This window comes from Clostridioides sp. GD02367, assembly GCF_045900275.1.
Taxonomy (GTDB): domain Bacteria; phylum Bacillota; class Clostridia; order Peptostreptococcales; family Peptostreptococcaceae; genus Clostridioides; species Clostridioides difficile_A.
Genome location: NZ_JBJODK010000001.1, coordinates 403,700 through 461,370, shown reverse-complemented (window position 1 = coordinate 461,370; position 57,671 = coordinate 403,700). Strand labels below are relative to the sequence as shown.

Below are 57,671 nucleotides of genomic sequence, written 5' to 3'. Positions count from 1 at the left end.
ATTTACTGATAAAATTAAATTTTCCAAAGTCTATTCTCCATAACTTGATAATTCAATTAAATTTCCATCAGGGTCCCTTAAATAAATGGATTTCATTTTACCAAAGACTCCTGTACGCTCTACAATTCCTTGTTCAACTTGAATATCATTTTGTTCTAAGTATTTTTTTGTCTCATCAATATTTTCATTTATTTCAAAACATAAATCAGCACTACCTGTTTGTACGTTTTTGCTATGTGGTGAAAGTTCATGACCTTTTATATGGACATTTATCTTAAAATCTCCAGCATAAAGCTCATATCTTTTATTCATTTCCTTAAATGTAAAACCAAGTTTTGTATAAAATTTGATACAATTTTCTATATTATTAGTAGTAATTACTATATGGTCTATTTTTTTTATCATAACAACTCCTTAAGATTTTATATATTGATAAACTTAACATAAATTTATTTGATTTTATAAACTGATATGATTTATCTTGATTATCTAATTTTATCTTGATTGTTGAACTTTATATTTATTATTGAATTTCATGTAGAGTGTTAAATTTTATGTAAATCGCAGGATTTAATGTAATCTGTTAATTAAAATATAAAAAATATTCTAATAACAATTAAGCTAATCATTAATCAAATGTAGACATTTAATTAATGATTAGCTATAGTCAATCTAATTAGTTAGAATAACTTCCTTTTAATGTAAATGTATCTAAAACGTGTCCATCCATAGCTTTAAAAAACTCATTCATATAGAATCCTTTTTCAAGGTCAAGAATAGTATCAAGTGCAAATACATGTATTTCATAAACATGAGGTCTGTCTGGAGGTGCCATACCACCATATACACTGGCTTCTAATCTGTCAAGACCTCCTAGTTTACCATGCCAGCTAGTAGTTCCTTGAACAAAATCAGTAGCTGTTATACTTTCATTTTCACTTAATTCATCTCTTGTTATATTTACAGCTAACCAATGTATCCACGCAAATCCACATACAGGGACAGAGTCTTTGTCTTCTAAAAATACCGCAAAGGATACTGTATTCTTTGGAGCATCTTCAAACTTTAGAGGTAGTGAGTATGTAGGCATACCACCTTCATTGAATTGAGTTCCTCTTTTTCCATATTTATCTTCTATAACGCCATTTACTATACCAGTACTAGTTACTTTCATAATAATTTACCTCCTAAATATATAATAAATTAATAGAATATTTCTGTAATTTAATTATATACCAATTGAAAATAATGGTAAATTACTTACTTTTTTGTGTGTATCTATTTAGGGGGTATCTATTTATTTTAAAATACCTTTTTCCTTAAGTATATCTTCCATGCCATTATCGAGCATAAAGTTAATTCCTATATCTTGCATTATAGCCAAAGCATCTAACATTTGCTTTCCTCGAATAGGTGTAAGTGAATACTCAACCTTAAGTGGGTAACCATCATATGTCTTTTTATCTACAAGACCAAATTCGATTAATTCTTTAAGCTGTTCAAGCAACATTTTTTGATTAATACCATTAATCTCCTTCTCAAGTTTTGATAGGGAAGTTGGTCCCATGCGTAATCTCCATAATATAATAGATTTCCATTTGCCTTTTATCATATCATGTGTTAATTCTAAGGGGCAAGTATATTCATCACGAAGTTTCAAATAAGGTCACCTCCAATTTATTTTGCTAATATACGTTTTGAAGCAAGCTTATATACAAACTCAACTTTTTTATTTGTGATATCCCATGAGTCTAATTCTTTTTTTATTAAATCTGGATATTTTTTACTTATATCTCTAAGAGCATTACCAACAGATTTTCTTAAGTATTCACTATCATTATCTTTTAAACTAGAAAGTAGAGATATAGCGACATCAGGATTAGATTTAAAATAATCTCGATTGGTCCAAATCCTAAGGCCTTCTGTGACAGCTCTTTTTACGTTTGGATTGTCAGAATTAATCCATTCTTTTATTACAGGAAGTGCTTTTTCATATCCTACCTCACTACAATAATAATCAAATGATTTAGCTAGTATTTCCTGTACTCTCCAGTTTTCATCTTTACTAACATTATCTTTTAAAAATAACAATGCTTCAGAAATTGTTATTGATATAAATCCAAGTATAAACACGGCCAATTCTCTTACTTGATAGTATTCTGATCTATATAAGTAGATTGACAGATAATAACATTTTTTTGATTCATTATTTTTTACAATCTTTTTAGCTATAGTTTCAATTTCTTTAAATCCATTTTCTATAGTAATAATTTTTGCAATTACTTCTTCCAATTTTATCTCCTCCAATAAGTAGATTAGTTTAAATTTCATGTATTTATTTGTAAAAAAAAGTTTGTTTAGTTTAGATAAAATAAAGACTTGTCAAAAAACGTTTGCAAGTCTTTAGTACTAGCATAAATAAAAAATAATAAAAAATCAACCTCATTTAACATATAAATTTACTTTTATTATGAGTTTTATATTATTAAGTTGTGTTTAAAAAATTAATTGAGTTATATAAATTTTACATGATTTGAGTATACTAATAGAATAAATTATTATATAGTAATACTTATATGAGATGAATATTTTACCAATCCTATCTGATAGTGTATAATTAGGTGATAAAGTAGATGACAAACAGTAATTTAAACAATCATAATGATATTTATACAGATAATTTATTCTTAAAGAATCAGCATAATAGTGTTTTAAGTTATTACTTTACAATTTATAATAAATACAAAATATAAATAAGTAATTTAACTTGTAGGAATAATAAAAAGTATAAAAAGTTATATGTAATTAATAAAAAAGCTTTGTTCTAAGGAATATAAAAGGTAATGTAATATAAACAATAATATAATGAAAGATTAAAATAGGAGGGAAAAATGATACCAGGACTTAAAGAGAGTTTGTTAGGATTAATAAATGAAAGCGCATATAATCCTCTAAAGAAAGAAGAATTAGCAGAAATTTTTGATATACATTCATCAGAAATGCCAATGTTCTATAATTTTTTAAATGAATTAGAAGAAGATGGTTATATAAGTTTTACTAAGAAAGGAAAAATAATATCTCCAAATCAAATGGGATATTTTGTTGGAAAATTTGTATCACATAAAAAAGGATTTGGATTTGTTGAGTCTGATGCTGAGTATACGCAAGATTTATTTATTTCAAGTGACAATATAAATGGAGCTATGCACAATGATAGAGTTATGGCAGAAATAGTTGTACCTGCGACTGAAGAAAAGAGAGCTGAAGGAAGAATAGTAAAAGTTATAAAGAGAGAGATAACTAGAATAGTGGGTACTTTTCAATCAAGTAAAACTTTTGGCTTTGTAACACCAGATAACAAGAAGTTTACTAAAGATATATATATACCTAAAAAACATTTTAGTGGAGCAGTAGATAATGATAAAGTAGTATGTGAAATTACAGTATGGCCACAAGAGGATAGAAAGCCAGAAGGAAAAATTATAGAGATACTAGGTCAAAAAGGTGAAAGAGGCGTAGAAATAGACTCTATAATAAGAGAACATGGTCTTCCAGAAGAGTTTCCAAAAAAAGTATTGCAAGAAGCTGAGGCTGTGGCTGTTGAAATTCCTCAAGAAGAGATAAAAAGAAGAAGAGATTTAAGAGATTTAAACATATTTACTATAGATGGAGATGACGCAAAAGATTTAGATGATGCTATATCAATAGAAATATTACCTAATAAAAATTTTAAATTAGGAGTTCATATAGCTGATGTCACACATTATGTAAGAGAAAAAAATAAACTCGATAAAGAAGCTTTAAAAAGGGCTACATCAGTTTATCTAGTAGATAAAGTAATCCCAATGTTGCCAAAAACTCTTTCAAATGGAGTATGTAGTTTAAATCCATTTGAAGATAAGTTAACTCTTTCTATATTTATGGAAATAGACCATAAAGGAAATGTAGTTAAACATGAGATATGTGAATCTATAATAAATTCAAAAGCTAGAATGACTTATACAGAAGTGTCTGACATATTAGAAAAAGATGATGAAAAACTTAAAAAGACTTTTGAACATGTTGCAGATGACTTTAAGAATGCTGAGGTCTTAGCTAGAATTCTTATGTCAAGAAGGGAAAAAAGAGGGGCTATAGATTTCAATTTCCCAGAAGCAAAGATAATTCTAAATGGAAATGGTGAAGTTGCAGATATAAAGCCATATGAGAGAAGAATATCTAATAAGATAATAGAAGAATTTATGCTTATAAGTAATGAGACAATTGCAGAACATTTTTATTGGATGGGGATACCATTTGTGTATAGAATACATGAGACACCATCTTTGGAAAAAATGGAAGAATTGAGTAAGTTTATATCTACATTTGGATATGTAATAAAGGGTGACAAAGAGGAAGTACATCCAAAGGCATTACAAGGTATAATAGAGAAGATAAAGGGCAAAAAAGAAGAAGGTGCTATTAGTACTATAATGCTTCGTTCTCTAAAACAAGCTAAGTATTCACCAGAATGTAGTGGACATTTTGGATTAGCAGCTAAATTCTACTGTCACTTTACTTCACCAATAAGAAGATATCCTGACCTTCAAATTCATAGAGTAATAAAAGAGTCTTTAAATAATAAGATAAGTGGAAAGAGACAGGAACAGCTTACTACTATAGTGGATTATGCATCTGTTCAATCATCTGAAAAAGAAAGAAAAGCAGAATTGGCTGAAAGGGATGTACATGATTTCTATAAGGCTCTTTATATGAAGGATAAAGTTGGTCAAGAGTTTGAAGGCGTTGTATCTAGTGTAACTTCATTTGGAATATTTGTTGAGCTAGATAATACTATAGAAGGATTGATAAGACTTGCAAATATGAATGATGATTATTATATTTATGATGAGAGTTCTTATAGTGTTGTAGGAGAAAGAACTAAGAAGTCATATAAGATAGGTGATTTAGTTAAGATAAAAGTTGAGGGTGTAAATGTAGATTTTAAAGAAATTGATTTTGAAATAGTTGAAAAAATAGAGGAATAAGTAAAACATCTAAAATAGATATGAGAAGTTGTAGTATTTATGGTATAACTAAATTTGTAATACTCAATGCGCAATGAAAATTAGAAGTTAAAAAATATTTAATGAGAATAGATAATATAAAAATATTTGATGAAAATAGGTAGTATAAAAATACTTAGTTAAAAACAGATATTTAAAAAATAAATTTTTAATATAAAATAAGTGTATCATTTAAAACTTGAGATACACTTATTTTTTTGTTCTACATAAATTTTTGTTTTATTTAATTTATAACAATATATTACTTTGTATAAATTTAGTGTTAAAATAAAAAAAACACTACTTAGGAGGAATAGAATTATGGGTATGATAGGATGTTATATTAGAATAAGTGAAGAAAATGTTTTGAAATTACAACAAGCAGAAGATAACTTACAAGGTCTTGTTTTTGGAGATATGGATGAAGATAATACTATCAGTATTGATAAAGCATGGCATGCTATTCACTTTACTTTAACAGGTTGTCCATTTGGAGGAGAGGATGATAATATATTTAGCAAACTAGTAATGAGTGGAAATGTATTTATGGAGATTGATGGAGAACCTCCTGCAATGCTGATTACTGCTGATGATGTAAAGAAGCTATCAGAAGCAATGGACAGTTTGGAAGAGCAGAAGTTTAGAGAAAAATTTAATATTAGTGAGATGTTAGAAAATAATATTTACCCTGTTATGGATGATGAGAATGAAGAAGAGTTTTTTGATTATGTATGGGCAAATTTGATTGAACTTAAAAAGTTTATAGAAGAAGCTGCTAATGAGAGACAAGCAGTAATATTTTATATAATGTGATGATTACTAAAAAACTATGAACGATTAATACATTTATATATCTTAGAGATGAGGAAGTATGATTTTATAAGGGAAGATACATATTAGCCTTTTAATTATTTATTTAATAGTAGCATTTTAAAATATATCAATTATTTTTGGATTCTTGTGGTGTGTAGCTACATATATTTTATTTATCTTAAAAGGCTAAATGATTTATCCTAAGTTAGTATCATTAGGATACAAGTATGTGATAAATATTTCTTAGAACAGACTATATAATATGATTCTGAAATATATGAGTCTACAATAAGCATTTAATAATCTTCCAGATTCTAATTTAATTGATAAAATAGAGGATTTTTTAATTATAGTCTTGAGTCTATTATATTTTTGAAATTTATCTATTGTGTTCTATAATTATCTTGTATATCTATAATATTTTTTCATTATGTGACTCGATTTATTTTTGAAGCTAACCTATCATATTCAATAATTCTTTTAATTAGATATTATGTTTTTTTATTATGTGAATTAATTTTTTAAAAAATTTATCTCTTATATCCAACAATTTTTTTGTATACTTATCTTATTTTTTCATTATGCAAATTAACTATCTTCTGAAGCTAATCTCTTATATCCAACAATTCTTTTGTATACTTATCTTATTTTTTCATTATGCAAATCAACTATCTTCTGAAGCTAATCTCTTATATCCAACAATTCTTTTGTATACTTATCTTATTTTTCATTATGCAAATCAACTATCTTTTGAAGCTAATCTCTTATATCCAATAATTTTTTTAGTTATCTGCAATATTTTTTCGTTATAGCAACTTACCATCATATTGAAAGCTATCCACTATAAATAATTTCTTTAGCCATCCACCATATCTTTTTATTATATAAAACGGACTCACAAATAAAGTAAGTAAAAATTAAAAAAATATATACTCTAATTAAAAGTAGAAAAATTAAAATCTTTAGGAAAAATTTAGAAATTTATAAATAATATCTTAAGTTTTAGAATTTATTATGAAAATACAATAAAAAATTTATAGAAATACAATTCTATAAAATTATTTCTGGGGGTGTATTTATATATGGAAATGAAAATATCAGTGTCTAATCTTAGTAAAAGATTTGGAACAAAAAGTGCTCTTGATAGTATAAATCTTGAAATTGACAGTGGGATGTTTGGGCTTTTAGGAAGAAATGGAGCAGGAAAAACGACTTTTATGAGAATTTTAGCTACCTTATTATCCAAAACAGAAGGTTCAATAGATATGTGTGGGGTTCCTATTGAGAATACTAAAGATATTAGGAATATGGTTGGCTATTTACCACAAGATTTTTCAATGTATCCCAATATGACAGTATACAAGGCAATGGATTATTTAGCAGTTTTATCAAATATACCACTAAGGAAAAGAAGTAAAGTTATATGCAAGTTATTAAGTAAAGTAAACCTTACTAATCATCAAAATGTTAAGGTAAAGTCTTTATCTGGAGGTATGAATAGAAGGCTTGGCATAGCACAAGCACTAATTCATAATCCAAGAGTTTTAATAGTAGATGAACCAACAGCAGGTCTTGACCCAGAAGAGCGTATAAGATTTAGAAATCTATTATGCGAAATTGCAAATGATAGAATTGTTATATTATCAACGCATATTGTTGGAGATATAGAAGCTACATGTGAAAATGTGGCGATATTAGATAGTGGAAAAGTTATATACAATGGCTCTACTGAGGCTTTAGCAAAACTAGCTCAAGGAAAAGTATATAGTATTGAAGTAGATAAAAAAGATATTGAAAATATAAAAAATAAATTTGTAGTTATAGGTATGCTGACTCAAGGTGGAAAGGCTACACTTAGGGTCATATCAGATGATAAACCTTTTGAAAATGCAGTAGAATGTAATCCATCTATTGAAGATGGCTATATGCTTATAATGGGAGGAGAGAAGATATGAATCTATTTTTAAAAGAATGTAAAAATATATTAAAAAGTATAGTATATTATGTCTTTATTATAGTTTTAGTGTTTTTCTATGTTTCTCAACTTGGGGGTTCAGTTTCTAAAGATGTAAGTAAAAATGTTCCTAATGATGGGAATCCATTAGTTGCTCCTCAAAGGGTAGAAGATATTGAAGAATATTATTCTATACACAATCAATATCCATATGGTCAAAAAGAATCTATGAAAACAGAAGAAGTCATTCCAAATGCAACTATAAATTTAATTAGAGAATATCAAGAAAACTCATATACAACATATCCAACAGGAATAGTTAAATCTATAAAATTGGACCAAAATAAAACCAAAACCATAGAACAATATATAGAAGAAATAACTGATAGAAGTATTGAGGAAATAAATTCACTATGGAAAAATGGAGATAGCATAAAAATAGATTATTCAAGAGTATCTATTGGAAGATTTGAAGAAATAATGCAAAGAGTAGATGATATTTTAGGTGGAGGGTCTGCATATACCTTTGATAAGTTGCAAAGATTTGGGGTAGTTCCAATTTCTTATAATGAAGCAATGCAGAATTATAACTATACAATAGAAAAAGATAAAGTTACTAATGGCTATGCAAGAATTTTTTGTGATTATATAGGTATAGTCTTAAGTATATTTCCAGTGTTTGTGGCAGTTTTCATGTCACTTAAAGATAAACGTTCAAGAATGAGAGAAATTATTTATTCAAAACAAGTATCATCATACAAAATAGTTTTATCAAGATATTTTGCACTTGTTTTTATGATGTTATTACCAGTATTAATTTTAGGTATAAAAGATTTGCTTCCTTTGATTGAATTTGGCAAAAATGAAGGGATATCAGTTGATAATTTAGCATTTATAAAATATACAATATGGTGGCTACTTCCAACACTTATGATAGCTACAGCTATAGGTATGAGCCTTACTATATTAACAGATACACCAATAGCAATTATTGTTCAATTAATTTGGTGGTTTTACAGTATAAATTCTACAGGTCTTAAAGGTGATTATCCAACAATGGGGTTAATGATAAGACATAATAGTGTGCTAAGTGGGAATATTGTTGCACAAAACTTTAATCAAATTATGAGTAATAGATTTATGATGAGTCTAGGTGCATTAGTGATTGTTTTGCTAACGATATTCTTATATGAGCAAAAAAGAAGGGGGAATCTTGATGTTGGGTCAAAGCTTTCAATGCTGTTTAGTTTTAATAAAAGAAAACTTCAAATTAAGCACTTTAATTAATTTGATATGTTCAATTATATTGTTATGTTTGATTCCTCTAATACAAGGAGTAGCTAATTTAGATAGAATTTCGTCAGCCATATGCTTAGAAAATTATGTTGTAATAGTAGGAATAATAATGTTGGTACCTATATTTTCACTAGAGCAATCAAAGGAGATTGATGAAATAGTATCATCAAAATCACTATCTCAAGTTATTGTACAATTAATTAGAATACTGATGTCAATTATAAGTATAGCTGTTTTAATCATAGGTTTTGTAAATGTTTTGATATATTTAGGTGGAGATTTCCCAGTAACTGAGTATATCGTTGGAAGCTTCGCATCAGCTATGTTTGTAGGAAGTCTGGGAATGTTTTTCTCGAATTTATTTAATAATACAATCATTGGATATATGGTGTCTATAGGATATTTAATTTTAAATATGATGACTAAAGATAAGTATGTTGGAAATTTCTTTATAATGTCTATGAGTCAAGGCAGTTTTGATGAAAAATATTGGTTGATATCTGGAAGTGTAGTGTTGATAATCATATCTCTATTGATAAAACCAATAAAAAGGAAGATTAGGTAATAAAATGAGAGCTTTAATAAAATGAAGGTAATAGAAATAAAAAGTACATTTATGAGATGCAAGTTTATTTTTATATACACAAGATATAATTTGATATTTATGTATGTAAATAGATGTATTTATCTATTGGTATAAGAATATATATATTGAATTTTATTAAAAGCTCTCAAATTTATATTTTATAGTGATTTCACAATAATAGTTTAATAAAATCTATAGTAATTTTATAAATTATATAGTGAATTCATAATAATAGTCAAATAAAACCGATAGTAATTTTATAAATTTCATAATGATTCCACAGTGATAGTCAAATAAAACCTATAACAATTTTATAAATTTCATAATGATTTAGTAAGTATTTATAAAACTACTATTTTTGTCTAGAAACTTTATTATTCATATTATCATTAGTAGGCATTGAACCAAAGCTTAATTTTTCATACATTACTTGAGTTGGTGCTAACCAAACTGTACCATTACCAGTAAACGTATTTAAGAAACCTTCACCATTTAAAGCAGAACCAATTAAAGACTTATCTGATTTAGTAACAGAGAAATTAACTCCAGATGTTCTTGCTATTGCAAAGTTACCATCTACCTTTAATTCTTCTCCATTTTTTAATTCATACTCTACAATTTCGCTTTGAGGGACAACACATTCTAGAACGATTACACCAGTACCACTTAATTCTATTTGGAAGAAACCTTCACCACCAAGTAAAGCAGATGAGAAGTTCTTTTGTGTAAATGCCTTTACTTCTATTGTATCAGAACAACAATAGAATAATCCTTTATCAACAACTATTGAATCATTATCAAGGCTCATAAATAAGTAATGTCTAAAAGAAGGTTCTAAGTAAACTTCGCCAGTACCTTTATATACAGGTTTCATCATTGATTCATTAGTAAGTGCTCCTGATATTCCTTTTTTGAAAAGGCCTCCAACGCCACCAATCTTAGTTTCAGAAGAGATATTACCTTTATAATAATATAATGCACCAGCTTCTGTTTTTATTGATGAATTATTTAACTTTATCTTAATTTGTCTAGCTCTTAAGCCAGCTTCTCTAGCAAAATATAATCCCATTGCCATCATTGGGCTAGAAGCACCTTCAAGTTTTTCAAATTCTAATATTTCAAATTCACTTTTACCATCTGATGCATTTTCTAAAATTCTTACTTTTTTGCTTAAATCCATACAAATTTCTCCCTACTATAGTTAATATTTATCTCTAAAATATTACAAGATATAATTATATATTACATTTTTTTTGGAAAAATGGCTACTTTATCATCAAATTTTTACATCTTTTAAGAAACTTTAAGATGGTTATAGCTGAAGTAGGATTGCTTAAGGATATGTGATTATTTAAATGGATATTTTGAGTATTATTTATTATTTGTGGGTATTATATTTTATGGGCATGTTAAAAGATAAAAGATAGATATTTAGAGTAGTTTTTGTTTTGAAGTTAATAAATTGATTTTAGCAGTTAAATTTAGCTTGGTATTGAATGTATTTGATATGGCTTGTTATTTATTTTGCTTTACTATTTATCATATTACTTAAGAAACTTAATATATTAGTGTAATCTTGACTAAAATTCCTAAATATGTTATTATACAGGTTAGTCAAATGATTTAGTAACATGAAAAATTTAGCAAATTATTAATATCAATTGAAGAAATTTCTAGCAAAGAAGGTGAGATTTATATGGCTGGTAAGAAAGTATTAGCAACAAACAAAAGAGCAAGACATGAATATTTTATAGAAGAAACTTATGAATGTGGAATTGAATTAAAAGGAACAGAAGTAAAATCAATAAGACAAGGTAAAGTTAACCTAGGTGATGGATATGCATCTGTAGATAATAGTGAAGTATTTTTGAAACAAGTTCATATAAGTCCATATGAGCAAGGAAATATATTCAATGTTGATTCTTTAAGAGTTAGAAAATTATTGCTTCATAAGCATGAGATAAGAAAACTTATTGGAGCAACTACTATAAAGGGGTATTCACTTATACCACTTAGTTTATATCTAAAAAATGGTAAAGTTAAAGTAGAAATTGCTTTAGCAAAAGGGAAGAAGTTATATGATAAGCGTCAAGATATGGCTAAGAAAGATGCACAAAGACGTATAGAAAGAGAAATGACAGGCAAGTATTAAATTAGATAAAAGTGTATTTTTTAGAATAAAATTCTTTATTATCTAGAACATAACATTGATTTTTATTCTTAAAAGTATTATATTATATATACATTAAAAATTTAATAAAAATGGTGATAAAGTTTGCGAAAAGTCTACTGGACTATAAACTGCTCAAGGGGGCGTAAAGGTTTCGACGTGGGTTTGGAACTTGAGGCTGCATGTCGTGTTACTCTGGGTCACGTAAAAACTGGGGAACTTTAAAATAAACGCAGACGATAATTTCGCGATAGCAGCCTAGTTGCTGCTCGTCCCTCTTAGTCCTCCTGCCGACTAAGACTGGACGTCATTATGCAGGGAACTACTTTAAGGGTGTCTCGACTTAAAGTAGATTAATTGGGACTGGCTAAGCATAGAGCCTGCCACTTGGCGTTATGTGAGGCGAGATACTAGTGAAGTTGGCTAAGCATGTAGATGCAACGAGGAAAAGACTTACGGACAGGGGTTCGACTCCCCTCGTCTCCACCAATTTTTAAAAAAGAATGATGAAATACTTGGAAATACTAGTCTTTATTGACTAGTATTTTTTATTTTGGAGATGAAATCCACCAACCGTACCCCAACCACAGAAAAAGAGGTTTTTTTGAGGGTATATTGGGGTGCATTTAGGGTGTATAAAAAACCTTTATTTATTATGATATTAGGTAACATAGAATTTTAATATCTACTTTATGATATAATATTTTTATAAATGTAAAATAGTTTAAGTTGTTAATTAATAAAAATATATATTATATAAGTTTGATAGGAGTTGAGGTTTGTAATGGATGAAAGAAAACTAGAATTTTCTATTTTTTGCATTGAAGCTTTAGCAGAAAAATTGGATATAGATTCAGAAGGAATTTATAAACTTCTTAAACATGATACTGATATTTTAGATAACTATATAATACCTTGCTATGAAGCACTACATTCTCAAAGTAAAAGTTATATAGTGCAAGATTTAATACAAGTACTTAAAGAAAAGGGTGTGATGTAATAATTGTATATCATGATTCATACTGTGTGGCAAAAACGCCTAATATTATCTTCTCAAGAGATTCTTTAGATTTTGGAAAAGGATTCTATTTAACTAGTATAAAAACACAGGCACTTAACTGGATAGAACGTTTTAAGAAAAGGGGTAAAAAAGCATATTTAAATAGCTATTCTTTAGATATTGATGAATTAAAAAAATTTGTAATGTAAAAATATTCGATAGTTATAATTTAGAATGGCTTGACTTTATATTAGAATGTAGAAATATGAGTGATGTATATATGAAATATGATGTTATAATAGGTGGAATTGCTGATGATAAGATTTACAATACAATAGAACTGTATCAAGATAATCTTATTGAAAAAGATGAAGCTTTAAAAAGATTAAAATACTATAAACCAAATGAACAAATATGTATAACCAATCAAAATGTAATAGATAAATATTTAAAGTTTAGATGTGAAGAGGAGGTATAGTGCTTATGGAAGCAAATAAAACATTATTACAGATACTATATAAAAAAATTATATTAGAATTTTCTAGGCAGACAGGCAAGAGTTTGGAAGAAAGTATGGATTATTTATATACTTCTGAAACATATAAACTTATAAGTGAGGGTGTATCAGATATGCACTGTAAGAGTCATATATATTTGGCTCAGGAATTGATGCTAGAAAATGGATTAATGTACCATATAGGTTATCCAAGATAAATAGTTAAAAAATTAGATAAGAGTAAGGATACAAGATAATATTAAACTAATTTGTATCCTTATTTTGATTTTGTAATTAACTATATGAAATCAGAGTATTTTTATATATTTGATTTTTACAATGAAAATATTTTATCTAACTTTTCTACAGCTTCAACTTTCTTATCTTCCATAACTTGAGTATATATATTTAAAGTTATTGATATATCATAATGACCCATTAAAACTTGTACAGTTTTAGGAGGGACATCATTTTCAAAAAGTCTAGTTGCATAAGTTTTTCTAAGACCATGGAACTTTATAGGCTCTATATCTAAGCTATTTAATATAGACTTTAAATTCCTTAAAGGTCTTTTATCATCTACAGGGATACCTAATTCATTGCAAAATACATAATTATCATTTCTATATAATTCTCCAGCCTTTAATATATCTGTATTTTGATTTACTTTATGTTCTTTCAATTTATTTAAGACATCCTTTGGAATAGGCACAGTTCTGTAAGAATTTGATGTTTTTGGTTCTTGTTCTAATACTTTAAGCTCTCTATTTCCAGTTTTATCTATAAAATATGTTCTTTGAAGAGTTCTCTTAACTGTTAAATTAGAATTCTTAAAATCAATATCAAACCATTTAAGTCCTAGTAATTCTCCTAATCTAAGTCCAGTACCAAGAGCAAGTAAAAATAATACCTCTAATTTATGGTCCTCTATAGCTTTTATAAAACTCTTTTGTTGTTCAAGAGTCAATATTTCAAGCTTATTTTCTTTTTTCTCAACTGGTATATTTACCATAGTACAATAATTACGTTGTATAAGACCTTGTTTTTCAGCTTCTGATAAGCAGGTTTTCAGTTTAGTGTTTATTTGCCTTATAGTAGGTATACTTTTATTGGAATCAAGCAATCTATTGTAATATTTTTGCATGTGAGATACTCTTAAGTCCTTTAACTTAACATTACCTAAATCAGTATCTTTAATATAATTACGATAGATGCTTTCATATCTTTCAAATGACTTTGGTTTTAAATCTTTTATTCTATATTCAAACAACCAATTGTAAAACCAATGCTCTAAAGTTATTTTATCATCTGAAATATCAGAACTTAAATAATATTGTTTTTTATAAGCATCTAATTTATCTTTAACTTCCTTTTGAGTCTTACCATAAAATTCTTTTCTTATTGGTTTACCATCTTCATTGTAACCAATCATTATACGGGAACGCCAACCATCTTTATATTTTCCAATAGAGCCTTCTCCATTAGCTCTTTTAGTTGCCATTTTTAAACAGCTCCTTATATGATTTATAGTTATATCCATCAAAGAATGTAATACATTTCTCTAATAAGAATTTTATAACTTCATCAGCTTCTAGTGTTTCATAGAAGTTTAGCATCAATGTGTTGTACTCTTGTTTATGCTTAGCTGGTATTGATAGAACTCCTATATCATTACTTATAAGTATTAGGTTTGAGGTAAGTCTAGCAGTTCTTTTGTTGCCATCATAGAAGAATTGGCAATAGGACAACCATAAATTTATTATTATAGCCTTTTCTAAGGGGTTAGTTATTTTATTTATGATATTTATGTCGCTTACAAATAAATCCTTTAATAGAGTGGCTTCTATGCACTCATATTGAGTAGTACCCGCTATACCTATGTTACCGTTTCTAAAATCTCCAACGATTAGAGCTTCATCTTTTGCAACTATTTTATGTATAGAGCAAATTGTATCTTTATTTAAAGATAAGTTTTCTTTGTTACTTAATTTTATTACATAATCCCATGATGATTTTATATTTAGTATTTGATTTTGGTCACTTAATTTATGGCCACCTACTGTTATACCATCAAGCAATGTTTGTACTTCTGGGAATGTGAAGGGGTTATTTTCTAGGTTACCCATATCATATACAAATTCACTTATCATTCGTCTAATGTATGTTAAAGTATATTTTTTATCTCCATGAGGTAGGTTAGTAGGGAATTTATATATGTATTTTGGTATATATGATTTATTCATGATTGTAGCTCCTTCCTTATTTAATTCTTATCTAATTATGACTATATCAAAATTAACAATTAAATTTATATTGTGAAAATGCATAGTACTAATATTCCTCATCCTCATTTTCAATAAGACCATTAGAATTTTCTTGTATAAAATTTTCAACAAGACCATTTATCACCCAATTTAGATTTTTGGAGAAGTCTTTGAAGTCAGAGAAGTTTAGGTTAATTGATTTTATTGTATCTGCATTATCTGTAATTTCAAACTTTTTTTTATAGTCTGTTTTTATATCATAACCATAATTTTCTAATATGTGAACTACTAAATCCAACTCTTTATCAAATACTTTTAAATTAATATTATTATTTGTTAAAGTATCTAAATCATTTTCTTCAACAATGAGTTTATTTATAGCAATTGATAAAGTAGTAGCTATTTTTCTTATCATATCTAGACTAGGTATTCTTTGATTTTGCTCATATTTAGCTATAGCATGAACTGAACAACCAATCTTGTTGGCTAGCTCATTCCTTGACATATTTATCGATTTCCTATATTGTTTAATCTTTTCTCCGATTGTATTATTTATCATAATTCCACCTTAAATATATCATCAAACAATGATTGTATTTTTACACATATAAAGGAGTTATTTTCTAGATTATCTATATCATATACTAACTTACTCATAATTCTTTTAATGTATGTTAGAGTATATTTTTTATCTCCATAAAATAAATTAGTAGGGTATTTATATGTGTATTTTAGCATATATGCTTTATTAATAATTGTAACTCCATTTGTAGCTTTTTATCATTGCTTTAGATAGTATTGATATTATTTTATATTTTAGTTAGTAGTTTTTTTATTTCTTTAAGTGTATTTTCAAGCTTTTTATTTTTTTCCTTTAATTCATTATTTTCTTGTAATAATTTAAAGTAATCATTATTTTTAATAGTCATATTTTCTTTTTGAGATATTAACTTTTTTAGTCGAATGTTACTCCCATTATCTGTTGCCTCACTAAAGTAATCATAGATTGCTTCTATATTTTCTTCTGATAGACCAATATCTAATAATTCATCAATTGATTGTTTTATAAGAACATCATTTTTAATAATTTCTTTTATATCATCAGGATGTAATGAAAAATCTAATTCAGTATTAGATACACAATCTGAAAGTATCCAATTATAAACTTGATTTTCATTTAGTTCTAATTTTTCACCAAGTTTATAATATTGGTCTTTATCAGACCAAGCACCTAGTAATAAACTTGAGGTAATCCTAATATCATCATCTTCCATAAGATTTGAAATAGCATTTAAAAATTCATCAAAAGAATAGTATTCTTCTGGGAATAAAGACTGTAAAAAGTATAAAATATCTTCATTAGTCATTACTTCATTTTCAATATCAAAATAAAAGATAGTCTTTTCAATTTTCAAAGCTTTAGCGAGTTTTGATAAGGTATCTATACTAGGTATTCTTTTATCATTTTCATAATTTATTAGAGCATTTCTTGAGATGCCACTAATTTCAGCAAGTTGAATCTGTGTTAGTTCTTTTTGTTTTCTTATCTTTTTTAAGTTTTTTCCAATTTGCAATATTATCACCTCGTATAAAGTATATCCCAAAAGTACACAAATGAGAACAGAAAAATAATATATTCTTATTGACAGCACACATATGTCGACATTATAATTAAAATGTAAAGTTTACGAATGTGAACTAGAAAAAAGGAGGAAAAAGTATGGGAATCAATTTAAAAATATTTAGGATTAAAAAAGGTTTAAAGCAACAAGAACTGGCAGATAGAGTTGGTATATCAAGATATTATTTGTCAAACTTGGAAACAGGTAAGGCTAATAATCCAAGCAATGATTTGATGATTAAACTATCTAGAGCTTTAGATACAACAGTAGAAGAATTATTTTTTAGTAAGGAGGAGTAAAATATGAAAGAGAATAATAATTTAGAAGTTTTAAAGACATTACAAGCTACTTTAAACATTATTGTAAAGAATGAAGAAGAAGCACAAGAAAAAAAGCAAGGATATAAAATTATTGAAAATGCGAAAAGAAATAAAGCTGAACTTATAACATGTAAAGAAGCATCGAAGCTTTATCCTATAGGAGAATCAAAATTTAGGCAGTTATGTCACTCTAAAAATAAAGGTTTCCCTTGTATATGGATAAATAATCGAGTATACATAATAAAAAACAAATTGGATGATTGGTTTATTGAAAATGCAAATGGTATCAAGTTATAGTCTTAAAGTAGGTGTTTGCAATTGAGCAATAAAGGGTGGATAAAGCTTTATAGGGAGTTGTTGGATAAATCAATTTGGAAAGACATTAAACCAGAAAGAAAAGTAATATTAATAACTATATTACTTATGGCTAGTCATAAAGAAAACCATGTTTTTATAGATAATAAAAGGATAAAAATAAAGTCTGGACAATTTATTTCTTCATATAGCAAAATAGCTGAAAGATGTGGTAAAGGAGTTAGTTATCAAATGGTTAGAAGTTGTTTGTTGGTTTTTAAAAATGCTGGTTTTCTAACATACGAAACAACAAACAAGTATATAGTCATAACTATTGAAAACTGGGAGCTTTACCAAGAGAACATAGAAAATCAACAACCTAATCAACAGACGATTAACAATCAATCAACAACAATCAAGAATATAAAGAATGAAAATAATATTATATATAGTGAAATTATAAGCAAATTTAACTCAACTTGTATTGAACTTTCAAAGGTCAAGAAACTAACAGACACAAGAAAGAGGAGAATAAATTCAATAATAAGAGAATATGATAAAGAAACTGTATTAGAGGTTATAAATATAGTTAGTAATACAAGTTTTCTAAATGGAAACAATAATACAGGATGGAAAGCAAATTTTGATTGGATAATGAATTCAAGTAATTTTACCAAGATACTAGAGGGCAATTATCATAGCAAGGAAACTGACCTAAATAAAGATGAAAAGGTATATAATCCAGATGACTCTCAATTAAAGTGGTAGGGAGGTTATATTATAAATAATTCAAACAACTTAATTAAAAATACAGAAGCAGAGCAATCAATATTAGGAAGTATTTTATTAGACTCAACAATAGTAGAAGAGTTAGAGCAAATGTTAAATGAAGACATGTTTTATCATGAGGAACATAAATACATATTTAAGGCTATAAAAGAAATAAATAAGAGAAATGAAGTAATAGATATAATAACTCTTACAGATGAATTAAAGAGAAAAGGTCATTTGAATAATATTGGAGGTATAAGCTATATTACCAGTTTGTCAACAATAGTCCCAACAGTATCAAATTTCACGAGTTATGTCAGTATAGTTATTGAAAAATATAAAAATAGAAATATAATTGATAAATTCAATAAGTTCAATCTTGGAGAAATAGATGATAATACTCTTATATATCAGTTAGAAAATGATATAAATAAAGCCAATCAGAAATTAATAAAAAAGGATTCAAGTATAACAGCCATATCAGAGAGAGCCTTTGAATATATAAATGATGAAATGAATGAAGGTATTAAGACTGGAATAAAGTTCTTAGATGATACTATAGGAGGTTTATATGGAGGTGAACTAACTACAATAGCAGCCAAAAGTGGAAGGGGGAAAACAGCATTAGCTTTACAAATACTTAGAAATGTAATATTTCAAGGAAAGAAAGTACTTTTTATAAGTGGAGAAATGAGTGATATACAGATTCTGTTTAGAAATATAGCCTCACTAACTGGAATATCAGTTGTAAAAATGAAAAATAGAAATCTAAATGATGATGAAATAGTCAAATATATACAAGCTTTAAGCATAATAAATCAAGAAAATAACCTTTATATAAATGACTCTGTAAATACAGTATCAGGGATAAAGAGAGAAATAAAGAATATTAAGCCTAGTTTAGTAATAATTGATTATTTGCAAATTTTGGATTATGAAGGTAAAGAAGTAGGAGAAGCTAAATTTGCTGACTTATCAAGGCAAATAAAAAAGATTACTTTAGATTTTAATATACCAGTTATTCAGCTTGCTCAATTAAATGATGAATTGAAAGATGAAAGACCTAAAGGGGATAGAGTAATGAGAAGCTCAAAGCAGATATATATGGATTCTAATTCAGTTATATATATTCATAGACCTACAGAAAAAGAAGCTCTTAATTATTGTAAGACAATGGGAATTGAGGATATAAGAGAGCTGAGACGAAGAGAAAAAGGTTTTGGTGCTAATTTAAGTGAGATTATTGTTGCTAAAAATAGAGATGGTGAGTCAGGATTTAGGCCATATTGGTATATAGGAAATTTGTTTTCTTTTGAAGAATGTAAGAAGATACAAGAGATATAAAAAAGAAGTATGATTTATTAAGTAATAGATAAATTATGTTTCAAGAAGTATTGAATGGTAAATATATAAAACTTAATTAGATGTAATAGAGATTTAAAATATATTGAGTTTAGATTTAAATGCTTATTAGAAAAAGGTAGTTGCCATATAAATATAACAACTACCTTTATAAATTAGGTACTTAATGTACACTAACCTAGCAACTTAAGTATATATTAAGTACCTGATGAAAGTCAAGGAGGTACTAAAATGTATGATGAAATTATAGAAATATATTTTGATTATTGGATAAATGAACATATGTATAGAAGTATTTTAGAAAAAGATGAGTATTATATTGAATGTTGGAAAGAGGTTAAAAAAATTAATGAGTTATTGGAAATAAATTTGGAAGATGATAAGAAATATCTGTTGGTTGAATTAAATGATTTGTTTAATTCATTAATAGAATTTGAAAGAGAACTTAGTTATAAATTAGGATTTAAAACAGGAGCAAAATTTATAATAGAGTTGTTGAAGTAATTAATTTGTGTATCTCAATAGAATAATTAAATAGTAAATCGAGATTATTAATAAGTTGTACTAGAATATTTTAAGTGAAGTATATATTAATTATATTGTTTAAAATAAATATATTTAATAAAGAGGGGATAAGTATGCCCTCTTTTATTTTTATGCAATCAATGACATTGTAGGATTTACGTATTTTGATAAATAGCACAATATATTTTAATAATAAATATATGATACAATAATTTTATTAAAATCTAAAATAATCAATTGAGGAGGAGAATATGATAATACCTAAGTTAGAGCCTAATGATAGAAAAAGAGAGTTTAATAAATACTCATCAGAGCAAATAAACAAAGTAGTTTATAATTATTTATTTAAAAATAATATGAGTAATAGAAAGATAGATGATGAGATACTAGATTTATCATCAAAACAAAGTAAAGGTTATCAATCAATGGGTATAGTACATCATTTAGGAATAAATAAAAATCATAAAGGTATTTTTACAGGATACACAATAGATAAAGCAATTGAAGTTCTTAAGGAAGATGAGATACATTTCAAGCAGATTATTAATATACTTTTAGAAATTAGAAATATAAATGAGTATCCTATAATAGTTGACTCTTGGGAGTTATTAGATGAGAAAATAGCTTTAAAAACAATTGATAAATCTACATTAAAACATAATGGGACAGGAGTTCCAATAGAAATAAGACATTTTTTTGAGATAAATAATTTAGGAAAGAATGAAAAGAAAAATGTGAATTTTAAATATAATGATAATTATTATAGTGCAGTTATAGAGATGGATAAATTAGAGAATCCAAGAAGTAGAATAATTTGGAAATCTAAGTTTAGAGATTTACTAAGAACTAGATTTCCTAAGTATTATGAGAAATTCTTAGAAGGTAAAATAGAAGAAAATACAAATTTACCTAAAATAAGATTTGTAAAATTTGATAGTAATAATTTTGATATAGAATTTATTTTTACTACTGAAATAGAAGATGATGTATTAGAGGAAATAAGTCAAGATAATACTTTAGATGCTGATACTATTAATGCAGAATTAGAAACTGAAATCAGAAAAGAAGGGAAAGTTAAATATGTTTATGGGAAACAATATGAGCGTAACCCTAAGAATAGAATAGAAGCAATAAAATATCATGGAACAAAGTGTATTGTATGTGGGTTTGATTTCGAAAAAACATATGGAAACAGAGGTAAGGGATACATAGAAATTCATCATATCAGACCATAAGTTCTGTTGGCAAAGAAAGTAATATAAATCCTAAAACAGATTTAGTGCCAATATGTTCAAATTGTCATAGAATGGTTCATAGGAAAAAAGATAGTGTTTTAAGTATAGATGAGTTGAAGAAAATTATAAAAAATAGTAAATAATATTTAATTAATTTATTAATACAGTGAAATGGTATATAATTTATCTCGAAGTTTAAGTTAAGTGATAATAGATATTGATATGAAAAAGCGTACCTTTGATGATAATATATTTAAAATGTATTTTTTTATAATCAAATATACAATTAAAAATATAAAATAATCTTAATATATTATAATAAAATGAAGGAATACACTTATTTAAGTAGGAAAAGAGTTTATATTATTTGTTTTTATAACTAAGCAATTATTTATTTTGAATATTATTAATGAAAGAATATAAAATATGCTATAAATAAGTAATAAAATTAGAATTATATATTGAATTAACTTAATTAAGCCTAGTTTTATGTATAAAGATATAATATCATAATTAATATAAATAAAAAATTATTGTTTAATTATATAGATAAGAGAGTAAGATTTATTGTGAACAGTAAAAGAACAATAAAATATTATATAATTTAAGTATAGTAATAAAATTATATTTAAAGACAAAATTTAAGGTATTAAAGGATGGAATAAATTATGAATGAAAAAATATATAAAATTGAAGATGATATAGATAAGTGGCTTATTGATGAGTTAGATAAGTCAATACCAAGAAATAAATACATTTATCATTGTAATTTAGCTTTTATAGATATTATAGTAGATCAAAAAGTATTATTTACACCATTTGAAAAACATTATTTATTTTCTTTAACATATAATACTAATATTGCTCATAGAAAGTTACAAGAAGAGGAAGACTTTGATTATATGTTTGATGAAAAATTGTATATTTTATCATTTAATAGGATAATACTAGGATTTTATTACTCAATACTATGTGATATTTTTCCGTTATTACATTCTAAAAAAGGCATTATGGAGATTAAAGATAGAAATATATCTTTCAAATTAAATAATATACCCAAAAAGAATTTTAAATATATTAATGATTATAGCATAAGAAAAACATTAAGCTATACATTACAGATAGCTAATAAAAAACTTGAAAATTGTGATGATGAAGAAATAGCAATAAAGCTTTCTGAACTGTATATGAATTTTTGGAGTGAAAATATGGTTTATGAAGATTATGAACCATATTCTAGACTAGATTGGTCTGGAATAGGATTTTTTTTTATAGTTGCTTCTATGCGTAGATTTAATAAGCTTTATAAAGAAGATTTTGATATTGTATCTGTGGGATCACATAAAATGATGATTATATTGTCACCAAATGGAGTGAAAAAATTAAGGGAATATGTCCCTGCAACTAATGAGGAACTTTATAAACTAGCATTAGAAGATAACATTTATAAGCCGATTGAAGATGGTTATTTTCCTAAATTAAACATTTCAGAGGCACCACTAAATATGACTAAAGATGGATATATATTTGTAAATCCATTAGTCATGTTATTTAATGATTCTATGGAAACAAGATTTCTAAACTATCTAAGAAAATGTGATAATAAAAGATATTTAAGGATAAAAGATAAAATAAAGGAGCGTGTTATTCCTCTAATAATTGAAATGATAAAATATAAACTTCCTAATGTGAAATATATTACTAATTTTCATGTAAGAATTCCATTACAAAGGAAAAATGAAAGAGAGTGTGACTTACTTTTAATTGATAGAGATGGATTTGTATTATATCTTGAAATTAAGCATTTTTATAATCCTCAATCTTTTTGCGAGACTAAAAAAGTTGATGGTGAATTGAAAAAGGCATTAGATAAAATGCCAGAACAATTAAGTGCAATTAAAACAAATTGGGAAAATATTAAAAAATCATATGAGATTAGTGTTGATTTAATGGAAATACAAGGAGTAATAGTTTCACATTATTATTTAGGCTATGATTTGGATATAGATGAGAATACACCTATTGTTAATGCTTCTAATTTGTATGAAAGTATAGCAGAATCAAATAATCTTAAAGAAGTATTTTTAGGTTGTAAGGAAATTGATGATATATATCCTAAAATAGAATTTGTTGAAAGAGAATTAAATTTTGATTTTGCAAAATATAATTTTACTGTTGGAATAGAATGTTTGCACCCAAGATGGGAAATATTATTAAATAAATCATATAAAGATCAGATATGTAAAAAAGTAATGTATGATGAACCAAAGGAATTTAAAAATCTTGCAGATTTAGCAAAAGCATATTTAGTAAAATCTTAATTAAGATTAGATGTAATTAATTACATTAATAAGAAGTAAAGATAATATATTATAAATAATGTTACTTGTCTTTATATTAAGAAATGTTATATAAAATGTTGTAATTAAATTACATAAATAGAATATTAAAAATTATATGAAATATATATAAGGTTATAATTTAATTCATAAGCATTATGCTATTTTACATAGAAAAGTAATCTTATAAGATACTAAAGATTAATGTATGCATAAGAATATATGATTTAAAAAAACAGATAGCAAAGAGAATAACTATATAGAATAAATAGGTAACACTGTACATGATAGACTTTACTTTTATGGTTAACAATCAATATAAGGAAAAGTAGATTAATTAGTGTGATTCAAGGCAGAGCAATTTTTTATGTTAATAATCAATATAAGTATTAAAATTGCTAATATTTTGTGCGTTTGAATTAGAATAAGTTAGCTGAAAATAAATCATATATCTTAGAAGAGATAATTTAATATCATATGTAAACTTCATTAAAATGTATATAAATAATTAGCTATTTTTCTTGAAAAAGCGTGATTATAAGCTTAAACTATGATATAAAAGGAATAAGATTTTCATAAAGTTGAAAGAACATACCCCAATAATACCCCAATTACAAAAATAAATACTAAAAAATATTCAAAAAAATCAGTCTAATATCATAACTAAACAGCTATATACCTATATTTACAAAAACCAACAAAACAATCAAATAACCACTTATAGACTCCCCTCGTCTCCACCATTAAAATCCACGAAAAAGATATTGATTGAAAAATCAATATCTTTTTATTATATGAGGTAATAAAATGAAGATATTTGAATTAAGCAAGATTACTTTTAATACAAAATAATATATAATATATTTAGTAAAATAACTAGATATTATTTGTGTATATAAAAAAATTATATAAAATAATATTTAAGAAATAAAATTTTCTGTTATACAAGGAATATGATAATTAATCTGATAAAATTGTACAGTTTGTTTATAATCTTATTTATATGTTGTATAAAAACTTATATCTTAAAATTTACTATGGTAGTCAAGGTAGATTTTATTATTGACGCTATATCTATTAATGATATAATGAAAACATAAATTTTGAAAGTAAATGAATACGATTTTGAAGTAGACTGAAAAGAAGAACAGAATATGGCAAAATATAGATTCAAAGTACATAAGATTAAATGTACGGTAGATGAATAAATGGAGACTTGAATAGACAAAAGATTGTAGTGAAAATTATTATTACTGAATGAGTATATGTACCTATAGATAAAACTGTAGAACTGATGACGCCTGTTCAGATATATATCATAAAGGATATGAAAAAAAGATTAAAAACTTATTGTGTATTTAATTATGTTAGAATGAAAAGTATGTTGAGAAATATACTAGATGAGTTTTTGAAATCTAAAGGGATTTAATTAATTCATGATATAATTTTAAGGAGGAATTAAAATATGGCTAATATTCATGCTGTGATTGAAGAAGTTGCAAAATTAAATCCTGCATTAGCAAGGGAGATTCAGAAATATGTGAAGACGCATTCTTATGGTCTTGTATATGAGAATAACTTACCAGATGCAGTAAGATTATATAAAAAATTGCCTGGAGTTGGTGATAATGTTAATATTTTATCCAAACGCGGACATGAAGAAACAGATGTAAACAAAGTGGTATGGACTGTTAAAGAAATTAAAGATGGAGTTGCAATTATTCAGAATAGTGACGAATTTTGTGAAGTACTAGTGGAAGATATTGTTCCAATTGTTGGATATAGAGATGTTATTTATCCAGGTTTAAAAGAGGTTGACCGTGTAGAGAATGGTAAACCTGAAGATCCATATCATATGGTAATTAATTCTGAGAACTATCATGCATTGGAAGCTTTGACTTATGCATATGCTGGTAAAGTTGATTGCATATATATTGACCCACCATATAATTCAGGTGCTACTGATTGGAAATATAATAATGATTATGTTGATGAAAATGATAAATATAGACACAGCAAATGGTTAACATTTATGGAAAGACGTTTAAAATTAGCAGCTCAATTATTAAATCCTAATAATTCCGTTCTAATTGTTACAATAGATGAAAAGGAGTATGCTAGATTAGGATTATTGTTGGAGCAAATTTTTCCAGAAGCTAAAATTCAGATGATAAGTAGTATTATCAGTAGAAAAGGTACTGCTCGTGCGGATGAATTTTCTCGAACAAATGAATTTATTTATTGTGTCCGTTTTGGAAATTGTTCGATTGAGAAATTAAATGATGTTAAATCTGTTTCAAAAGATTCTGAAGTGCATTGGCAACCATTACGTAGGAGCGATTTAGCATCTAAACGAGGTACAAAAAAAGGTGGAACTGCACAATTTTATCCTATTTATATTGATTCTAAAGAAGGGAAGATTGTTCATATAGGAGAGCCATTAATGCCAAGTGATAGTTTAGATTCAATTCCAATGATTGAAGGTACAATTCCTGTTTTTCCAATTCGTGATAATGGTATAGAAATGAACTGGGGGCTAACTGGGGATGGATTAAAAGCTCGTTTAGAGAAGGGATTTGTCAGAGTTGGTAAGTATTTTAAAGACAAACCTCAAAAATATGTAATATCATATTTGACAACAGGAACCATTGAGGATATTGAAAAAGGAGAAGCAACTGTTACGGGTTATGCAAAAGATGGTAGCGTAAAAGCTTTTTATTCTACTGGAAAGAAATCATTGCCAACAACTCAGTGGGATAATATTGCATATGATGCAAAGATATATGGAACAAATGTTAATTCGTGTTTTATGCCAGATAGAATATTTCCATTTCCTAAGTCAATATATGCTGTAGAGGATGTTATTCGTTTATTTGTTACAAATAAACCAGATGCACTTATTGTAGATTTTTTTGCGGGTTCAGGTACTACAGCAAATGCAGTAATGCTTCTAAATCATCTTGATGGAGGAAATAGACGTTCAATTTCTATTACAAATAATGAAATTGGTGCAGATGAAGAAAGAACATTTATACAAAAAGGTTTACAACCTTATGATGCTGAGTGGATGGAATATGGAATTGCGAATTATTTCACGTGGCCTCGTATTAAGTCAGCAATTACAGGTATCAATACTCTTAATGAACCAGTTAAAGGTGACTATAAATTTACGGAAGAATTTCCTATGTCTGATGGATTTAAAGAGAATGCCATATTTTGTGAGTTAACATACGAGTCAGCATGGCCTATTCGACTGGATAATGCATTTGATGCAATTGCTCCTATTCTTTGGATGCAAGCAGGTTGTCGTGGACCAATTATTAGAAAAATAGGAAAGAGTTATTTAACAACAGATTATTATGGTGTATTGTTTGATTACAATCAAGCGTCAAAATTTTGTGAGAAGATTAAAAATACACCATCAATTAAGACAGTATTTGTTGTAACAGATGATCAAAGAAGGTATTCTAATATGTGTAAAAGGCTGCCAGGAGTAGAAGTACATAGATTGTATGAAACATACCTTAGAACATTTGAAATTTATGGAGAAGGGGGTATTGACTAAATATGAAATATGAGTTATTTGATTTTCAAAAAACTGCAGTAAATACTCTTTTAAAGAGATTAGAATCAATGCAGAGAAGCTATGAATCAGATGGTTCATTATCTGCAGTTCCGTTAATTGCACCTACAGGTTCTGGTAAAACAGTTATTGCTGCAGCTGTGGCAGAGGCATTGTTTTATGGAAATGATATCTATGGTGGAGATAGTAGTGCGACTATTTTATGGTTGTCTGACAGTCCGTCCTTGAATGAGCAGACATTAAAGAAGTTTGCTGACGCGACAGATTTACTGTCAGATGCAAAAACTATGGAAGTTATTGGTCCAGATTTTGCAAAGAATCATCTGAAATTACAGCAGGGACATATCTATTTTTTAAATAGACAGCTTCTTGGTGAAGGAAAAAAGTTATCAAATCCATCAGAAGTTGGGCGTACTTTTTATGATGTTCTTACAAATACAATTGAAGACGATAATATTCGTTTTTATTTATTTATTGATGAAGCACATAGGGGTCTTGGTAGTAAAGGTGATAGCAAGGCTACATCTGAAAATACTAGTAAGACTATTTATGCTAAATTGATTGATGGTCAGGAAGGAAATAATCCACCTGTACCTGTAGTGATTGGTATTTCTGCTACTCCTGAAAATTTCAACAAAGCAATGAATGGTAGAAAAGAACGTGATATTAAAGCTGAAGTGAAAGTTCCAGTATCACAGGTAAGAACTTCTGGGTTGGTTAAAGATTCTATTGAGTTAAGAACACCCCAAAAAGCAGTTGATACAAAACATCAGGATTTGAAATATGCTTGCGAGAAGTTAGCTGAATCATCAAGTCTTTGGAAAAAGTATTGTGAAGAGAATCATATATATCCAATTATTGTGCCACTTATGGTTGTACAGGTTGAAGACAAGGTTAGTAAAGAAACATTGGCTGCATTATGTAGCCAGATTTGCAAAACTTTACCTTGGCTTGATAGTTCAACATGCTTTGCTAATGTATTTGGTGGACATGAAGATATTATAACCAATGTAGGGAAAATTCCTTATGTAAAACCTGAGGATGTTGCAGAACATAATGAAATTAAAGTTCTATTCGCTAAGGATGCAGTTTCAACTGGTTGGGATTGTCCACGTGCTGAAGTAATTTATTCTAGACGTAAACGTAGTGATCCAACATATATTGCTCAATTAATTGGTCGTATGGTTCGTACACCGTTGGCTCGGAGAATTCGTGATATAGAGGAGTTAAATACTGTTTCTTGCTACCTCCCACAGTATGATGCATCAACAGTTGAAAGTGTTGTTAAAAAGTTGAAAGAAGATAATATAGACCAGACTTCTAATATCACAGTTAACTCTGTTGATGTTGCATTTTTTGGTAAAACAAAGAAGATGTTAGAGGAAAAATTGGAGAATAAACAGAAAAAAGAAAGTGGACAGAATGATATATCTTTATGCAATGAGGATACAATTGTGCAACATGTATCTAATGCAACGGAAATTTCAAATATAGTTAGTTCTGGTATGTTAGATATATCTAATTTAGAGGATGAATTTTATGTAAATATGGATGATGATTTTTCAGTTAATTCAGATGAGGCTCAAGAATTTATGCAGCAGAAACTTAATGAGATACTTGAACGTATTCCTAAGGTCGATAGCGAAGCTATACGTACATGTTTTGAGAGTATTATTACAAGGCAAGTACGTCATGATAAGCCAAATCATTTTTTAGATTTGTGGGATTGTGTTGATATAATTGAAGCAGATCTTAATCCAAATGGAAATCTTGATGCTGATATTCAGGAAGATTTCTATCATAATATTGAGGCTGAAATTAAGAGGAATCCAGCACAATACAAGCGTTCACTTGGTGAAATTCGTAGTACACAGATGTCTATTAAAAGAGTTGACCCATTAACTGGTGAAGAATTTGAAGATCGCATTGAATTGGCTGAAAATGATGCAGATAGATTATTCGCTTACTATAAGAATACAGTGAGAGTTTTCTCAGGTGCATCTGATAAAATTAAATACTGCATTAATAAAAGAATGAAAGATGAACTTGATACAGAAGAAGATGCTATTCGTATGATGTGCGCAGTTGGATATTGTATTGAAATTGTTCAGGCTATGGAAGTTTGGGCTGAAAGCAAAACAGAAGAACTACTTGACATATATGGACCATTTAGAGCTTCTGTATCTGAAGAGAATAGAGGAAAATGGGATAGAATTGAAGGTAATACAAAACCTTATGTTGAAGATTATTTGAACATAAAATCTACTAATACACATCAGAATAAAGATTATGATAGATATGAAAAACATATCATCAGTGATGATGATGGATGGTCATATCATAAGTTAAATGAATTAGAGCAGAAAGTTCTCAGAACAGAAATGAGTCATGCATTGAATGTTGCTTGGTATAGAAATCAACCAAAGAATCTTCGCGCATCACTATCTATTCCAAAATGGATGAATAGCGAAGGAAAGCAGCTCGATAACTGTTATCCTGATTTTATATTTTTTCAGAATGTAGGCGGAAAAATTATTCCTTCAATTGTTGATCCACATGGAGGCTGGTTGGGTGATAGTGTTGGTCGATTGAAAGGATATGTTTCATATCTGAAAGATCATCCAACAATGTTTGCAAGAGTACTTGCTGTTACAGATGAAAAAAATGGTGAGATTCGTTATCTAGACTTAATGAAATCAGAGGTACAAGAGGCAATTGATAAGTTTACTGGTAGTCATGCAAAAGAATTGTTTAATGGAACATTAAGTAAACAGTATAAGATTGTAGATGAGGATTAATTTAGTGAGGCTGTAGCGTAACTAATTTTAAAATTGGGGGCGTATGCAGCCATCTTTTTTAATTAAAAAAGATGAATAATTAAATACTTAAATGTGCTTAAAACGGTCGGTAAACAGAATAAATATCTGCAAGATTTAAACTGCAGGATAAATTTAATATCTTATTAGTATATAAGTAATATATTAATTATACCATATAGATTTGAAGAATTAAAAAATTATGAAAATACATTAATAGACCTAATTATAGTGTTAACAAATAACATATTTGAAAATAGGAACAAAATAGATTATATAAGAAATCAAATTTTGATGTAGATAAAATAGATAATATGTTAGAAGCTATAAAGAAAGATATTTTACAAATAGATGGTAGGCTAGAAAGTCGTATCAAATTGTTTTACAACTATATATTATATATTTGATCTATATTAAATAGATAGCCTACTATAATAGGAATATAAAAGCTAAAAAAGAGATGTTGATAAAAATATTAACATCTCTTTTTTAGTATAAAAAATTAAAAGGAGGAAGTTAATATGATTAACTTATGTAAGAAAGAAGATTTAAACTTATTATCAGAATATCCTAAAGAAATTGTTGATAGTGTAGATAACATTATCACGATATTGAATGGATCTTACGAAAAGGATAGAAAATTAACAGATTATGGTGGATATGTATGTGTAATTGAGGAGATTGAAGAAGTAGAGTCTCTAAAAGTAAACATACTAAAGGGATTAATTGAAGAGTTTAGTGATGTTATACATGAAGATGGTATTGATAAGTATAGTTCAACATTATACTTATTATCTATTGATTATTCTATTACCATAATTACTAAGAATAAAGCAACTGATGAATTACTAAAATAAGCATTTATACTAGCAAAGTATAGATGCTTATTTTTATTTAGCATTAAGAAATATATTAACTATTGATAATTTAAAGGAGATTAGAATATGTGGACATTAATAATAGCATTTGTTTTAAGTCTTATAGCAGAGGGGATAGATCCAAGCGAAGCAGTAAGTAAAGCTTGTTCAAAGTATGGAGTTTCATCAAGTGATATATAGGGTAGATTATAATAAATAAAGGTATGGATATATAAGGAGAGATAAAAAAGGAGGAGGAAGTATCAGCAAAGAGAGTAAATATTATATCTCTTAAAATAGTTAAAGAAAGTTCAGTACTATATGAAACTAGAAAAATAAGTAATCCTTATGATGCATATAGATTAGCAAAAAACTTTCTAATAGATGGTGATAGAGAAAAGTTTATAGTGGCTTGTTTAGATACAAAGAATCGACCTGTAAGTATAGAAGTAGTAAGTGTTGGCACTGTAAATTCAGCCATAGTACATCCAAGAGAAGTATTTAAGACAGCAGTTCTTACTAATGCATCAAAAATATTATGCTTTCATAATCATCCATCTGGGAGTATTAATATTAGTAAATAAGATGAATCAATAACTGAGAGATTAAGAAAATCAGGTGAAATATTAGGAATTGAATTAGTAGACCATATTATAGTAGGTGATAATGATACATGCTTTAGTTTTAAAGAAAATAATAAGATATAGGAAGTCTTAGCTTAGAGATAGAAGCTAAGATTTTTTCTATGTACCTATGTAATTAACTAGGGCTAACAGATCTAATAAAATAAAGACCTAGAAGCCCTGATAAAAAATATAAGAGTAGTGGAGGATAGCATGATAAAAATAAAATCAGAGATTTTGAATAAATTGTTTTTCAAAGAACTTCAACAACTAATAAGAAAATACAATGAAATAGAAAGTAGTACATAAGAAGTAATAGAATCAATAATGAATCATCTAGATGATGAAGAATTAGGAGAATACTTATTAAATAATCCTAGTAAGTTAGATGAAGTAGTAAGTACAATGAAAATTAGAGATATAGATATGGATGTTATTCTATTTTTCATTTGGTACAACTCAGAGATAAAAGATATGAGTATAGAAAATGCGATTATTAATTATGAAATATTAGATATAAATGGATACATAGAAATAGAAGAATACTTAATATACAAAAGTGATAAATACTTAAAAAAATATTCTAAAGAAGCTTTAGAAACAATGCTAGATGATGAACATATCATAGATAGATTGTTTGACAAGGAGATGATAATAGACTTTTGGTTAAATAAAACTGATAAGCATGAGGTAATGAATGAGATACTTGAGAATGATGATTTAGAAGAAGTGTTAGATATTAATCCAGAGTACGCATTTAAAATTAGCAATGAAATAGAATATAAGTATACAAATAGTAAATAAAATATGTTTAATAAAGAAAATAGATATATAACTAACCACTTATAGACTCCTTCTCGTCTCCACTATTGAAATCCACAAAAGATATTAGCAAATTGCTAATATCTTTTTTTGAAAATTAATCTAATAACCTATATAATTAACTTATAAAACACACATGAAGAGGTAAAACTATATGGCTAAAATTGATAATATGATGTCCATATTATGGATGCTAAACTCAGATAAAAAAATAACCGCAAAACAAATATCTGAAAAACTAGAAATAAACATAAGAACTGTTTACAGACACATTGATGCATTATCTGCTAGTGGAATACCTATAATTTCAGATACAGGTCATAATGGTGGATATACACTTTTGAATAATTTCATCAAAGCACCTCTTTTTTTCGATACAGAAGAGCAAACTGCACTACTTCATGCAGCTATATTTGCTAAAGAAGAAGGGTGTTTCTTAGATGAAACACTAGATAAAGCAACGTCAAAGTTAAAAATGTATTCAAATCAAAAACAAGAAGAAATTTTAACAAAACATTTAATAGGTTTTGAAGTAATAAAACCCACTGGAAAAATATCCATAGAATCTGTACTTAAAAAGTTGAAAAATAGTATAGCAAATGAATCATCTGTAGAAATTAACTATCGTACAGCTCATGAAGAAAAATCAAAATGTAGGATTATAAATCCATATGGAATTGTTCGTTGGAATAATAATTGGTACATAGTAGCATTTTGCCAAATGAGAAATGAGATTCGCAGCTTTAGGTTAGATAGAATTAGTAGTGTTATAGAAACATCAAATACTTTTAATAGACCAAAGGAATTTTCAGCAAGTGAATTCTTTATAAAGGGGATTATGGACGAAACAAAAGATGAAGATAATACTATACAATTAGTTATAGAAGGAAAGATAAATGCATTGGACAACTTATGCCAGCATTGGCTTCTAGGATATTATTTGAAAGAAAGGACTTCAAATAAAGTAATATTTAAACTTCAAGAAGAGATAATATTTACATATGTACCAAATATACTTATACCTTATAGAAAATCTATACAAATAATTGAACCATTAAGTCTTAGGGATAAAATGGTTGAAGATTTATTCGAATTAATTAATCATTATCAAATTTAATAACTTAACTGACAGAGTATGTCAGTTAAGTTATTTTACAATGTAGGTATATTAATTGATAAGATAAGGAGTAAAAGATGAAAAATAGAAAAGTATATATGTATGTATTCGATACTATGTCAGATTGGGAAGTTGGATATTTAACTGCTGAATTAAACACAGGAAGATATTTCAAAAAAGGATTAAAGCCACTAAAAGTAATTACAGTAGGAGTTGATAAAAATCCTATTATAACAATGGGTGGATTAAAAGTTTTACCTGAGATTATAATTGATGAGCTTAATATTGAAAGTAATGATTTATTAATTTTGCCAGGGGGAAATACCTGGATGTCTATGGGTCATGAGAAAATATTAGAAAAATCTAAGGGGGCTTTGGAACAAGGGGCTATAGTTGCAGCTATTTGTGGTGCTACTTTAGGGTTAGCTAAAACAGGTTTACTAGATTTTAGAAATCATACAAGTAATGATTTAGAATTTCTAAAAATGGCGATACCAAGTTATTCTGGAGAAAAATATTATAAAATGGAATCTGCAGTTAGTGATGAAAATTTAATTACTGCTTCAGGAATTGCACCATTAGAATTTACGATACAAGTTTTAAAAGTTTTAGATGTCTTTAAAGAAGAAGCATTAACTTCTTGGCTAAATCTTTATAAGACACATGACTCTAAATATTTTTTCGAATTAATGAATTGTAATAAATAAATTTAAGATTTATTTTTAAATTCAAATTCTAAACCACTTTCTCTATGGCAATAGATAAGTGGTTTTTTATTTTGATTATGAAATCCAAAACCATACTCCAGTCGCCCAAAAAGGTATTTTTGAAGGATATTGAAGTGAATTTAGGTTGTATAACTATACATTTCAATATTTCATATTAATTAGGATAATAGTTATTAAATGATATGATTGAGAGAATAGATACAATAAACTAATTTAGTACTGTACTGCTTACTAAAGAATAAATTTTTATGGTATAAGAATTTTTTAGAGCGTCGGTTATATAGGAGTGAATAAAAAAGTTATTTTATAATATTATTTGTAAGCATTAGATATCTATTATGAAATCTTTTATGGACTATACTTGTAAAAATATTATTAAGTATTTACAATATTTTCTTGCAATTTATTTGGAAAAGTTATATATTTATAACATGAAGTGTTATAAATATATAACTTTTAAGGGGTGATTTTATATGTCTAGATTGAAGCTTGGTGTTAAAGCAAATCTTGTTTCAGAATTTCTGATGCTATCCTATTTCTTTATAGACTTATTATTAGAAAAGTTTATTTTTAAAGGAGAAGGTATTTGGATTACTTTTATAATCTTATTAGTTTTTTGGGTATTTGACTCAATGTATAATAAAAAATATAATGATTTAGTCGATGAGGCATCAAAACTTATGTTATTAAAGGTTGATCAAATTGCATCAAAAATAATGCTGTACTCTATGTTTGTAATAGCTGTTCTCTTTTCAGCTAATCATACAAGAGCTTTGGATGTATCAAATTTGGATATAGGTATAATTCTATTAGCAGTTTTATTTATACAATCGTTATCTAAATTAATTCTGTATATATATTTTGATAAAAGAGGTATATGTAATTAAGTAATTATATTAATGAAAACAAAAACTAAAGAATATATAACTTTTAAGGAGGATTTTTATATGTCTAAATCAGAAACTGGAGTAAAATCAAAGCTTATCTTAGAATTACTTGTAATAACTTATTTTTTTATAGCAGTATTAGCGACTAAGTATATTTTTAAAGGTCCAAGTACGGCTTCTCTTCCAGGGCTGAGCTGGTTAATAGTTTTTGGTTGTTATCTAATTTATAATAAAAAATATAATGATTTAGTTGATGAATCATCTAAATTTATACTATCAAAGGTTAATCAGATTGCAATAACAATAATGATGTATTCTATAGTTATAATTGCTATTTTCTTTGCAACTCCTTATACAAGGAATATAAATATATCAAACCAGGACACTGGCATAATTCTTATTGCAGTATTATTTATACAATCATTATCTAAATTAATTTTGTATGTGTATTTTGATAAAAGGGGGATATGCAACTAAGTGGCAATATTGATGAAGACAAAAATTAAAGAATATAGGGAAAAACTCCTTATGACACAAAATGAACTTGCTAAATCGGTTGGAGTAAGACGTGAGACTATTGTACACTTAGAAAATGGAAAATATAATCCTTCTTTAAAGTTAGCTATGGATATTGCTAAAGTATTCAATACTACAGTGGAAAATTTATTTGAATTTATTGAGGAAGAATAGTGGATAGGTTATAAATATTTATAAGATGGTTAATGAAATATAGCTATTTAATTATTAAGTTTGCTAAAAATATTTGCATGTAACATAATGTGTGATTAAAGTTAGATTATAATTATTTTAAGATAAAAAGAGTATTGTAAATGATAAAAATAATAAGTGATTTAAGAAAATATCTCATATACCATAAAATCATTAGTTCAGATGACCTATTAATAGGTCATTTTTTATGTATATAATGATAATACTAATACTTAAAATATGTCTTGAAGAAATACAATACTAATATTAAAAAAGGATTAATGTGAATACAAAAATTATATGTATAAAAATAAACATGGATATAGAAAAAAACAATAACAAAATAAGTAATTATAGAAAAATACAATTATATGGATTGTTGTCGAATCGTTGACTATAAGAATAATAACATTTAAAATGAACATGGAGAATATGGGGGGAGGAGTCAATATGAAGAGAAAAATAGCAGCTATTTTATTAACTGTAGTGATGTCATTATCACTGGTAGCTTGTAGCAATGATAAGGCAGCAAAAAGTGATAAATTAGAGGATACATTAGTAGTATATACTACTCATGGTGAGGATATGCTAGGAGCGATTTCTGAAGAATTTACAAAGGAAACAGGAGTTAATGTTGAATTTATAAACTTAAAGGGTGAACTAGCAGATCGTGTTAGAAGTGAAAAAGATAATCCACAAGCAGACATAATGTTTGGTGGAGATACGTCTACATATATGCAATTAAAAGAAGAAGGATTGTATGAAAAGACTGAACCAAGTTGGAATAATGAATTGGATAAGTCTTATAAAGATTCAGAAGGATATTGGTATGGAACTATAAAAACACCAGTAATGATGTTTTACAACACAAAATTATTATCAGCTGATAAAGCACCAAAAGATTGGAGCGATTTAACAAAAGAAGAATATAAAGATTTAATAGTTACTAGAGATTCATTATCATCATCTATGCGTTCTACTGTTAGTAACTTAATCAATTACTATTCAACTACTAAGAGTGAAGCTGAAGCTTGGAAGTATCTTGAAGATTTAAATAAAAATATAAAGAACTACTACAATAGCGGAAGTGTTATGTATTCAGCAATAGGTAAAGGTGAGGCTGCGATATCTGTTGCAGTGTTAAGTGATATAATAGATAATAAAGAAAAAAATAATATGCCATTAGAAGTTGTAGATGCAGAGAGTGGTTCTGTAGTAATTACAGACTGTGTAGCAGCTCTAAAAAATGCTCCACATCCAAATGTAGCAGCTAAATTTGTAGATTTTGTTGGAAGTGCTAAGATTCAAGCTATGATTGCAAATGATTTTAACCGTATACCAACATTAGATTCTGCACTTAAAGATTCACCAAAGTGGATGTCGAAAGAATATAAAGCTATGGATGTAGATTGGTCTGTAATTGGAAAAAATCAATCTAACTGGATTGAAAAGTGGGAAACAGATATAATAGATAATAATAAAACTATAAAATAGTCTAGTTAGATAATTTAATATTATATACAAAAATAGTGAGGATTTTCCTCGCTATTTTACGTATAAGGGAACTATAGTATATCATGGTTTTTGTGTAATTCACGCTACCTAATGATGCTAATACTCTGATATTAAATAAAATAGCTTTTGAGTAATTAATGAAGTAGTCGATGATGTGAAGTGATTCATCATGTGTATATTTAAAATTTATAAATATTAGATAATTTGTGGGGTCGATATGAAGAATATAGAATTAAAGGAAATTAATCATTATTATGGAAAAGAAAAAGTATTACATGATATTAATATATCCATCAAAGAAGGCGAATTTTTTACTTTATTAGGACCTTCTGGATGTGGTAAAACAACCATTTTAAGAATAATTGGTGGATTTATAAAACCTTCTTCTGGGAGTATTTATATTGATGATAAGAATATTACCAACCTAGAACCAGAAAATAGAAATATGGGAACTGTTTTTCAAAACTATGCATTGTTTCCAAATATGACTGTAGAAGAAAATGTATCTTATGGATTAAAAATAAAAAAATTATCTAAAAAAATTATAGTAGAAAAATGTGATACTTATTTAGAACTGGCAGGAATGAAAGATTTTAGGAAAAAAAAGATTGATGAATTATCTGGTGGACAGCAACAAAGAGTGGCAGTAGCAAGAGCATTAGCTACTGAGCCTACGATGCTTTTATTAGATGAACCAATGTCTAATCTAGATGTAGCTTTAAGAGTCAAAATGAGGGAAGAAATAAGAGAGATACAGCAAAAAATTGGTATTACTACTTTATTTATTACTCATGATCAACAAGAGGCCTTGGCTATTTCTGATAGAATAGCTGTAATGGATAAGGGTAAAGTTCTTCAAATTGGTATGCCAATGGAAGTCTACAAAAGACCATTGAATGATTTTGTGGCAAATTTTGTAGGCACTTCAAACTGTATTGAAAAAGAGGATTATGTTAATTTTAATATTGAAAAAGAGACAAAGCCTTATATTTATAAAAGACCTGAAGAAATGGTATTGTTGCAAAATACTAACCAAAGTGGGTTTGTAAAAGTAAAAGTAGAATCTAAGCGTTTCTTAGGGCCAATTTTAGAATATACAGTATCAAATAATGAGAAAAAATATCAAGTGACTGAACTTAATAGGCTGAATAATAGTAATAAATTAAATGTAGGGGATAGGGCATATTTAGGTGTGCTACAGGGTGAATAATATGATTAAAAAAAGAAACCATAGTAAATTCACATCTAAAAATATTATTTCTATTATTTTATACAGTATATTATTTTGGATTCTGATTGGATATATTATCGTTCCAATAGCTAACACCTTTGCACAAGTATTTCAAGGTGAAGGTGGATATTCTTTTGAAGTATTCAAAGAATATTTTTCAAATACTAATAATTTAAGGGTAGTAAGCAATACTATAATTTTGGGATTGGGTTCTGTACTTGTATGTGGAATTATGGGTATATCACTTGCCTTGTATATGACATTTGTTTGTGATAAACACAAAAAAATCATACATATTCTTTTACTAAGTCCGATGATGATTCCTGGAGTAATTATGGTAATTGCATGTATTCAGCTTTATGGAGAAAGTGGGATAGTTACAAAATCTATAGAAATTTTACTCTCATTTATCAACAAACCCTATGATTTTAGTGGATTAAAGGGAATTTTATTTGTGGTTGCCTATACTCAGTATGTGTATTTTTATTTAAATGTATATGTTGCCTTAAAATATGTGGATTACTCAACAGTTGAAGCTGCAAAGGGAATGGGAGCATCAAAGCTAAGAGTATTTTTTGATGTAATATGGCCTGTTATTACACCAGCTGTTATAACTTCTACTATTATAACTTTTGCATCAGGGATTAGTTCTTTCTCAGCACCAAATCTTATAGGTGGTGGTTTTAAAGTTTTGAGTACTCAGATTGTTAGGTCTAAGGCTAATAACCATATGGATATAGCCTCAGTTCAAGTGATTACTTTGTTACTAATGGGGATTGCATTTATGCTTTTGTTACAGTATTATGGCAAAAAATATGGAGTAGTATCATCCCTAAAATCTCAAAGCTATAAAGTTAATAATAGAAAAAAAGACTTATTTACATTTGTATGTAAGATTATTATTGAAATACAAATTATTATTATTATGCTCCCTATAATTACTATTGTATACTTATCATTTGTAAGTACACATTCAATTATGACGACCATATTTCCTAGAGATTTTACACTGGAAAACTACCAGATGATTTTCCAAAAAACACGTGTATTACAGCCTATTTTAAACAGTTTGAAAATGTCTTTAATGGCAGTAGCATTAGGATTGATAATTACAGTACCAGTATCATATTTAGTAATTAAAAAGGATAATACATATAATCGACTAGCAAAATTTATTATAATGTTACCTTGGAGTATGCCTGCAAGTGCTATTGCAGTTAACCTAATCAATACATTTAATCAAAAAAGTATATTTGCTTTTAATGAGTCCTTAATAGGTGGTTTTTATATTTTGCCTATAGCATATACAATTTATGCCTTGCCATTACTATTTTCATCCAATGAGGTTGCTATGAAGTCAATAAATTTAGGACTAGAAGAATCATCAAGGAGTTTAGGTGCTGGAAGAATACAAACCTTTTATAATATAATAATCCCAAATATGATGCCAGGAATAATTTCAGGGGCTATATTGGTATTTATTCGTACAATTGGAGAATATACAATGTCAGCCTTGCTTTATGGCGTTTACAATAGACCTATTTCAATATCCATTGTAACTAATATGCAAGAATTTAAGATAGGAGTATCTATGGCTTATGGTGTATTAGTAATTGGGATATGCTATATAGCATTAGGAATGATTTTTAAATTAGATAGAAAAAGATTTACATAAAATAATAGAGACTAACTTATAAATTAGTGATTAGAAAACCAAGTTTCTTTATTTCTTAGAAATGAACTCAAGAAGTATGATTTTGGTGTGTTATGTCAAGCTTATGACATCTAAAAATTAGATAATTGTGAGTATGATTTCTATAAATCATCTCTACCATTGAAATGTACAAAAAGATATTGGCTGTCTGGCTAATATCTTTTTGATTTTTTGATATCAATATAACATTAACTATAGTGCTAGTGTTTTAAAATTTATAGCTATAGGTATGTAAAATATAACATCTATGTAAGATATGCTATTATTGAATGTTAATTTTCAAGTAAATGAAAGTAGGGTATTTGATATGTTTGTATCTTTTGATAAATTGATGATATAGCTAGAGGATAGAATTTAAATGAAGATTTACAAAGTAATCACAATTATTAGAGTCAGCTTTTGAGCTTATTGAGTATTGATAATAAATAAGTTTAAGAAATATAATTAACTGTGATACAGACTTCTAAAAGCTCCTTATTGAAAAGGAACTAAGAATATATAATAAAAGTTCCTTTTCAATAAGGAAAACGATTGTTATTTTCTGACTTTTATTACCCTGATATTATTTAAATATAAACAACAACAAAATCAATAACAAATAAATCAAAATTAAAAATATCAGGAGGTACAATATGTTAATAAATATGAAGGAAATGTTACAAGTGGCACAAGAAAATCAATTTGCAGTACCAGCATTTAATATAGGGAGTGGGCAAATACTTAAAGCGGTAGTACAGAGTGCTAATGAAAAAAATGCACCAGTAATCCTTGCAATTCACCCAAATGAGTTAAGTTTTCTAGAAGATAGTTTTGTAGCTAGTTGTATAGAAGAAGCACATAAGAGTAAGGTACCTATGGTAATACACTTAGACCATGGAGCAAATAAAAGTCAAATATTAAGAGCTATAAGATGTGGATTTACATCAGTAATGATTGATGGGTCACATTTACCATATGAAGAAAATGTAGCTATATCTAGAGAAATAGTGGAAATAGCAAAAGGATTAAATGTATCTGTAGAAGGAGAACTTGGGACAATAGGGACAACTGGAACATCAGGAGAAGGTGGTTCTGATGAAATAATATATACAAATCCACAATTAGCTAGGGATTTTGTTGAAAAAACAGGAGTAGATACATTAGCTATTGCAATTGGTACAGCACATGGTATATATCCAAAAGGCTTTAAACCAGAACTTAGATTAGACTTATTAAAAGAAATAAAAGAAGTAGTAGAGATACCTTTAGTACTTCATGGAGGCTCATCAAATCCAGATGAAGAAATAGCACAAGCAGTTAAACTAGGAGTTTGTAAAGTAAATATTTCAAGTGATGTTAAATCAGCATATTATAAGAAGTGCAGAGAAGTATTAGAACAAAACCCAAGTCTATATGAACCAGATGCTATATATCCACAGTGTATAGAAGCTGCAAGGGAGGTTATAGAGTTTAAAATGAATTTATTTAATGACATAGATAAATTAAAATGTTTTTCACAAAAAGAAGAATTAGTAATTGGATAATAAATTACGAGGAGATGAGAGTCTATGATAGAGCAAATATTACGTAGTGATTGTATTGTATTAGATAAACAGTTTAAAACTAAGAAAGATGTAATTGATTATATGGCAAATCATTTGTATCATGGAAATTATATAAATGATAAAGAAAAATTTATAATTGATATTAATAAACGAGAAAAAGAATCACCAACCAACATGGGAAATTTAATAGCTATTCCCCATGCCAAGTCAAGTGCAGTAAATCAACCTGTAATGATGTATTTAAGAACAGATAGGGAGATTATGGATAATGATGGTCAAAAACTTAGGTCATTTTTTATGATAGCAATTCCAGAATCAGGTTTAGACATTCATCTTAAGATTATATCTAAATTAGCTACATATTTAATGGATGAAAATCTTATTAAGAATCTACTAAATGCAGAAACTCCATATGAAATATTAAATATATTTAATTGTAAGGCAGTAGAATCAGGAGATTTAAGTAACAATCAAAGTAAAGGTCTTATAGTTGGAATAACAGGGTGTCCAACAGGGATAGCCCATACTTTTATGGCAAAAAAAGCGTTAGAGGAAGCAGGACAAGAGCTCGGATATGAAGTAAAAATAGAAACACATGGAGCTATAGGTATAGAAAATAAGTTAACTAAAGAGGATATAAAAAGAGCGGAGTATGTGATAATAGCTTGTGATAGAGAAATTCAGACAAGTAGATTTATAGGAAAGAAAGTATTACAAAAGAAAGTAGCAGATGCTAAGAATGTTCCATTAGCAAAAAATTTAATTATAAATGCTGAAAATGGCATGGCTAAAGAAATTAAGCCAGGTGGAAAAACTTTAGAAGATTCAAAAGAAATACTTCAAGGAGCAGAGAAAAAAGGTATTTATAAACACTTAATGAATGGTGTATCTGAAATGATTCCATTTGTAGTAATAGGTGGGATTGGTATAGCTATAGCATTTATGTTTGGTATATTTGCATCAGACCCAACTCATGAAACATACAATCCTATAGCTGGATTCTTTGGACAACTTGGAGGCGACTCAGCATTTAAGTTATTCATACCAATACTTGCTGGTTTTATAGCTAAATCAATTGCTGGAAGGCAAGGTTTTGCTCCTGCTATGATATCTGGTTTTATGGCAGTTATTGGAGGCTCAGGATTTCTAGGTGGTATGGTAGCAGGATTTGCAACAGGATATATAGCTTTAGGAGTAATGAAGATAACAGAAAACTTACCAGATGTATTAAAGGGAGTAAATGCTGTACTGATATGTCCACTATTGATTGCATTCACGAGTGGAGCTATAATGTTCTTCATAGTTAACACGCCAGCATCATGGCTAAATGAAGCTTTACAGTCTTGGTTACAAGGTATGTCTGGAACTAATAAAATATTATTAGGTGCAATATTAGCAGGAATGATGGCTTCAGATATGGGAGGCCCTATTAATAAAACAGCTTCAGCATTTGGATTGGCTATGTTCTCTAGTAATGTATTTGAACCATCAGCAGCATTAATGGTAGGTGGAATGGTACCTCCATTAGCAATAGCATTAGCTATGTTAATATTCAAAAATAAGTTTACTAAAGAAGAAAGAAAGTCAGCACTGCCAACTGCTATAATGGGTGCATCTTTTATAACAGAAGGAGCAATACCATTTGCAGCTGCAGACCCATTAAGAATGATTCCAGCAAATATAATTGGTTCTTGTATAGGTGGAGCAATATGTATGAGTTTAGATATAACTTTGATGGCACCACATGGAGGAATATTTGTAATACCATTTGCATGTAGTTCGCCAATTGCGTATATAGCTTGCATATTAGTTGGCACAGTGATAACAACATTAATTATAGGAATAACAAAACCTACTATAAAGAGTGAAAGTAGTGAATTTGAAGTACTTAGTGCTTAAATTATAAATAAGATTGAAAATAAGGATATTGAAGAAGTAGTTGGCTACATCTCAATATCCTTATTTTTTATTTTGAAATTATATTATATGAATTTTGCAAAGTGTATCATAAATTCTTTTATGATACAGAAGTATCTTAGTATTCTTACATAGCTATGAAATATGCTAAAATAGTACTTAATAGAAATATCAAAAAATAGGTAGGGGGCATAAGTATGCTTGTATCAAGACAAATTGAATTTCTTAAATTGATATTAAATGAAAATGAATATAGACCTATAAAATACTTTAAAGATAAATTAAATGTATCAGATAAAACATTACAGAAAGATTTGAAGGTTATTGAGGTATATTTAGAAACTTTTAATATAAAAATTGATATAAAAAGAGGTTGTGGAATACTAATAGAAGCTTCAGCAAAGAACAATATAGACCTAATTAATAGTTTAAATATACAACCAAAAGGAAATAAATCTTTATCAGTAGAGCAAAGACGAATGGAAATTTTAAAATATCTATTATTAAATTCAAGTAATATAACTTCAATAAATCAGTTATCGGATAAATATTATGTAAGTAAAACCTCTATAGTAAATGATTTTAAATATATAGAGGAATGGATAAAGGAATATAATTTAAAACTTAATAAAACCCTAGAGGGAACTAAAATTATAGGTAAAGAAGTGGATATAAGGAAATCGATTGCTAAGATGGTGGACGACTTATTAGATGAAAATTATGAACAGCATGATATATCTGAGTTAACAAGATTAGATTCTGCTACATTTAGTGCATTGATAAATTTATTTGATATTGATTCCATTATATTTGTAGAAACTATAATTACAGAATTGGAAGATAATTTAGGATATGTTATAAGTCAGCCCTACTATATAAATTTAATTACACATATACTTATATGTTTAAAGAGAGTTGAAGAAGGTAATCAAATAGAGTTTCAGGAGGAAAAGGAAGTTTCTATATGTAATTTAGATGAGTTAGTATATGAAAAGGTAACTACACTTATAGGAAAAATAGAAAATAGATATAGAGTAAAAATAACTAAAGATGAAATTAAATATATTTATATATATTTAGTATCATCTGGATTTAGTAGCGAAAGTAATAAGAGTAGTAATGATGAATCAGAGATATTAAGTGATAGTGAAAAAGTATCATCTATAATGATAGAGAATATGTCACAGTTTTTAAATATAAATCTTAGAGATGATGAATTATTACAAAAAAGTCTAGCATCTCACGTAAGACACATGTTAAACAGATTAAGATATGATATCCAAATAAAAAACCCATTATTAGAAGAGATACAAGAGCGATTTTCAGATGTATTGGGGTTGTGTATGATGACTTTAAATATTATGACAGAGTATTATAATTTAAAAAATATTAGTATAGATGAAGTTTCATATCTAGCTACATATTTTCAAGCAGCTATAGAAAGAAATATGAGTGATAAAAGAGTAATAGTAGTTTGTAATACAGGGTATGGAACATCTCAGCTTCTTGCAGCTAGATTAAAAAGAGAATTTGCTGAGTGGACTATAGTTGATATAATCCCTATGCATCAATTGAATAAGCGAAATTTAGATGATGTAGATTTTGTAATATCTACTGTAAATTTAGACTTGAAAGACAAATTACATATAGTTGTATCAGTACTATTAATGGAAAGTGACATTAATAATATAAAAAATGCTCTACTTAATAAACCTCAAAATAACAAAGACTTAGATACAAACTTATTAGGAGTATATTTAAAAGATAATATATATTTTAATTCTGATATAAGTCAGATGAAAAGTCTAATAGGTATGAATTTAAGTAGTAAATATGAATCTATCTCATTAGGAAAAGATTTAAATATATATATATGCAATCAAAGCAAAGTAAATAGAGGAATAATGAATGTCGATAATATTAATAGAACGATTAATCTTTATTTAGAAACTAGTAATCGTAGCTTTTTAAAGCATATTCTGATTGAAGTATCAAATCTATATAGGCAAAAGAACTATATAAATTATATAATAGATTGTGAGAGAAAAGAGGATATCAAAATATTATTTAATAACAATGTACTGGAGAAAATAAATGGAAATTAGAGATATATTAAGCGAAGAAAGTATTATCTTAGACTTAAAATCAACTACAAAAGAAGGCATAATACAAGAATTAGTAGATAAATTATACGATGAAGGAAGTATAACTTCAAAAAGTAAGTTCATAAAGGCACTAAAGCATAGAGAGAAAATAGGCTCTACAAGTATAGGTTATCAGATGGCGATGCCACATGGAAAAACAAAGTATGTAAAGAAAGCATCTGTGGTAATAGGTAAATCTAGAGAAGGTGTAGATTGGCCAAGTATAGATGGGTTGCCTGTAAAAGTAATAATTATGTTTTCTATGCCACAATCTGAAGGAAATGAAGATATAATATTAATATCTAAAATATCTTATATTTTAGGTGGTAAAGATATAAGTAAAAAGCTTTTAAATGCACATACTAAAAAAGAAATATTAGATGTGTTTTATGAAGCATAGATATTGTATAAACTAGAGATTTGAATTTACCTTGGGGTATTGAATTAATCTAAAAAAATCTAGCGAAATCTACATGGATTATAATCTTTATAAAAGATATATTTATTTAAAATGTGCATCTGATTGGGGATGTGCTTTTTTGTTATTTGTTATAACTACAAATAAAAGAAAGTTATTATATGAAAACCATAATACTTTAAAATCTATGAAAAGATTGTGTAATATAGATGGTAAAAATTTAATGGTAATCAAATTCTTTACCAATGAATATAAAAAATATCTACATGTTATAATAGTTTAAACTAATGAACGAAAGGTAGATAAAAGCATATGAGATATAAGCATATAATTGAAGTTAATAAAGAACTCTGTATTGGATGTGGACTTTGTAAAAATGATTGTCCAGTAAATAATATAGATATAAAAAATAAAAAATCAGTAATAAAAAATCAAGATTGTCTAATGTGTGGACATTGTTCAGCAATCTGTCCAAAAGAAGCTATTACACTAACAGGATTTGATGAACCACCAATAGAACTTACAAAGAAGCCAAATCTGGACCCAGATGAATTGCTAATGGCAATAAAATCAAGAAGAAGTATTCGTAAGTTTAAAGATAAAGATGTTTCTTCAGAGATTGTAAAGCAAATTATAGAAGCAGGTAGATATACACCTAGTGCTAAAAATTCACAAGATGTTTCATATATTGTTTTGGATAATAAAAAATCAATATATGAGAAGGAAGCAGTAAAGTTTTTTAGAAAAATAAAACCTATTGCAAATATTACTGTTAAACATTCAAAGGAAGTCTCGATTGATGATAACTTTTTTTTCAAGAATGCTCCTATTGCAATAATGATAATTACAAAAGATAAGATTAGTGGTTCACTTGCAGCATCAAATATGGCACTAATGGCAGAATCTTATGGATTAGGAGTTTTATTTAGTGGATATTTTTCAGATGTAGCAAATAATTCACCAAAGTTAAAAAAACTTTTAGGTCTAAAATATAGGGCTCATGTACTTACAACACTAGTGATTGGATATCCAGATGTTAAATATAGACGTACTGCACAAAAAGAACCAGCAAATGTTAGATACTTATAAGAGGTGGAGAATTTTATGGAAAAAGAATGTCAGCAAAGAATGCAAGAAATAACATCTAGATTTAAAGAATGTCGCAAAGCTATCTCTGCTATGGGTGATGAAACTAGACAGTTAATTTTAATTACGCTTTTAGAGAGTGATTTTAATGGAATACGGGTGGGCGAGATTACAGAAAAAACACATCTTTCTCGTCCTGCTGTATCTCATCATCTTAAAATATTGAAAGAAGCAGAAATTGTTAATGTACGTAGAGAAGGAACAAAAAACTATTATTATCTTGATTCAAAAAAATCACAATGGAAATCACTAACAGAACTAATAAATCTTATATTTATTGGGATACAACATATTGGTGAAAATGATATAAGAAAAGGTGAGTAAAATAATTTAACAAAAAGGGAGTATCTCAAAATCAACTTTTTAGTTCATGAGGTTCTCTTTTTTGTATGAAATCAAATATATTTCTATGATTTTAACAATGAAAAAGGGGCTTATCTCAATTTTGAGACTGCCCCTTTTATAATGGTTTAAATAGCAAAAATATATTATTCTAAATAGTATCTTTCTTTATTCTGAGTATTATTTTTATACTCAATAGCTTCAGTAGGGCAACCGCAAATACATGCCATACAATGAGTACAGTTATTTCCCCAATTTGGTTTTTGATTTTTTAAGTTAATATTATTTAAAGGACATAGTTCTACACATTTTCCACAACCAATACATTTATCAGTATAGTGAAATCCTTTAGCATTAATAATCATTTTATAAAAAACTATATTTGTTATCCCACTTTTAATTGTACCTCCTAAACCACTAGGGGTAATGATTTCAAATTCATTTTCATTATTTATATCAGAAATAATTTTATATATTTGTTTATCTGCTTCTTTAATAATTTGTTTTGATGTTTCTTTATCTGGTGTAGGAAATAAAGCTATATAGTTTTCTGGCATTTTAATTTCTGCCATACCTTTTAGTTGCCAATCTTTATATTCACACAATTTTTTAATATAGTTTATGGATTTTGCTGTATCACCACCACAAGTCATTATAAAGTAAACTTTTTTGTTTCCCAAAAACTTTGTTTTTTTTATAAAATCTGTAACAACTATTGGTAATCTCCATGCATAAGTAGGGCATACGAATATGAATGGCTTGTTTGTTGATATTAAGTCATCTGTTTTTTCTTCTTTTATAAGTTGATTTAATGATATTAACTCATCGCTTAATTCTTGTGCAATTTTGCGAGCTATATATCGGCTATTGCCAGTACCACTAAAATATAAAATCATAATTATATCTCCCTAACTATTTTTTATTTTAATTCTTAATACTTTTGTTCTGATAAAGTATTTTATGGATATATTGTATTATAATAAGCATAAAATTTACTAGTTAAAGAAATTATAGCACATTAATCGTTCTTATACTTATTGGTAAAGAATTTGATTACCATTAAATAATAGTCATAGAAGATGAAATATATAAAGAAAACGTTGACAAAATATGTCTAATGTTTTATCATAATAATTGGAATTAGGTAGTAATTGTTTAAGTACAAGCTAAGCTTATTCATTAATAATAGCAGTATCCTAGGAAGGAGTATGCCCATTATTATGGATAAGCTTTTTTTATGCTTAAAAGGAGGATAATCATGATAATTAATAAGATATTAAACAATAATGTTGTAATCACATTAGATGAAAATGATGAAGAAATTATCGTCATGGGTAAAGGCATTGGTTATCAAAAATCAAAAGGTAGTCTAATAGATAAAACTAAAGTAAACAAAGTATTTAGAATATCGAACAAGGAAATATCAAATAAGCTACAAGAATTACTTAATAACATTCCTATAGAACACATGAAATTATCAAGTGAAATTATAGAGTATGCACAGACAAAGTTAAACAAGAAGTTAAATGAAAGTATTTATATATCACTAAGTGACCATACATATTCTGCAATTCAAAGAATGAAAGAAGGAATAAACGTAAAAAATGCAATACTTTGGGAGATTAAAAGGTTTTACAAAGAAGAGTTTGAAATTGGAATGAAAGCACTAGACATTATCGAAAGCAAAACAGGTGTAAAATTACCTGAAGATGAAGCTGGCTTTATAGCTTTTCATATAGTAAATGCCCAGCTAAGTGAAGGTCATACTTTAGCATCTGATATTACAAAGTTAATACAAGAAGTACTTAGTATAGTTAGATACCATTTTAGGATAGAATTTCATGAAGAATCAGTATTTTATTATAGATTTATAATGCATCTTAAATTCTTTGCGCAGAGATTACTTTTAAATAGTGCACATGAAGGTGAGACAGATAAAGAGTTATTAAGTATTATTAAGTCTAAGTACAATAAAGAGTTTGAATGTGTAATCAAGATTAAGAATTTTATTAAAAAACAATATAATTACATATTAACAGATGATGAACTTATATATTTAACTATACATTTAGCTAAAGTAGTTAAAGATTCAAAAATATAAGTTGAATAATCTTGTAGTAGTTTATATAGGAATAGCTATTGAAAGGAAGTGATACTAAAAAGATATACCTATGGTTGGATGGTAACATTGAGTTGGCCAAACCTTCAAATTTCAAAAATTTAATTTAAACGAAATATGGAGGAGAAAATGGGAAAATACAAACAATTAGCACAAGACATAGTAAAAGATGTTGGAGGAAAAGAAAATATTAGTGGATTAGTACACTGTATTACGAGATTACGTTTTACATTAAAAGATGAAAGTATAGCAAATGACGATGTGTTGAAAAATATGGAAGGTATTGTTACTGTAATGAAAAGTGGAGGGCAATATCAAGTAGTTATAGGAAATCATGTTGAAGCTGTATATAAAGATGTAGTTGAAATAATTGACTTAGATGACTCAAGTGAAAATTTGGAAACAAAGAAGTCAGGTAGTATGTTGGATAAATGTATAGATATAATATCAGGAATTTTCCAGCCAGTACTAGGAATAATGGCAGCCTGTGGTATGTTAAAAGGTTTTAATGCTTTATTTGTAGCAATGGGACTATATAGTGATGTATCTGGTGTATATCTGGTAATAAATGCAACAGGAGATGCATTATTTACATTTCTTCCTTTATTTTTAGGATATACTTCAGCCAAAAAATTTGGTTTAAAACCAATGTTGGGATTAGCACTAGGAGCTGCAATGTGTTATCCTGCTATACAAGGTAGCAGTATATCAGCAGGTACAGATGCGATGTATACTTTATTTAAAGGGACTATGTTTGCATCACCAGTATATATTGATTTCCTTGGATTACCAATAATATCAATGGATTACACTGGAACAGTTGTACCAATTATATTTATAGTGTATTTTGCATCTAAGTGTGAAAAATTATTTAATAAGTTTATTCCAGACTTAGTTAAGTTCTTCTTTGTACCAATGCTCACATTATTAGTTACATTACCTGTTGCACTTATAGTTATAGGTCCTATAGCAACATTTGGTTCTACACTTATTTCACAAGTTGTACTTTCAGTAAGAGATTTTAGTCCATTATTAGCAGGTGCTATAGTAGGATTTACTTGGCAAATTCTTGTTATTTTTGGTATGCACTGGGGATTTATTCCTGTATATATAAATAATGTTATGACTTTAGGATACGATAATGTTATGATGCCATTCTTTGCTTGTACATTTGCAAGTTCGGCAGTTGTATTAGCTATATTTTTTAAGACTAAAAATAAGAAATTAAGAGAGATGGCAATACCAAACTTTATATCTGGTATATTTGGAGTTACAGAGCCAGCAATTTATGGGATACTACTACCTTTAAAGAAACCATTTATAATAAGTTGTATTGCTAGTGGTATTGGAGGAGCTTTCTATGGATTCTTTAATCTTAGAAAGTTTATAACTGGAGGGATGGGAATATTCGAACTTCCAGCAATGATTGAACCAGATGGAGGAATGGGCAACTTAATAGTAGCTCTTTCTGGTATAGCTATATCAATAGTTGTAGCTTTTGTATTAACTATGGTTTTATATAAAGATGAGAAAACAGAAGAATCTAAAAAGGTAAACAATAAAGTAGAAGAAGAAACAAAAGGAGTTAAGTCTGTTAAATTAGAAAAAGAGATAATAGCAAGCCCTATAAAAGGAGAAGTATTAAATTTAAGTGATATAGAAGATGCAGCATTTGCATCTGGTGTACTGGGTCAAGGTGTAGCAATAATACCTAGTGATGGAAAAGTAGTTGCACCAGTAGATGGAGTGGTTACGACCTTATTCCCAAGCTTGCATGCTATAGGAATTATTTCAGATGCAGGTGTTGAGGTACTTATTCATATTGGATTAAATACTATTCAATTAGAAGGAAGAGGTTTTGAGGCATATATAAAACAAGGTGACAGGATTATAAAAGGTCAAACAATACTAAAATTTGATATTGATGTAATAAAAGAGTCAGGATATAGTGTTGTAACTCCAATTGTTATTACAAATTCATCGCAGTTTTTAGATGTGGTAGAAACAGAAAGTAAAAATACTGAATTAAAAGATAATCTAATTACAGTTATATTTTAGTAAAAGATTAAGGAATTAATAAAATACTAAGGTATTAATAAAAGACTAAAGTATTAGCATAAGTTAATGCTTTAGTGTAATTTTAGGAGGCTTAACTATGAGTTTTAAAAAAGATTTTCTCTGGGGAGGAGCTACTGCTGCTAATCAATGCGAAGGTGGATATAATGAAGATGGAAGAGGTCTAGCAAATGTAGATGTATGTCCAACAGGAAAAGATAGAACAGCAGTTATTACAGGAAAATTAAAAATGTTTGATTTTGATGATGAACATTATTATCCAGCTCAAACTGGTATTGATATGTACCATAATTATAAAGAAGATATAAAGTTATTTGGTGAAATGGGATTTAAAGTATACAGAATGAGTATTGCATGGAGTAGAATATTCCCAAAAGGTGATGAAGAAACGCCAAATGAAAAGGGTCTTCAATTTTATGAAAATATATTTAATGAATGTAAAAAGTATAATATAGAACCATTAGTTACTATTACACATTTTGATTGTCCTATGCATTTAATTGAAAAGTATGGTGCATGGCGTAATCGAAAGATGATAGGTTTTTATGAGAAACTATGCAATGTAATCTTTAGAAGGTATAAAGGATTAGTGAAGTATTGGTTGACTTTTAATGAAATAAATATGATTTTGCATGCTCCATTTATGGGTGCTGGTATTTGTTTTGAAGAAGGAGAAGATGTTGAAAGGATAAAATATCAAGCTGCCCATCATGAACTTGTGGCTAGTGCGGTCGCAACTAAAATAGCACATGAAGTTGATGAAAATAACTCAGTTGGATGTATGTTTGCAGCTGGAAGTGTATACCCTTATAGTTGTAATCCTAATGATGTATGGGAAGCTACAAAGCTAGATAGAGAAAACTATTTTTTTATAGATGTACAATCTAGGGGAAAATATCCTAATTATGCCTTAAAGTATATGGAACAAAAAGGTATTACACCAGAAATGGAACCTGGTGATATTGAATTATTAAATAAACACACTGTAGATTTTATTGCATTCTCATATTATAATAGCCGTTGTGTTAGAACTGATAAAAGTGTAGATGATGTAGCTGAAGGAAATATATTTACATCTGCTAAAAATCCATATCTTTCATATAGTCAATGGGGATGGCCAATTGACCCACTAGGTCTAAGAATTACGTTAAATCATGTATATGATAGATATGAAAAGCCATTATTTATTGTAGAAAATGGATTAGGAGCTAAAGATATAGCTGATGAAAATGGTTACATAGAAGATGATTATAGAATCGATTATTTAAGAGAACATATAAAAGCTATGTATGATGCAGTTTCTATAGATGGAGTAGATTTACTAGGATATACTATGTGGGGTCCTATTGATTTAGTAAGTGCTAGTACGGGTGAAATGGAAAAGCGTTATGGATTTATATATGTAGATAGAGATAATAGTGGTAATGGAAGTTTGAAAAGAAGTAAAAAGAAAAGTTTTGAATGGTATAAGAAAGTAATTGCTTCAAATGGTGAAGATTTAGATTAAATAAAAAAATATGAAACTAATAATGGGCATAATTTTTTAGTTTTGTATAGACTATTTAAACTAGCAAAAATGTATTGGAGAAATAACTTATAATTATTATGCTAGATTGATTGAGATGAAAATTCATTTTAATAGACATAAAAAGTCATGAAAATAGAGTTAAATTAAAATGTACCCTATAGAGTAGATATATAATGTCTATTTTGTAGGGTATTTTTAAAGATTTAAAAGATGAAATAGATTAGTATGTTTATGACTATAATAATTAAAAGAATTAATGAGTACAAAAAAGATGGTTCCTACTCAATATAGGAATCATCTAATTAATGTTGTATAGATTTAAAAAAATTATTTTTGATATTTATTTCTTACTTTGTTGTAGGCAAATATCTATACAATTACTTAGCCATTTAATTTGACCTTCTTCTCTTATAATCGCCCCATCTAATACAAGATAATCACCAAAATAATCATCATAAAAGTCAGGGATTTCAGCATAAGCATCTTTTTGGCTCATTAAAAATTCAAGTCTTTTACTATGCTGAATAAGTTGATGTTTAAGTAAATCAATTCTATTTTCTAAATCTAGATTATTATAAAAATATACTCTCAGTCTAAACTTATTTTTAGGAGTAGGCTCCATTGGGATGTCTTTAGATAGCCAAGTTAAAAATTCATCCTTTCCTTTTTCTGTTATGTAGTAAACCTTTTTTTCTAACACATCACCACTAATTTCAACTTCATGAACTATTAAATCTTCATTAGTTAATTTTTTTAACTCTGGATAAATTTGACTATGTTTTGCACTCCAAAATTCATTTAGTTGAAAATTAAATTCTTTACTTAAATCATATCCTGTCATAGGTTTTCTGTTTAATAGTCCTAATATTGCATATTTAAGGGTTCCCATATTTCACCTCTTTAGTTTTATTATCAATAAGTCTATTATATCATTATTTATAAAAAAATAGGTTAAATAAAAAGAAATGTAAATACAAACATGTAATTAATTACATGTTTGTATTTACATGAAAACATTATTATGATAATATTAACCTAAATAAAAGGAATAGATTGAATTGTTTGGAGGGGAAAAAATAATGAACTATACTAAAAAAAGATGGATTATATTAATCGCAAGTTGTTTTATTAATTTGTGTATTGGGTCAATCTATGCATGGAGTGTATTTGCTACACCTATGGCAGAATACTTAAGTGGAATTAATGGAACAGCATTTACTGCAGGCACTTTAGCAATAGTATTCACAGTTACTAATTCAGTTGGACCTATAACTATGATTACTGGAGGTCGAATAAATGATAAGTTTGGACCTAAGAAAGTTATTTTTGTAGGCGGTCTTATATTTGGTATTGGTATGATTTTATCTGGATTTTCAAAAAGCTTACCAATGTTAGTATTAACATATGGAATCGTACTAGGTCTTGGAGTTGGAATGGTATATGGGTGTACAATAAGCAACTCTGTTAAATTTTTCCCAGATAAGCGTGGATTAGTAGGGGGAATAACAACTGCTGCTTATGGATTTAGTTCTGTAATTATACCACCAATAGCAAATAGCATAACTACTAGTTTTGGTATTACAACAGCATTTAAGTCAATTGGGATAGTATTTCTTATAGTTGTATGTGGAGCATCATTTTTTATTGAAAAATGTCCAGATGATTTTGTACCAGAAGGATGGACATCACCAGTTATGCAAGGGAAGCAGTCAAAAAATAAAAATTGGAGAGAAATGCTTTCTTCATCAATATTCTATGTGATGATTATTTTACTAACATGTGGAGCTTTTTATGGATTGATGTGTACATCCATGGCATCTGCTTTAGCACAAAATATGATAGGCATGACATCAGCAACAGCTGCAATGGCAGTTTCCGTTTTAGCTTTATTCAATACAGCAGGTCGTATTGTAGCAGGTTATATATCAGATAAGATAGGTAGAATAAATACCTTATCAATGGCATTTATAATTTCAATTGTAGGTTTATTTTGTTTATCAACTTCAGTACAAGGAGAAGTAGTGAAGTTTTACATAGGAATTTCTATTATAGGAGTATGTTTTGGGGCATTTATGGGGGTATTCCCAGGGTTTACAGTAGACCAGTTTGGTCCTAAAAATAATAGCGTTAATTATGGAATCATGTTTATAGGATTTGCATTTGCAGGATACATTGGACCTACAGTAATGAAAAATGTTTACGCAGTGGATGGTAATTATACAAGAGCATTCACAATAGGAATTGTTATGGCGATAATAGGCTTAGGATTAACCTTTGTTTATAGATTTGTAAATAATAAAGAAATATCAAAATATCAGAGCAAAAAAATAAGTTAATATGGAGGAGATAATATTATGAAAAGAAAATATCCAAATTTATGTAAACCAATTCAAATAGGAAATGTAATATTCAAAAATAGAATGTTTTCTGCACCAATGGGTGGAACAGATATAACAGCCGACTGTACAATAGGACCAAAGTCAACAGCATTTTATGAATTAAGAGCAAAGGGTGGGGCTGGAGCTGTAACTATAAGTGAATGTATGGTTCATCCAGAGACTGATGGTTCACATGCGTATCACTTAGATTTAAAAATAGTTGATTCTTTAGCCAGTTTTACATATACAGCAGATGCTATAAGACGTCATGGTGCAATACCAAGTGTAGAACTATCACATTCTGGTCAATATGCAGGAACTTACCTAGTGGATAAAAACAAAAAGCAAGGTTTGTCACAGTATGGAGTAAGTCCAAGTACAAGAGCTGATGGTCTAGAAATAAAGGAATTAACTCAAGAATTAATAGATGATATAGTAAAGTCTTATGGAGAAGTTGCAGGTATTGCCAAAAGAGCTGGATTTGAAATGATAATGGTTCATGGAGGACATGGATGGTTAATCAATCAATTCTTATCACCATACTTTAATAAAAGAACTGATAAATATGGAGGTACTTTAGAAAATAGGGTACGTTTTGCACAAGAAGTATTAGATAGTGTTCGTAAAGCTGTAGGTCCAGGATTCCCAATAGAATTTAGATTAAGTGGCTCTGAATTATTTGAAGGTGGATATGATTTAGCTGAGGGTATTGAAATATCTAAGCTATTAGAGTCAAGAATTGACTTGCTTCATGTTTCAGCAGGAACATATCAAAGAGGGTTTGGAATAACACATCCATCTATGTTTGTACCTCATGGATGTAATGTTTATCTTGCAGCGGAAATCAAAAAACATGTAAGTGTACCAGTTGCAACTCTTGGCGGACTAAATGACCCAGCTCAAATGGAAGAGATAATAGCAAGTGGAAAAGCTGATGTAGTTGAAATGGCAAGAGCATTATTAGCAGACCACGAACTTCCAAAAAAGGTAATGTCAAATAGAGATGAGGATATAGTCAAGTGTTTAAGATGTTTCACTTGTATGGCTGAAAGAGCTGCAACTTCCACTAGAAGATGTACAGTAAATCCACTTATAGGTCGTGAAATAGAAGGTATGGAAATAACTCCAGTATTAAAACCTAAAAAAGTTTTAGTAGCAGGTGGAGGGCCAGGAGGATTAAAAGCAGCGATAACAGCAGCACAACGTGGTCATAAAGTAATACTTTGTGAAAAAGCAGATGCATTAGGTGGAATCTTAAAAGGAGAAAAAGCTATACCATTTAAATATGAAATGTATGAACTTGGAAATACTTTTAGCAAATTAGCAAAAGATGAAGGTGTAGAAATACGTCTAAATACAAAAGTTA

Annotated in this window: 53 protein-coding genes, 1 other RNA gene and 1 pseudogene (2 of these 55 running past the window's edge); 43 read left to right on the top strand and 12 right to left on the bottom strand. The window is 27.8% G+C overall.

The genetic code is table 11. From position 1 onward, the window contains the following. The 5 genes from Q3223_RS01925 to Q3223_RS01905 all read right to left on the bottom strand — a co-directional run. On the bottom strand, window positions 1-27 hold the 5' portion of the coding sequence (locus Q3223_RS01925; protein ID WP_054271645.1) for an AEC family transporter. 912 nt of this gene lie to the left of the window's left edge; 27 of the gene's 939 nt are visible here — the first part of the coding sequence; the start codon lies at window positions 25-27; its stop codon lies beyond the left edge, outside the window. A gap of 3 nt (window positions 28-30) precedes the next feature. Then, window positions 31-405, bottom strand: a complete 375-nt coding sequence (locus tag Q3223_RS01920) for a VOC family protein (protein WP_235701859.1) — start codon at window positions 403-405, stop codon at window positions 31-33. Between the two features lie 271 nt (window positions 406-676). Then, a complete protein-coding gene (locus Q3223_RS01915) occupies window positions 677-1,174 on the bottom strand; it encodes a YbhB/YbcL family Raf kinase inhibitor-like protein (RefSeq protein ID WP_054271644.1) in 498 nt (165 codons plus the stop codon). A 123-nt stretch (window positions 1,175-1,297) separates the two neighbouring features. Beyond that, complete coding sequence (locus tag Q3223_RS01910) at window positions 1,298-1,660, bottom strand: helix-turn-helix domain-containing protein (RefSeq protein ID WP_054271643.1); 363 nt, start codon at window positions 1,658-1,660, stop codon at window positions 1,298-1,300. A gap of 17 nt (window positions 1,661-1,677) precedes the next feature. Continuing rightward, window positions 1,678-2,292 carry a HEAT repeat domain-containing protein gene (locus tag Q3223_RS01905; RefSeq protein WP_074179913.1) on the bottom strand — a complete coding sequence of 205 codons (615 nt, stop codon included), beginning with the start codon at window positions 2,290-2,292 and terminating at the stop codon, window positions 1,678-1,680. Window positions 2,293-2,891: 599 nt separating this feature from the next. On the opposite strand from Q3223_RS01905, the gene rnr reads away from it, so the two are divergent. From rnr to Q3223_RS01880, 5 genes are all read left to right on the top strand, one after another. Beyond that, window positions 2,892-5,027 carry a ribonuclease R gene (rnr, locus tag Q3223_RS01900; protein WP_284182397.1) on the top strand — a complete coding sequence of 712 codons (2,136 nt, stop codon included), beginning with the start codon at window positions 2,892-2,894 and terminating at the stop codon, window positions 5,025-5,027. Between the two features lie 339 nt (window positions 5,028-5,366). Further along, window positions 5,367-5,858 (top strand): YfbM family protein, encoded by a 492-nt coding sequence (locus Q3223_RS01895; protein WP_054271640.1) that lies wholly within the window; start codon window positions 5,367-5,369, stop codon window positions 5,856-5,858. A 1,082-nt stretch (window positions 5,859-6,940) separates the two neighbouring features. Next, window positions 6,941-7,813, top strand: coding sequence for an ABC transporter ATP-binding protein (locus Q3223_RS01890; RefSeq protein WP_284182396.1), 873 nt, complete (start codon window positions 6,941-6,943; stop codon window positions 7,811-7,813). Then, window positions 7,810-9,099, top strand: a complete 1,290-nt coding sequence (locus Q3223_RS01885; RefSeq protein WP_284182395.1) for an ABC transporter permease — start codon at window positions 7,810-7,812, stop codon at window positions 9,097-9,099. Before Q3223_RS01890 ends, Q3223_RS01885 begins: the two co-directional genes overlap by 4 nt. Next, entirely contained in the window at window positions 9,029-9,673 is a 645-nt protein-coding gene (locus tag Q3223_RS01880; protein ID WP_284182394.1) for an ABC transporter permease, read from the top strand. Before Q3223_RS01885 ends, Q3223_RS01880 begins: the two co-directional genes overlap by 71 nt. A 373-nt stretch (window positions 9,674-10,046) precedes the next feature. On the opposite strand, the gene Q3223_RS01875 is transcribed toward Q3223_RS01880, so the two are convergent. Beyond that, window positions 10,047-10,874 (bottom strand): AIM24 family protein, encoded by an 828-nt coding sequence (locus Q3223_RS01875; protein ID WP_054271636.1) that lies wholly within the window; start codon window positions 10,872-10,874, stop codon window positions 10,047-10,049. Window positions 10,875-11,390: 516 nt separating this feature from the next. On the opposite strand from Q3223_RS01875, the gene smpB reads away from it, so the two are divergent. The 6 genes from smpB (at window position 11,391) to Q3223_RS01845 (ending at window position 13,578) form a co-directional block, all read left to right on the top strand. Beyond that, window positions 11,391-11,846 (top strand): SsrA-binding protein SmpB, encoded by a 456-nt coding sequence (smpB, locus tag Q3223_RS01870; protein WP_054277589.1) that lies wholly within the window; start codon window positions 11,391-11,393, stop codon window positions 11,844-11,846. Window positions 11,847-12,003: 157 nt separating this feature from the next. Continuing rightward, window positions 12,004-12,353: a transfer-messenger RNA gene (ssrA, locus tag Q3223_RS01865) on the top strand. 295 nt (window positions 12,354-12,648) lie between these two features. Next, window positions 12,649-12,864 (top strand): DUF3791 domain-containing protein, encoded by a 216-nt coding sequence (locus Q3223_RS01860; RefSeq protein WP_407811522.1) that lies wholly within the window; start codon window positions 12,649-12,651, stop codon window positions 12,862-12,864. Between the two features lie 26 nt (window positions 12,865-12,890). After that, window positions 12,891-13,073 (top strand): DUF3990 domain-containing protein, encoded by a 183-nt coding sequence (locus Q3223_RS01855; RefSeq protein ID WP_284182393.1) that lies wholly within the window; start codon window positions 12,891-12,893, stop codon window positions 13,071-13,073. Further along, window positions 13,052-13,342 carry a DUF3990 domain-containing protein gene (locus Q3223_RS01850; RefSeq protein WP_167639942.1) on the top strand — a complete coding sequence of 97 codons (291 nt, stop codon included), beginning with the start codon at window positions 13,052-13,054 and terminating at the stop codon, window positions 13,340-13,342. The genes Q3223_RS01855 and Q3223_RS01850 overlap by 22 nt, the downstream gene beginning before the upstream one ends. A 5-nt stretch (window positions 13,343-13,347) precedes the next feature. Further along, on the top strand, window positions 13,348-13,578 hold the full coding sequence (locus tag Q3223_RS01845; RefSeq protein ID WP_054271633.1) for a hypothetical protein: 231 nt from the start codon (window positions 13,348-13,350) through the stop codon (window positions 13,576-13,578). Between the two features lie 116 nt (window positions 13,579-13,694). On the opposite strand, the gene Q3223_RS01840 is transcribed toward Q3223_RS01845, so the two are convergent. The 4 genes from Q3223_RS01840 to Q3223_RS01825 form a co-directional block, all read right to left on the bottom strand. Further along, on the bottom strand, window positions 13,695-14,861 hold the full coding sequence (locus tag Q3223_RS01840; RefSeq protein WP_407811521.1) for a tyrosine-type recombinase/integrase: 1,167 nt from the start codon (window positions 14,859-14,861) through the stop codon (window positions 13,695-13,697). Beyond that, on the bottom strand, window positions 14,851-15,603 hold the full coding sequence (locus Q3223_RS01835) for a Fic family protein (protein ID WP_407811520.1): 753 nt from the start codon (window positions 15,601-15,603) through the stop codon (window positions 14,851-14,853). The genes Q3223_RS01840 and Q3223_RS01835 overlap by 11 nt, the downstream gene beginning before the upstream one ends. An 88-nt stretch (window positions 15,604-15,691) precedes the next feature. Further along, window positions 15,692-16,183, bottom strand: a complete 492-nt coding sequence (locus tag Q3223_RS01830; RefSeq protein ID WP_407811519.1) for a helix-turn-helix domain-containing protein — start codon at window positions 16,181-16,183, stop codon at window positions 15,692-15,694. Window positions 16,184-16,433: 250 nt separating this feature from the next. Then, window positions 16,434-17,207: a helix-turn-helix domain-containing protein gene (locus Q3223_RS01825; RefSeq protein WP_407811518.1), complete on the bottom strand. Its 774-nt coding sequence runs from the start codon at window positions 17,205-17,207 to the stop codon at window positions 16,434-16,436. A 137-nt stretch (window positions 17,208-17,344) separates the two neighbouring features. Here Q3223_RS01825 and Q3223_RS01820 point away from each other — a divergent pair, with 137 nt between their 5' ends. From Q3223_RS01820 to Q3223_RS01690, 27 genes and pseudogenes are all read left to right on the top strand, one after another. After that, window positions 17,345-17,545: a helix-turn-helix transcriptional regulator gene (locus tag Q3223_RS01820; protein WP_009891540.1), complete on the top strand. Its 201-nt coding sequence runs from the start codon at window positions 17,345-17,347 to the stop codon at window positions 17,543-17,545. Between the two features lie 3 nt (window positions 17,546-17,548). Further along, window positions 17,549-17,863 (top strand): hypothetical protein, encoded by a 315-nt coding sequence (locus Q3223_RS01815; RefSeq protein ID WP_003433761.1) that lies wholly within the window; start codon window positions 17,549-17,551, stop codon window positions 17,861-17,863. Between the two features lie 21 nt (window positions 17,864-17,884). Then, window positions 17,885-18,628 carry a hypothetical protein gene (locus Q3223_RS01810; protein WP_407811517.1) on the top strand — a complete coding sequence of 248 codons (744 nt, stop codon included), beginning with the start codon at window positions 17,885-17,887 and terminating at the stop codon, window positions 18,626-18,628. A 9-nt stretch (window positions 18,629-18,637) separates the two neighbouring features. Further along, entirely contained in the window at window positions 18,638-19,975 is a 1,338-nt protein-coding gene (locus tag Q3223_RS01805; RefSeq protein WP_321970105.1) for a DnaB-like helicase C-terminal domain-containing protein, read from the top strand. A gap of 249 nt (window positions 19,976-20,224) precedes the next feature. Further along, a complete protein-coding gene (locus Q3223_RS01800) occupies window positions 20,225-20,497 on the top strand; it encodes a DUF6809 family protein (RefSeq protein ID WP_009891535.1) in 273 nt (90 codons plus the stop codon). Window positions 20,498-20,769: 272 nt separating this feature from the next. Beyond that, complete coding sequence (locus Q3223_RS01795) at window positions 20,770-21,753, top strand: restriction endonuclease (RefSeq protein ID WP_407811516.1); 984 nt, start codon at window positions 20,770-20,772, stop codon at window positions 21,751-21,753. A 668-nt stretch (window positions 21,754-22,421) separates the two neighbouring features. Beyond that, the gene (locus Q3223_RS01790; protein WP_102833908.1) at window positions 22,422-24,074 is read left to right on the top strand and encodes a hypothetical protein; all 1,653 of its coding nucleotides are present in this window, start codon (window positions 22,422-22,424) and stop codon (window positions 24,072-24,074) included. A gap of 1,483 nt (window positions 24,075-25,557) precedes the next feature. After that, the gene (locus tag Q3223_RS01785) at window positions 25,558-27,657 is read left to right on the top strand and encodes a site-specific DNA-methyltransferase (RefSeq protein ID WP_407811515.1); all 2,100 of its coding nucleotides are present in this window, start codon (window positions 25,558-25,560) and stop codon (window positions 27,655-27,657) included. 2 nt (window positions 27,658-27,659) lie between these two features. Then, entirely contained in the window at window positions 27,660-30,473 is a 2,814-nt protein-coding gene (locus tag Q3223_RS01780; RefSeq protein ID WP_407811514.1) for a DEAD/DEAH box helicase, read from the top strand. 539 nt (window positions 30,474-31,012) lie between these two features. Next, on the top strand, window positions 31,013-31,348 hold the full coding sequence (locus Q3223_RS01775) for a hypothetical protein (RefSeq protein ID WP_407811513.1): 336 nt from the start codon (window positions 31,013-31,015) through the stop codon (window positions 31,346-31,348). Window positions 31,349-31,590: 242 nt separating this feature from the next. Continuing rightward, window positions 31,591-32,055: pseudogene (locus Q3223_RS01770) on the top strand (RadC family protein). A 243-nt stretch (window positions 32,056-32,298) separates the two neighbouring features. Beyond that, window positions 32,299-32,775 (top strand): hypothetical protein, encoded by a 477-nt coding sequence (locus Q3223_RS01765; protein ID WP_407811512.1) that lies wholly within the window; start codon window positions 32,299-32,301, stop codon window positions 32,773-32,775. Between the two features lie 172 nt (window positions 32,776-32,947). Then, entirely contained in the window at window positions 32,948-33,910 is a 963-nt protein-coding gene (locus Q3223_RS01760; protein ID WP_407811511.1) for a helix-turn-helix transcriptional regulator, read from the top strand. Between the two features lie 77 nt (window positions 33,911-33,987). Continuing rightward, a complete protein-coding gene (locus Q3223_RS01755) occupies window positions 33,988-34,617 on the top strand; it encodes a type 1 glutamine amidotransferase family protein (protein WP_407811510.1) in 630 nt (209 codons plus the stop codon). A gap of 494 nt (window positions 34,618-35,111) precedes the next feature. Further along, window positions 35,112-35,525 (top strand): hypothetical protein, encoded by a 414-nt coding sequence (locus tag Q3223_RS01750; RefSeq protein WP_054277576.1) that lies wholly within the window; start codon window positions 35,112-35,114, stop codon window positions 35,523-35,525. Between the two features lie 60 nt (window positions 35,526-35,585). Then, window positions 35,586-36,002, top strand: coding sequence for a hypothetical protein (locus Q3223_RS01745; protein WP_054277575.1), 417 nt, complete (start codon window positions 35,586-35,588; stop codon window positions 36,000-36,002). After that, entirely contained in the window at window positions 36,003-36,215 is a 213-nt protein-coding gene (locus tag Q3223_RS01740) for a helix-turn-helix transcriptional regulator (protein WP_176702544.1), read from the top strand. It abuts the gene before it with no gap. A gap of 468 nt (window positions 36,216-36,683) precedes the next feature. After that, a complete protein-coding gene (locus Q3223_RS01735; protein WP_407811509.1) occupies window positions 36,684-37,727 on the top strand; it encodes an extracellular solute-binding protein in 1,044 nt (347 codons plus the stop codon). Between the two features lie 238 nt (window positions 37,728-37,965). Further along, window positions 37,966-38,958 (top strand): ABC transporter ATP-binding protein, encoded by a 993-nt coding sequence (locus Q3223_RS01730; protein ID WP_407811508.1) that lies wholly within the window; start codon window positions 37,966-37,968, stop codon window positions 38,956-38,958. Window position 38,959: 1 nt separating this feature from the next. After that, window positions 38,960-40,654: an ABC transporter permease gene (locus Q3223_RS01725; protein ID WP_407811507.1), complete on the top strand. Its 1,695-nt coding sequence runs from the start codon at window positions 38,960-38,962 to the stop codon at window positions 40,652-40,654. Between the two features lie 671 nt (window positions 40,655-41,325). Beyond that, window positions 41,326-42,216, top strand: coding sequence for a ketose-bisphosphate aldolase (locus Q3223_RS01720; RefSeq protein ID WP_407811506.1), 891 nt, complete (start codon window positions 41,326-41,328; stop codon window positions 42,214-42,216). Window positions 42,217-42,240: 24 nt separating this feature from the next. Next, window positions 42,241-44,136 carry a fructose-specific PTS transporter subunit EIIC gene (locus tag Q3223_RS01715; RefSeq protein WP_407811505.1) on the top strand — a complete coding sequence of 632 codons (1,896 nt, stop codon included), beginning with the start codon at window positions 42,241-42,243 and terminating at the stop codon, window positions 44,134-44,136. Between the two features lie 215 nt (window positions 44,137-44,351). Then, on the top strand, window positions 44,352-46,259 hold the full coding sequence (locus Q3223_RS01710; protein WP_407811504.1) for a BglG family transcription antiterminator: 1,908 nt from the start codon (window positions 44,352-44,354) through the stop codon (window positions 46,257-46,259). Further along, window positions 46,249-46,698 carry a PTS sugar transporter subunit IIA gene (locus tag Q3223_RS01705; protein WP_054271608.1) on the top strand — a complete coding sequence of 150 codons (450 nt, stop codon included), beginning with the start codon at window positions 46,249-46,251 and terminating at the stop codon, window positions 46,696-46,698. Before Q3223_RS01710 ends, Q3223_RS01705 begins: the two co-directional genes overlap by 11 nt. 139 nt (window positions 46,699-46,837) lie before the next feature. Next, window positions 46,838-46,999, top strand: coding sequence for a hypothetical protein (locus tag Q3223_RS01700; RefSeq protein ID WP_407811503.1), 162 nt, complete (start codon window positions 46,838-46,840; stop codon window positions 46,997-46,999). Window positions 47,000-47,028: 29 nt separating this feature from the next. After that, window positions 47,029-47,805: a nitroreductase family protein gene (locus Q3223_RS01695; protein WP_407811502.1), complete on the top strand. Its 777-nt coding sequence runs from the start codon at window positions 47,029-47,031 to the stop codon at window positions 47,803-47,805. Between the two features lie 15 nt (window positions 47,806-47,820). Then, complete coding sequence (locus Q3223_RS01690) at window positions 47,821-48,186, top strand: helix-turn-helix transcriptional regulator (protein WP_054271605.1); 366 nt, start codon at window positions 47,821-47,823, stop codon at window positions 48,184-48,186. 164 nt (window positions 48,187-48,350) lie between these two features. Here Q3223_RS01690 and Q3223_RS01685 read toward each other — a convergent pair whose 3' ends face one another. After that, window positions 48,351-49,100: an EFR1 family ferrodoxin gene (locus tag Q3223_RS01685; RefSeq protein ID WP_407811501.1), complete on the bottom strand. Its 750-nt coding sequence runs from the start codon at window positions 49,098-49,100 to the stop codon at window positions 48,351-48,353. Between the two features lie 362 nt (window positions 49,101-49,462). On the opposite strand from Q3223_RS01685, the gene licT reads away from it, so the two are divergent. From licT to Q3223_RS01670, 3 genes are all read left to right on the top strand, one after another. Continuing rightward, window positions 49,463-50,305 carry a BglG family transcription antiterminator LicT gene (licT, locus tag Q3223_RS01680; protein WP_054271603.1) on the top strand — a complete coding sequence of 281 codons (843 nt, stop codon included), beginning with the start codon at window positions 49,463-49,465 and terminating at the stop codon, window positions 50,303-50,305. A 147-nt stretch (window positions 50,306-50,452) separates the two neighbouring features. After that, window positions 50,453-52,381, top strand: coding sequence for a beta-glucoside-specific PTS transporter subunit IIABC (locus Q3223_RS01675; RefSeq protein ID WP_407811500.1), 1,929 nt, complete (start codon window positions 50,453-50,455; stop codon window positions 52,379-52,381). A gap of 97 nt (window positions 52,382-52,478) precedes the next feature. Continuing rightward, the gene (locus Q3223_RS01670; protein ID WP_407811499.1) at window positions 52,479-53,906 is read left to right on the top strand and encodes a 6-phospho-beta-glucosidase; all 1,428 of its coding nucleotides are present in this window, start codon (window positions 52,479-52,481) and stop codon (window positions 53,904-53,906) included. Window positions 53,907-54,267: 361 nt separating this feature from the next. On the opposite strand, the gene Q3223_RS01665 is transcribed toward Q3223_RS01670, so the two are convergent. Next, window positions 54,268-54,816 carry a PadR family transcriptional regulator gene (locus Q3223_RS01665; protein ID WP_054277565.1) on the bottom strand — a complete coding sequence of 183 codons (549 nt, stop codon included), beginning with the start codon at window positions 54,814-54,816 and terminating at the stop codon, window positions 54,268-54,270. Window positions 54,817-55,006: 190 nt separating this feature from the next. Between Q3223_RS01665 and Q3223_RS01660 the strand changes: the two genes are divergently transcribed. Then, window positions 55,007-56,263: an OFA family MFS transporter gene (locus Q3223_RS01660; protein ID WP_407811498.1), complete on the top strand. Its 1,257-nt coding sequence runs from the start codon at window positions 55,007-55,009 to the stop codon at window positions 56,261-56,263. 18 nt (window positions 56,264-56,281) lie between these two features. Further along, on the top strand, window positions 56,282-57,671 hold the 5' portion of the coding sequence (locus tag Q3223_RS01655) for an FAD-dependent oxidoreductase (RefSeq protein ID WP_407811497.1). It continues 566 nt past the right edge of the window; the window shows 1,390 of its 1,956 coding nt (coding positions 1-1,390); it begins with the start codon at window positions 56,282-56,284; the stop codon falls past the right edge of the window.

Excerpts from the sequence above, each read along its gene's own strand:
- rnr (WP_284182397.1), top strand. The coding sequence starts at position 2,892 with ATGATACCAGGACTTAAAGAGAGTTTGTTAGGATTAATAAATGAAAGC.
- Q3223_RS01845 (WP_054271633.1), top strand. The coding sequence starts at position 13,348 with ATGGAAGCAAATAAAACATTATTACAGATACTATATAAAAAAATTATA.
- Q3223_RS01670 (WP_407811499.1), top strand. The coding sequence starts at position 52,479 with ATGAGTTTTAAAAAAGATTTTCTCTGGGGAGGAGCTACTGCTGCTAAT.
- smpB (WP_054277589.1), top strand. The coding sequence starts at position 11,391 with ATGGCTGGTAAGAAAGTATTAGCAACAAACAAAAGAGCAAGACATGAA.
- Q3223_RS01880 (WP_284182394.1), top strand. The coding sequence starts at position 9,029 with ATGTTGGGTCAAAGCTTTCAATGCTGTTTAGTTTTAATAAAAGAAAAC.
- Q3223_RS01775 (WP_407811513.1), top strand. The coding sequence starts at position 31,013 with ATGATTAACTTATGTAAGAAAGAAGATTTAAACTTATTATCAGAATAT.
- Q3223_RS01710 (WP_407811504.1), top strand. The coding sequence starts at position 44,352 with ATGCTTGTATCAAGACAAATTGAATTTCTTAAATTGATATTAAATGAA.
- Q3223_RS01860 (WP_407811522.1), top strand. The coding sequence starts at position 12,649 with ATGGATGAAAGAAAACTAGAATTTTCTATTTTTTGCATTGAAGCTTTA.
- Q3223_RS01840 (WP_407811521.1), bottom strand. The coding sequence starts at position 14,861 with ATGGCAACTAAAAGAGCTAATGGAGAAGGCTCTATTGGAAAATATAAA.
- licT (WP_054271603.1), top strand. The coding sequence starts at position 49,463 with ATGATAATTAATAAGATATTAAACAATAATGTTGTAATCACATTAGAT.
- Q3223_RS01760 (WP_407811511.1), top strand. The coding sequence starts at position 32,948 with ATGGCTAAAATTGATAATATGATGTCCATATTATGGATGCTAAACTCA.
- Q3223_RS01695 (WP_407811502.1), top strand. The coding sequence starts at position 47,029 with ATGAGATATAAGCATATAATTGAAGTTAATAAAGAACTCTGTATTGGA.
- Q3223_RS01785 (WP_407811515.1), top strand. The coding sequence starts at position 25,558 with ATGGCTAATATTCATGCTGTGATTGAAGAAGTTGCAAAATTAAATCCT.
- Q3223_RS01665 (WP_054277565.1), bottom strand. The coding sequence starts at position 54,816 with ATGGGAACCCTTAAATATGCAATATTAGGACTATTAAACAGAAAACCT.
- Q3223_RS01800 (WP_009891535.1), top strand. The coding sequence starts at position 20,225 with ATGTATGATGAAATTATAGAAATATATTTTGATTATTGGATAAATGAA.
- Q3223_RS01735 (WP_407811509.1), top strand. The coding sequence starts at position 36,684 with ATGAAGAGAAAAATAGCAGCTATTTTATTAACTGTAGTGATGTCATTA.
- Q3223_RS01660 (WP_407811498.1), top strand. The coding sequence starts at position 55,007 with ATGAACTATACTAAAAAAAGATGGATTATATTAATCGCAAGTTGTTTT.
- Q3223_RS01835 (WP_407811520.1), bottom strand. The coding sequence starts at position 15,603 with ATGAATAAATCATATATACCAAAATACATATATAAATTCCCTACTAAC.
- Q3223_RS01745 (WP_054277575.1), top strand. The coding sequence starts at position 35,586 with ATGTCTAAATCAGAAACTGGAGTAAAATCAAAGCTTATCTTAGAATTA.
- Q3223_RS01820 (WP_009891540.1), top strand. The coding sequence starts at position 17,345 with ATGGGAATCAATTTAAAAATATTTAGGATTAAAAAAGGTTTAAAGCAA.
- Q3223_RS01755 (WP_407811510.1), top strand. The coding sequence starts at position 33,988 with ATGAAAAATAGAAAAGTATATATGTATGTATTCGATACTATGTCAGAT.
- Q3223_RS01685 (WP_407811501.1), bottom strand. The coding sequence starts at position 49,100 with ATGATTTTATATTTTAGTGGTACTGGCAATAGCCGATATATAGCTCGC.
- Q3223_RS01705 (WP_054271608.1), top strand. The coding sequence starts at position 46,249 with ATGGAAATTAGAGATATATTAAGCGAAGAAAGTATTATCTTAGACTTA.
- Q3223_RS01765 (WP_407811512.1), top strand. The coding sequence starts at position 32,299 with ATGAATCATCTAGATGATGAAGAATTAGGAGAATACTTATTAAATAAT.
- Q3223_RS01750 (WP_054277576.1), top strand. The coding sequence starts at position 35,112 with ATGTCTAGATTGAAGCTTGGTGTTAAAGCAAATCTTGTTTCAGAATTT.
- Q3223_RS01690 (WP_054271605.1), top strand. The coding sequence starts at position 47,821 with ATGGAAAAAGAATGTCAGCAAAGAATGCAAGAAATAACATCTAGATTT.
- Q3223_RS01780 (WP_407811514.1), top strand. The coding sequence starts at position 27,660 with ATGAAATATGAGTTATTTGATTTTCAAAAAACTGCAGTAAATACTCTT.
- Q3223_RS01720 (WP_407811506.1), top strand. The coding sequence starts at position 41,326 with ATGTTAATAAATATGAAGGAAATGTTACAAGTGGCACAAGAAAATCAA.
- Q3223_RS01915 (WP_054271644.1), bottom strand. The coding sequence starts at position 1,174 with ATGAAAGTAACTAGTACTGGTATAGTAAATGGCGTTATAGAAGATAAA.
- Q3223_RS01675 (WP_407811500.1), top strand. The coding sequence starts at position 50,453 with ATGGGAAAATACAAACAATTAGCACAAGACATAGTAAAAGATGTTGGA.
- Q3223_RS01920 (WP_235701859.1), bottom strand. The coding sequence starts at position 405 with ATGATAAAAAAAATAGACCATATAGTAATTACTACTAATAATATAGAA.
- Q3223_RS01795 (WP_407811516.1), top strand. The coding sequence starts at position 20,770 with ATGATAATACCTAAGTTAGAGCCTAATGATAGAAAAAGAGAGTTTAAT.
- Q3223_RS01885 (WP_284182395.1), top strand. The coding sequence starts at position 7,810 with ATGAATCTATTTTTAAAAGAATGTAAAAATATATTAAAAAGTATAGTA.
- Q3223_RS01830 (WP_407811519.1), bottom strand. The coding sequence starts at position 16,183 with ATGATAAATAATACAATCGGAGAAAAGATTAAACAATATAGGAAATCG.
- Q3223_RS01815 (WP_003433761.1), top strand. The coding sequence starts at position 17,549 with ATGAAAGAGAATAATAATTTAGAAGTTTTAAAGACATTACAAGCTACT.
- Q3223_RS01875 (WP_054271636.1), bottom strand. The coding sequence starts at position 10,874 with ATGGATTTAAGCAAAAAAGTAAGAATTTTAGAAAATGCATCAGATGGT.
- Q3223_RS01725 (WP_407811507.1), top strand. The coding sequence starts at position 38,960 with ATGATTAAAAAAAGAAACCATAGTAAATTCACATCTAAAAATATTATT.
- Q3223_RS01730 (WP_407811508.1), top strand. The coding sequence starts at position 37,966 with ATGAAGAATATAGAATTAAAGGAAATTAATCATTATTATGGAAAAGAA.
- Q3223_RS01790 (WP_102833908.1), top strand. The coding sequence starts at position 22,422 with ATGAATGAAAAAATATATAAAATTGAAGATGATATAGATAAGTGGCTT.
- Q3223_RS01715 (WP_407811505.1), top strand. The coding sequence starts at position 42,241 with ATGATAGAGCAAATATTACGTAGTGATTGTATTGTATTAGATAAACAG.
- Q3223_RS01890 (WP_284182396.1), top strand. The coding sequence starts at position 6,941 with ATGGAAATGAAAATATCAGTGTCTAATCTTAGTAAAAGATTTGGAACA.
- Q3223_RS01895 (WP_054271640.1), top strand. The coding sequence starts at position 5,367 with ATGGGTATGATAGGATGTTATATTAGAATAAGTGAAGAAAATGTTTTG.